This window comes from Stenotrophomonas sp. STEN022 (assembly GCF_056760155.1).
The window spans coordinates 1-54,951 of record NZ_JBRREG010000004.1; the positions used below are offsets into that span (position 1 = coordinate 1).

Below are 54,951 nucleotides of genomic sequence, written 5' to 3' on the forward strand. Positions count from 1 at the left end.
GCTTCAGCCCCCGCCGCCCCCACCCGGCCCGCAACCGCGCCAAGATGCCCCGGGCGGGGGCCGCGGGCCCGCGGCCGGCGGTATCGGCTCCTGCGGTCATCGCGCTGGCCTCACTGGCGGCCAATGTCGCGCAGCTCGCGCTGCAAGGACATGGCATCGAGACTTTTCAGGGGCAGCGACAGGAACAGCTCGATGCGCCGGCGCAGCGTGATCGCGGCGTCCGTGAACGCTTTGCGCTGCTGTTCCTCCGTGCCTTCGACGGCCGCTGGGTCGGGCACGCCCCAATGGGCCGATACCGGCTTGCCCGGCCACAGCGGGCACGCCTCACCGGCGGCGTTGTCGCAGACGGTGAAGATGAAATCGAACACCGGCGCATCCGGCGCCACGAACTCGTCCCAGCTCTTGCTGCGGTAGCCGGTCGCCGGCAGATGCAGGCGCTCCAGCGTGGCGAGCGCCAGCGGATGGACTTCGCCCTTGGGATGGCTGCCCGCCGACCAGGCGTGAAACCGGCCCTTGCCCAGCTCGTTGAGGATGCCTTCGGCGAGGATCGAACGCGCCGAATTGCCCGTGCAGATGAACAGCGCGTTGTAGGTGACTTCAGTCGTCATGCGTGCCTCGCGTCAGCAGCAAGATGCAGCGGGCTTCGCGGCGCGGCCATCGCTTGGCGCACAGCACGCCGCAGCGGCGCCGCTTGCGGGCTGGGATGCTTCGTTGAAGACGGGGATGTTGCCCAGCGTGTGGAAATGCTCCCAGGCCACACCTTGCGGGTCGGTGATCCAGTGCTTCTCGCTGCGCGCGTAGCAGCAGGTCGTGGTGCCTTCGTCGAGCAGTGCCATGTCGGCGGCCTGCGCGCGGGCCTTCAGGCCAGCCAGTTCCTCGGCATCGTCGGTCTGGATGCCCAGGTGGTCGATACCCGGCTTGCTGCCGCGCGTCGAGATGGCGAAGTTGACCGGCGGGTCTTCGAGCATCCACTTCGCGTAGTCGCTCTCGGTGCGCGCGGGCTGCGCGGCGAACAGTTGGGAATAGAAGCCGATGCTGCGGTTCAGATCATCGACGTGCAGGTGGACGTGGAAGCGTTTCATGAGAAGTCCTTTCAGCAGGTGGTGCAGATGGCGGAAGACGGGCTGACCTCGCACACGCCGCCCTGGCAGCAGTGCTCGGTCAGGTAGCCGATCAGGCCGTTCATGTGGCTGTACTCGGCGCGGTAGATCAGGTTGCGGCCCTGCTGCTCGATGGTGACGAGGCCGGCGTGCGCCAGCTCCTTCAGATGGAAGGACAGGGTGTTGCGGGCCACGTCGAGCTGGTCGGCCAGGATGCTGGGCGTCAAACCCTCGGGGCCAGCGACGACCAGGGCGCGGAACACGCGCAGGCGCTGGGCATGGGCCAAGGCACTCAGCGCGGAAACAGCTTGGGTCTCGTTCATGATTCGATAATACAACATTTATTGAATCATTGTGCAAGTCATCAGCAGGCAGAACTGCATGGCGTCCCGGCGTACCGCCGTCGGGCTCGCGGGCTGCGCCCCGCGCTTCGTGCCGAATCGCGGCCATCCGGCTTTGATCCCTGACGCCTCCGGCCCTTGAGGGCCTGCGCGCTCCGCTTGCCAAAAGCCGACTGTGTGCAGTGGGCGGGGTGTGGGCGGTCTTGCTGTTCCCTTCACCGTACCACGGCGTTCTCGCCGTCAAGGGCGGCGCGCGCCATGCGCGCTTGCGTCCTGGCGGCCGTCTGCGCCCTGCGCACCTACACGCGGCACCTCATGGGCCGCATGGAAGCCGACCTGGGCACAGGCCTCGATTGGGTGGCCGTCAACCACTGGAACACCGACAACCCGCACACGCACATCGTCGTGCGCGGGCGCGACGACACCGGCAAAGACCTCATCATCGCGGGCGACTACATCGCCGATGGCTTCCGCCATCGGGCCGCCGAACTGGCGACCGAATGGCTGGGGCTGCGCACCGAACTGGAGATCCAGCAGACCTTGCAGCGCGAGGTGGAACAAGAACGGTGGATGAGCCTCGACCGCACCCTGCAACGCGAGGCCGACGAGGATGGCCGGGTACAGATCGAACGCTTCAACGAACCCCGGCTGCAACGCCAGCGCCTGCTGCTGATGGGTCGCCTGCAAGCCTTGCAGCGCCTGGGCCTGACCGACGAGGTGCAGCCCGGCACCTGGGCCGCCCATGCCGACGCGGAAAAGACGCTGCGTGCCCTGGGCGAGCGTGGCGACATCATCCGAACGATGCAGCGGGCCATGCGCGGCCAGCCGCGCGAGCTGGCGGTGTTCGAGCCGGCCGACGACGGCCGCACCATCGTCGGCCGCGTGTCTGCCAAGGGGCTGGCCGACGAACTGCATGACCGCGGCTATCTGGTCAACGACGGCGTGGACGGCAAGGCCCACTACGTCGCGTTGAACGCCCGCGACAAGCTGGCGAACTATCCCACTGGCGCGGTGGTGGAGGTGCGCGGTTCCGCCGAGGTGCGGGCGGCCGACAAGAACATCGCCGCGCTGGCGAGCGATGGCCTGTACCGCACCGATCATCACCTGGTGATCGAGCAGGGCCGGGCCAAGCCCGGCCGCGACCCGCAGGAAGTCGTCGCGGCCCACGTCCGCCGGCTGGAAGCCCTGCGCCGTGCCGGCATCGTGGAGCGCGTGGCCGAAGGGCTATGGAAGGTGCCGGACGGCCTGCCCGAGCAGGGCCGCCGCTACGACGCGCAGCGCCTGAGCGGTGTGGCCGTGGAGCTGAAATCGCACCTGCCCATCGAGCGGCAGGCCCGCGTCATCGGTGCCACCTGGCTGGACCAGCAGTTGATCGGCGGCGGCTCGGGCCTGGGCGACCTATGCTTTGGTGCTGAGGTCAAACAGGCGATGCAGCAGCGCGCCGACTTTCTGGCCGAACAGGGGCTGGCCGAGCGGCGCGGCCAGCGCGTGATCCTGGCGCGCAATCTATTGGGCACGCTACGCAACCGGGAGCTGGCGCAGGCTACGAAGGACATTGCGGCGAAAACCGGACTGGAGCATCGCCCGGTGGCCGATGGGCAGCGCGTGGCCGGCATCTACCGGCGCTCCGTCATGCTGGCCAGCGGGCGCTACGCGATGCTCGATGACGGCATGGGGTTCAGCCTGGTGCCGTGGAAACCGGTGATCGAGCAGCGAATGGGGCAGCAGCTTGCCGCGACGGTGCGCGGCGGCGCGGTGTCATGGGAGATTGGGCGGCGTCGGGGGTCAACCATTTCTTGAGTCAAGGTAATGCCACAAGCCGGTGGGAAAAATTAGATCCTATTATTGATGGTTGATCAATCCAAAGCATTACCAAAGGTTGGGATGCCAGAATTAAAATTTTCTGTAATTTCGGATACATGGTCACATTCAAAGGCACGCTATCGCGTTTCTGGATTGATGGTTTCAGACCAGCACCGCATGCGCCTTCCGCAGAATGTGGGGAAAATCCACGATGAAGAGAATAATTTGGACGTTCTGGTTTTTTGCGCTGGCATTGAGCGCTCTATGGCTTTTTACCGATACGCTCTGGCCTGCGCAGTCCAACTACTTCGCCCTGCGAACGGTATGGATTCAATACAGCGGCGTACTGGCCATCGGCGCGATGTCCGTGGCGATGGTGCTGGCCACGCGCCCTGCGTGGTTGGAGCCCAGCTTGAACGGACTGGACAAGATGTACCGCCTGCATAAGTGGCTCGGCATCGCCGCTCTGGCCGCTGCGACAGTACACTGGCTGTGGGCGCAGGGTACCAAGTGGGCCGTAGGCTGGGGCTGGCTGACGCGCCCGGCGCGCAAGCCCCGCGCAGCGGCTGATTCAATGGGCTCCATTGAATCGGCGCTGCGTGGCTGGCGCGGACTAGCCGAGGACTTGGGCGAATGGGCCTTCTACGCCGTCGCGGTGCTACTGGTGCTGGCTTTGGTTAAGCGCTTCCCCTACCGGCCGTTCGCCAAGACACACCACTGGATGGCAGCGATCTACCTGGTGCTGGCCTTCCACACCTTGGTGCTTGTGCAGTTCTCCTATTGGGCGCAGCCCGTGGGCTGGGCTTTGGCTATGCTGCTGGCGAGCGGCACGGTATCGGCGGCGTGGGTACTGCTGGGCCGGGTCGGTGCGCAGCGCACCGCGCACGGTGTCATCGAATCGCTGCAGACCTACCCTGCGCTGAACGTGCTGGAAACTACCCTGCGGATGGACCCGGGCTGGCCCGGCCACCGGCCCGGGCAGTTTGCCTTCGCCATGTCCAACCCGAAAGAAGGCCCGCATCCCTACACGCTGGCCTCAGCCTGGGTGCCGGAAAACCGGCGCATCACCTTCATCACCAAGGCGCTGGGCGACCACACCCGCCGGCTACCGGAACGCCTACAAGTTGGCGACCGGGTGACGGTCGAGGGGCCTTACGGCTGCTTCACTTTCGACGACGGACGTGCCCGCCAGATCTGGATCGGCGCCGGCATCGGCATCACCCCATTCATTGCGCGCATGAAGTATCTGGCGCAGCACAAAGGCCAAGACGCACGCCCCGTCGATTTGTTCCATCCGACGAGCGACGCTGATCCGCAGGCCATCGAGAAGCTTCGCGCCGACAGCCAGGCGGCCGGCGTGGCGCTACACCTGTTCATCGACAAGAAAGACGGTCGCCTGACGGGTGAGCGCCTGCGTGCTATGGTGCCAAGTTGGAAAGACGCCAGCGTCTGGTTCTGCGGCCCCACGGCCTTCGGCCGCGCGTTGCGCGCCGACCTGCTGGCCCAGGGGTTGGAGCCGGAAGCGTTCCACCAAGAGCTTTTCGAGATGCGCTGAATGGAAGAAAGCACATGCGCATATTGATCGTGGAAGACTCGCAAACGCTGGCCGAAGCCCTGAGCCAGAGCCTTCAGTCGGAAGGCTATGCCTGCGATACAGCAGCCGATGGCGTGTCCGCGCTGAAGTTTCTTGCCAGCTACCGGTACGACGCCATCATTCTGGACTTGATGCTGCCCCGGCTGGACGGCTTTGGCGTGTTGCGCACATTGAGCCGGGAGGCCCATGCCGCACCGGTGTTGGTGCTCTCCGCGCGCGAACTGCTCGACGACCGGGTGCGGGCCTTGGATGCGGGTGCCGATGACTACCTGACAAAACCCTTCGAGCTGGCCGAGCTGCTGGCTCGCCTGCGGGCGCTGGTGCGGCGTCCGCCGCAACGGGACGTTCCAGTTCTGCGCCACGGCGATCTGGAGGTCGATCCGCGCTCGCGCACCGCGAGATTCAAGTGCATGGATCTTGGGCTCACGCCGAAGGAATATGGACTGCTCGACTTGCTGCTGCGTCGGCGCGGCGCCACGTTATCTCGCCCGCAGATTTTTGAACATTTGTACGACAGCCGCAGCGATGCATCGGACAAGGTGGTGGAGGTGATCGTCAGCACCCTGCGAACCAAGCTCGCCCAGTGCGGCCTGGATGAACTGATCGTGACACGACGTGGCTTCGGCTACATCCTGCCCTGAACGATGGTACGCCCCGATTCCGAAGCCCTTTCTGATGCGAGTCAAGGCGGATCCTGGTCCTTGCAGCGGCGGCTGGCTGCCAGCCTGGTGATCTGCATTGGAGGAACCTTCGCGATCCTGTTTCCCGTTCTCGACTACTGGATCGACCACGAAATCTACCGACGGATGGACACCACCCTGATGCAACGATCGGCGGCGGTGGGGCGCGTGCTGAAGGAGTTGGATGCGAGACAGCTCGAAAGCCTCATGCCGGAATACGAGCCTAGCGGGCATACCGAGTTCTTCACGGTCTTTGATTCGCAGACCCACCGGACCTTGCTGCGTTCGCCCAGCAGTGCTGGGGCCGAGCTTGCACTTGGGCCACTGGAGCAAGGCACCCCGCGCTATTACGACGTGACACTCCCGGATGGCCACGCGGGTCGCGCGCTGGCGACGCGCATATCCGTAGCTGGCGAAAAGTCCCGGCTGCTGGTCGTGGCGACTGAACGCAGGGATTGGGATCAAACCGAGCGGCGCATCCACTTCGCGCTCCTGGGCGGTATCGTCCTGGCGACGCTCCTGGCCACGGGCCTAGCGCTGCTCATGGTTCGGCGCATCGTGGTCATGCTGGAGCGCGTCGGCGTGCAACTGGCCGACCTGCGTACGGATCGGCCGATTGCGCGGATCGGAGCGGACTTTCCCCGCGAACTGCGGCCGTTTGCCGAAGCCTTCAATCAGGGCTTGCATCACCTGTATGCGGCCATTGTCCGCGAGCGCCGCTTCTCCCGCGACGTGGCCCACGAGTTGCGCACGCCCCTGGCGGAAATCCGCATCAGCGCAGAAAGCGCTTTGATCGATGCCGACCCGGCCCGAATCCAGCGCGCCCTGAATGCAACGATCCAGGCCAGTTCACGCATGCAGCGCAGTGTGGACACTCTGCTGTTGTTGGCGCGGCTTGAGTCCGGTCAACACACACTGGTGCTGGATCCTCTGGATCTAACAGCTTTGCTGCAAGAGTTACTGGCGGGACTCAACGTCCAGCAAATGGCACCTAAGTCACCCATCCGCGTGACTTTGCCTGAATCGGCATGGGTGCAAAGCGATCAGGGCGTGATCGAACGCATCGTCTCCAACCTCTTGCGCAATGCCATCGAATACGCGCCCGAAGGCGACGACATTCAATGTCGGCTGGAGCGCGCGGCTTCCGGCTGGATGTTGACCATCGTCAACACAGCTCCCAATTTGCAGGCATCCGATCTGGATCAATTCGGCCTTCGCTTCTGGCGCAAGGATTCCGAAGGTGGCACGGCGCACCACGCCGGGCTGGGACTTGCACTGGCTCTGGCGCTCGCGCATGCCATAGACCTGCCGCTGGCGTTCTCACTGGACAACGGTCGGCTGTCCGCGCGGCTTGGCCCTTGGCCACCGCTGCTCTGACATTGACACAGATCTACACCGCAGTGCCGAACATGGCTCCCACGCCCGCTGTCACCGCCATGGCAAATGTGCCCCAGAACGCGACGCGCAGCGCACTTTTGAAGAGCGGCGTACCACCCACGGCAGCAGCCGCAGCGCCGAGCAGGGCCAGGAAGACAATCGCCGTCGCGACGGTCCAATAGAGCAGGCTCTGCTCCGGCGCCAACAGAACCACGGCCAGCGGCATGGCTGCACCCACGGCGAAGCTTCCAGCGGACGCCATGGCGGCTTGCAGCGGGCGAGCGCTCAAGGTTTCAGAAATGCCCAATTCATCGCGCGCGTGCGCGCCCAGCGCATCATGCGCCATCAATTGCGTGGCGACCTGATCCGCGAGTCGATGATCCAGGCCACGCCGGACATAGATGGCCGTTAGTTCCCGATGCTCTGCTTCCGGACTGTTTTCCAGTTCATCACGTTCCCGCGCTAAATCCGCCTTCTCCGTATCAGCTTGTGAATAGACCGACACGAACTCGCCTGCAGCCATGGACATGGCACCGGCTACCAACCCCGCGATGGCCGTGGTCATGATGCTGGCATGGCTTGCATGGGCAGCAGCCACGCCTGCAACTAGGCTGGCCGTGGAAATGATGCCGTCATTGGCACCCAGAACAGCGGCGCGCAGCCATCCGATATGTTCAGTGCGGTGACTTTCAGGGTGGGCGCGGTGGTGAAATTTTGTCATTGGAAAATCAAATCCATGTGAAGCAGCCCAAGGCCAGCAGTTCAGGGACGATGACCGGGGAGCATGCGAACCAGGGTGGTGTCACGCATGACGTAGTGGTGCAACAGCGCCGCCATCGCATGCAATCCGATCAAGACATAGCCCAATGTCGCCAGCGCCTCATGGACATCCTTGAGTTGGCGCGACAAAGCAACGTCGGTGCCGATCAGAGACGGAATGGGCAAGCCAAACAGAACAATCGGCTTGCCCGCCGCACTCAAGGTGAGCCATCCGAGCAGCGGCATGGCGAGCATGAAGCTGTAGAGCGCATAGTGCATGACATCGGCGAGCGTGGCCTGCCAGCGTGGCATGGGTGGTTGGATCGCGGGCATCGCGCCCGCCTGGCTGCGCACCCAGACACGAATAAGGACGATCACCAGAACGCTGAGGCCCAGCAGGTAGTGCAAGGACTTCATGGCGTCTCTCAAGGCGCCCTTGGGTGCCAGTCCGCGCAGCTCCATGCTCGCATAGACCGCGATGATGAGAAGCACGGTCAGCCAATGCAGTCCTATGACCAAAGGACTGAAACGGTATTCGGAATTCCTGAAATTCATGGTGTATGGATGCGATGTTTGAGGTAGCAAAGGCGCACCGCTGGCATATCAGAGCAAGTTACTGATAAATCAGTTTATCGATTGCTTGCTGCTCAAAGCAGGCGTTTCGCCGAAATACATCGTACTGAGCAAATTTCGCTTTCTCCAAAGCCTTCTCAAAGCTTCATCGAAGAACATGAGCCGATCTTTTATAAGAGATCGACCGCATGTTTCGCCTCATTAACCTCGCGCACCGCTCCATATGCGACGGATTTTCAATCCCCGCTGTGTGCTTTCTACTCTGCTCTACGTCGTTTGGGGCGGCACAAGCATGAGCTTCCCGACCTTGAAAACGGCGGGCACAGCCAGCCGAACTAAGACCTTGGCCTTGTCTGTCGTCAGTGTGGCAGTTCTGGCTGCCGTAGGGTACGGCTGGTGGGCTCGGACAACGCAGCAGACAACCGTAGCCGATAAAGACGCGAGCGAGGCTGTCGCCCAACCGAACGCTGGCGGCGTTCACCTCAACGCCGCTCAGCTTCGCGCGCAGGGTGTAGAAACCGCACTCGTCAAGGATGCCGCAGTGATACCGCTGGATGGCTTACCCGCGCAGACGGTGGCACCACTCTCGGCCAGCGCGCAGGTCGTGGCGCCATATGGCGGTGTGGTGACGCGCGTTCTGGTCGATGAGGGCGCCGCAGTGCGCCAAGGACAGGCGCTGGCGCGCATCCAGAGCAAGGACGTTCTGGCGTCGCAGGCTGATCTGGCGCGTGCCCGAACCGAAGCGGCGTTGGCCGCGGCGCAGGCCCGGCGCGATGCCACGCTCCTGGCCGAGGGCATCATCCCAGCCACGCGCAACGAGCAAACCCAAGCGCGCGCGGCGGCTGCGCAAAGTACGTTGCAAGAGGCCAATGGCGCCCTCGCACGGCTTCGACCCGTTAGCGGCGGGCAGGCCGGCGAGTATGAATTGCTGGCGCCTTTGTCCGGGCGGGTGATGCGCCGTCACCTGAGCCTCGGGCAGGCGGTCGCGCCGCTCGACATCGCCTTTACAGTGGCTCAGCCTGGCCCTCTGGATGTCAGCGTCGCGGTTCCGCTGCGCTGGCGCTCAGATCTCCACCCAGGCTTGGAAGTGCGTCTTCCCGATGGCACGATCGCTCGCGTGACGGCTGTTGGTGGCGACACTGACCTCAGTAGTCAGAGCCTGCGGGTACGTGCCCGCGTCGATGCAGATCAGGCAGGGGCAGACCGCTATGCGGCCGGGCAGCAGATCAGTGTCGCGCTGTTGCTGCCAGCACCGCAGGGCACCTTGAGCGTGCCATCGGCCGCACTGCTGCCAGCGGGCAGCGCCCACGTGCTCTACGTTGCTGAGCCGTCATCGCAAGACAAGCAAGGCGACCTACGCGTCCGCGCTGTTCCGGTGCAACTGCTGGGGCAAGACGAATCAGAGGCGTCAAGCGCCGTGCGTGCCGTTTCGCCAGACACTGCGCCGCTTGCGGCAAGCATGCAGGTCGTTGTGCGCGGTACGGCACTGCTCAAATCCATGATTCCATTGCAATGAGGGGCGACCACGCATGTTGTCCCGTCTGATTGAATTCTCCCTGCGCCAACGTGCGCTGGTACTGCTTGGCGTGCTGGCTTTGGCGGGTGCGGGCCTGGCGGCCTTCCTGCAACTGCCGATCGACGCCTATCCAGATATTTCCCCCACGCAGGTCAAGCTGATTATCAAGGCCCCTGGCATGACGCCCGAGGAGGTGGAGTCGCGCGTGATCACGCCGCTGGAGATGGAGTTGCTCGGCGTGCCGCGGGGCGTGATGCTGCGCTCCACGGCCAAGTACGCCATCGCCGACATCACGCTGGACTTTGCCGAAGGCAGCGACATCTACTGGGCGCGTCAGCAGGTGGCTGAACGCTATGCCGGCGTTTCGGGCAGCCTCCCCGAAGGCGTCAGCGGCGGGCTGGCGCCGATTTCGACACCGCTGTCGGACGTGTTCATGTTCACCATCGAAGGCGGTGGCCTCACGTTGAGCGAGCGCCGCGCCCTGCTGGACTGGACGCTGCGCCCGGCTCTGCGCACGCTGCCCGGTGTTGCTGATGTCAACGTGCTGGGTGGAGAAGCCAAGAGCTTTGCTGTGGTGCCGGATCGCGCACGGCTTTCCGCTGCGGGCCTCAGCTTCTCTGATGTCATCACGGCGATCGGCCGCAACAACCGCAATGACGGTGCGGGCCGCCTGGATGCAGGCGAAGACACGCTGATCGTGCGCGCCGAAGGCGCGATCCACACTTTGGACGATTTATCCCGTCTGATCCTGCGCGCGGGGGCCAATGGTACGGCCCCAGTTCGCCTGGGCGACGTGGCCCAGGTGCGCATCGAAGGCGTGACGCGATATGGCGCCGTCACCCGGGACGGCGCGGGCGAAGCGGTGGAAGGCATCGTGGTGGCGCTGCGCGGGGCCGATGCCTCGGCGCTGGTCAAAGCCATTCGAGCCCGGCTGGACGAGGTGACTCCCAGCCTGCCGCCCGGCGTCAAAGTGGTGCCGTTCTATGACCGCAGCACGCTGATCGAGCGCGCCGTGGGCACGGTGGAAAGCGCCTTGCTGGAAGCGACGGTACTGGTCGTTATCCTGCTGCTTCTGTTCCTCGGCGAGCTTCGCGCCGCGCTGGTTGTGGCGGTGATGGTGCCTTTGGCGGCACTGGGCACCTTCTTGCTGATGCGTCTGGTCGGCATGAGCGCTAACCTGATGAGCTTGGGGGGCCTCGCGATCGCCATCGGCATGCTGGTGGACGCTGCCGTAGTGGTGGTGGAAAACGCCGTCAGTCGGCTCGACCCGCACGCGCCCAGTGCGCACCAGCCGCGCCTGCACCGCATATTCGCGGCGGCGCGCGAGGTCGCCGTGCCCGTGGCCTCCGGCATCCTCATCATCTGCCTTACCTTCATGCCCCTGCTCACGCTGCAAGGGTTGGAAGGCAAGCTGTTCGTGCCGGTGGCGCTGACCATCGTGTTCGCCCTGGGCGTCTCGCTGCTGCTGTCGTTCACGCTGGTGCCTGTGCTGGCCTCGCTGCTGCTCAAGGAACACGCGCACACCGAGCCGTGGGTGATGCGCTGGGCTACGCGCCTGTACCAACCGCTGCTGGAGGCTGCGCTTCACCACCCGCTACGCGCATCGGCAGTCGCCATCGCGGCCCTGGCATTGGGTGTGGTGGCCTACCTCGGCACGGGCAAGGCGTTCATGCCGACGATGGACGAAGGCGATATCTTGCTGCAACTGCAAAAACCGCCGTCCATTGGGCTGCAGCGCTCGCTGGAGATTGACTTGGCCGTGCAGAAGGCCATCAGTGCGGCAGTGCCCGAGGTGCGGCACAGCATCGGGCGGGTGGGCTCGGACGAGCTGGGGCTCGACCCGATGGGCCTGAACGAAACCGACCTGTTCATGCAGCTCGCACCGCGCAAGGATTGGCATGCAGCCGACAAGGAGGCCTTGAGTGCCGAGATACGCAAGGTGATGGATGCCTTCCCCGGCCTGGAATTCGGCTTTACCCAGCCCATCGAGATGCGCATCTCAGAAATGCTCACCGGCAGCCGGGGCGACGTGGCCGTCAAGCTGTTCGGCCCTGATCTGCAAACACTGGGCGATCTGGCGCAGCGCATGGCCGCTCGCATCGAGAAAGTGCCCGGTGCGCGCGACGTGCTCACCCAGGCCAGCGACAGCGTGGAATACCTGCAGGTGAAGGTGGATGCGCAGGCGGCGGGGCGCGCCGGGCTGGCCGTAACACAGGTTCAGGACGAGTTGCGCGCGCAACTCGAAGGCGTTCCGGCCGGGCTGGTGATCGAGCCGGACAGGCGCACGCCCATCGTGGTGCGCGGGGATGCCCGGCTGCGCGGATCGGCCGAGCGGTTCAAGGACTTGCAGCTCGCCCGTGGCGATCAGGGCGAAATCCCCCTGGCCTCGCTGGCGCGCATCGCCACCACCGATGGCCCCGTGCTAGTGCGGCGCGAGAACGGCTCGCGCTTCGCACTGATCCAGTCCAGCGTGAGCGGGCGCGATCTGGTCGGCTTCGTGGATGAAGCGCGCGCAGCCGTGGCGCGCGACGTGCCGCTGCCGCCCGGCTATCGCGTCGAATGGGGCGGGCAGTTTGAGAACCAGCAACGTGCAGCGGCCCGCCTTGGCATGGTGGTGCCGGTGGCCCTGGGGCTGATTTTCTTCGTGCTATTCATGACCTTCGGCTCGGTGCGGCAGGCCGCGCTCATCCTCGGCAACGTGCCGTTTGCCATGGTCGGCGGCGTGGCGGCGCTGTGGCTATCGGGGCAGTACCTGTCGGTGCCTGCTTCGGTCGGCTTCATCGCGCTGCTGGGCATCGCCGTGCTCAACGGATTGGTGCTGGTGACGCACTTCAACCACCTGCACGCGCTGGGCCTGCCCATGGAACAGGTGGTGCGTGAAGGTTCTCTGCGACGGCTGCGCCCCGTGCTGATGACGGCTTCCATCACCGCTTTTGGTCTGGTGCCCCTGCTGCTGGCCAGTAGCCCTGGCTCTGAGATCCAGCGCCCACTCGCCATCGTGGTGATTGGCGGGCTGGTCAGCTCCACGGCGCTGACCCTGGTCCTGCTGCCGGTGCTGTACCGGCGATTCGGCCAGGCCATCTCCTCACAACAAGGAGTCCATGCATGAACGGATTGAAAGAAGCGCAACTGGTGCGCCTGAATCTGGTATTTCCACCCACGCTCGAAGACGCCGTCACCGATGCCCTGATGGCCGACCCGGTGCTGCCAGGGTTCACCCTGTTGCACGCCGAAGGGCATACCGGCGACTTCGCGCGCGCGTCCATTCGCGAGAAAGTTCGCGGCCGTGTGGATCGGCGCGTCATCTGGGTGTTGATCGAACCCGAACGGCTGGAACAGGTTCTGGCGCATCTGCGCCAGCGCATCGCATCGAGCGATGTGCGCTGGTGGGTGGAGCCGGTGTTGGCAAGTGGAAGACTGGTATGACGAATAAAAACAAAGGATGCAGCCTGGTGCTGCCGACTGGTTCCGTCATGGTGGCTATCGCGGCTTTGACATTTCATCCCGCGCAAGCGCACGCCGATGATCTCTCTTGGCTGCCTCCGCAGGTGCAAGTCGAAGCGGCGATGAAAACCCAGCCGGTCGTGAATGCAGCAGCCGCTCGCTTGGACGCGGCTGCTGCCACGCAAAGCGCCCTTGAAGCCGGTAGCCACGAGTTTGAACTCAGTAGCGGCCTACAACGTCGAAACGTGACCAACGAAGCGCGTCGCTACAACGAATGGGAAATCCAGCTCAGCCGTGCTGTTCGCTTGCCAAACAAGGCACGTATAGATCGGGACATCGGTAGCCGCACCCGCAGAGTGGCCGATATGCGCCTTGAGGATGCCGAGCACCAAATGGCAAGGCGACTGTTGGAAGTCTGGGCCGGATGGCTGCGCAGTTTCGTCGTAGCCGACGAGATGCAAGCGCAGGAAAAGTTGCTTATACGTGAGCAGGAAGCAATGGCCCGCCGCGTGACCCTGGGCGATGCCGCGCAGCGGGACAGCGACGTTCTGCAAGCCGAACGCGCAATGCTTGCTGCCCAGGTTAGCGCTGCGCGCGACGCAGAACGGGCAGCACGACAAACGGTAGTGATCGAGTTCCCCGGCATTGAGATTCCCGCACGGCCATCCACGCTGCCAGATCCCGATCCCTTGCAGGGCGGGGTACAGGAGTGGCTGGCGCGAATTGTGCGACAAAGCGTCGAAATCGGCATTGCCGATGGAGAGGCAGCTCGCCTTGCCAAGGTGGCCGAGCGAGGTCGCGCCAACCGCACGCCCGACCCCACAGTCGGGGTACGCATGATGTCTGAACGCGGCGGGGCGGAACGTGTCATTGGCGTTGTCCTGACGGTGCCATTTGGCACAGACTATCGCAGTGCAATGGCTGCCACGGAAAGCGCCAATGCGGCGGCCGCAGAGGCGGAGGCGCTCGGCGTGCGGCGCGCGGTGGAGCAAAGTGCGTGGGTCGCCGTGCAGGCTGCCGACAGCAAGCGCACACAGTGGCAGTCATTCGCGCAGGCGCTGGCCGCGCAGACCACGGCCAGCAACCGCACGCGGCGGGCTTGGGAATTGGGAGAGGCCTCCTTGGCCGAATACCTCTTGACGTTGCGCAACCTGCGCCAGACACGACTCGCCGAGGCACAGGTTCGCGTCGATGCGTTGCAAGCATCAGCACTGGTGCGTATCGACGCGCATGCGCTGTGGCATTCGAAGGAGGCACATGCCGATGCCCCCCAATGAATTCCGACTACTGGGCAACGCCCCACTATCCAACGCACCATTCGCACCTCGATTCTTAATCACTCATTTAGCGCTACCAGCGGGTGCGGCGCTGATCATCAGCAGTCTATTGATGGATGGCGGTGGGGACTTCTGGGTCGCCGATCATCTCTATCGCTTGCAGGGCAGCCGATGGGCTTTGCGGGATGCCTGGCTAACCAACAACCTGCTGCATCGGGGTTCCTCGTACTTCACCTTGGCCAGCGGCGGATACATCATCAGAATCAAGCCGATCGCGATCGGAATGTTGGTCGACCCTATCGAAAGGCTGTTCAACGCGTTGGGCACGCCCTCGAACAACGCGCCCAGGCCGACGCCGAGCGCCATGGCGGCGAAGATCCAGAGCGTGAGATACCGGTCCAGGAAGGACAGGCGGGAGGTTTCAGTAGTCATGGGAGTTTCCGGGAGGACGGTCAGTTGATCTGCGCAATCTGATCGAGCTGTGCCTTGAGAGCTTTACGGTCATCCCATGCCCCGTCAGGAATCTCCAGGAAGGCCTTCAGGCGGGCCTTGATGATCTGATGTGCCCGATCGAATGCTTCAGCCTTCTGTGCATCCGAGCCTTCTACGCCGGCCGGATCGGACAAGCCCCAGTGCACGCGCACGAAATCGCCAAACACGACCGGGCACGCTTCGGCAGCCGCGCTGTCGCACACGGTGACTATCAGGTCCATGGCAGCAGCATCCGCTTCGGCAAATTCATCCCAGGACTTGCTACGCAGGCCCTCCACCGGGAAGCCCTCGCGCTGCAACTGAGCAATGGCGAACGGATTGACCCGACCGGCCGGCTGGCTGCCTGCACTGAAGGACCGATAGCGGCCTTCGCCCCACTTTGTCAGGGTCGATTCGGCCAACACGCTGCGCGCGTAATTGCCGGTACAAAGAAAGAGAACACGACGGGTCATTTTGGCGAACTCTGGGATATGGGGTCAGCATCCTGCGGGGCGTTCACAGGCCTGTTCCTCTGCACAGCAGTTTTCAGTCAGGTAGGCCACCAGCTCGTTCATCGCCACGAACTCGGCTCGGTAGCAGATGGTCCGGCCACGTTGCTCGGCGCTGATCAGTCCCGCAGCAAGCAGTTCCTTTAGGTGGAAAGAGAGTGTGGCGCCAGGCAAAGAGAGCGCATGCGCAATATCGCCAGCCAGCTTGCCGACGCTCCCCGCCTGAACCAGGAGGCGGAAGATCGACAGGCGGGTGGCATGACCCAGGGCAGCCAAGGCGTGGGTTGCTTTTTTGTGTTCCATGATTCTAGAATAATCAAATTAAAATGACAGGACAACCCCCGTGCAGCAGATCCCTAACGTGGTCTCGGGTGCCTTGGACATCCCCACGGCCGCCAAGCTCAGCGATCCGGTCGCCCAGCCACACCGACCACGCATCCTGATCCTGTATGGGTCGCTGCGCCCGCAGTCGTTCAGCCGCAAGCTGGCGCTTGAGTCGCAGCGGCTGCTGGAGCAGCTTGGGGCGGAAACCCGCCTCTTTGATCCACATGAGCTACCGATGCTTGACTCGGTGCCGGCCACTCACTCGAAGGTGCAGGAGCTGCGTAGGGCCTCGCTGTGGTCAGAAGGACACGTGTGGATCAGCCCGGAACGCCACGGCACCCTTACTGCAGTATTCAAGAATCAGATCGACTGGCTGCCACTAGAAGAGGGCAGCGTGCGACCCACTCAGGGCCGGACGCTGGCTGTGATGCAGGTCTGCGGCGGTTCTCAGTCGTTCAACGTGGTCAACGCGCTGCGCGTGCTCGGCCGTTGGATGCGCATGGTCACGATCCCGAACCAATCCTCGGTGGCCAAGGCCTGGCAGGAGTTCGATGACGACGGTCGAATGAAGCCTTCGGCGTACTACGATCGCGTCGTGGACGTGATGGAGGAACTGATCAAGTTCACCCTTCTGGTGCGCGGGCGTAGCGACTACCTGGTGGACCGATACAGCGAGCGCAAGGGGGCCGTTGAGGCGACGGCGCTGGCCGCTGCCGCAGGCGTGGTGGAGACCGTTTTGAACAAAGAGGAAAGTGCGTGAACGCTGTCATCTATCACAACCCCAACTGCGGCACTTCGCGCAATACTTTGGCACTGATTCGCTTCGTCGGCATCGAGCCGGAAGTGATCGACTACCTGGCCAACCCACCCAGCCGTGCGCGCCTAGTCGAGCTCATTACGGCGGCGGGGTTGAGCATGCGCGATGCCATCCGGCAGAAGGGGACGCCGTATGAAGCGCTCGGGCTAGGCGACGCAGGACTGAGCGACGACGCGCTGCTTGATGCGATGCTGGCGCACCCGATACTCATCAATCGTCCTCTCGTACAAACCGATAGGGGTACTCGTCTGTGCCGGCCTTCGGAAGTGGTGCTGGAGATCCTGTCGCCGCTGCCCGGGCCGTTCCGAAAGGAAGATGGAGAGCTGGTGACCGGGCACGCCGGAAGCTCCACGCCGTGATCCCAGTGCCTGGCTGGGCTTGCCGCCGCTGAGAACCACAGGAGGTCATGGTCCATGTCGGCGCTCGATCCCACAACAAGCGACAGCGCGTGGCGCGTCTTCCTGGTATTCCTGCGGCTGGGGCTGACGTCGTTCGGCGGTCCGATCGCCCATCTGGGCTACTTCCGCCTCGAGTTCGTCGAACGCCGCCGTTGGCTGACGGACCGTAGCTACTCTGATTTGGTGGCCCTGTGCCAGTTACTGCCAGGCCCGGCCAGCAGCCAGGTTGGGATGGCGTTGGGCTTGCGCCGCGCTGGCTGGTCTGGCCTGTTGGCTGCTTGGGCTGGCTTTACGCTGCCTTCGGCCGTGCTGATGATCCTGTTCGCTTTGGGGGTTGCCAAATACCAGGGCATCGTTGAATCCGGCTGGCTGCATGGCCTGAAGATCGTGGCAGTTGCTGTGGTGGCTCAAGCAGTATGGGGAATGGCCCGATCCCTGTGCCCGGACCGTCTGAGGGCAGGGATGGCGCTTTTTGCCGCTGTGTTGACTTTGTCCATACCCTCGGTCGTCGGCCAGATCGTGGTGATCATCTTCAGCGGACTGCTCGGTCGCTGGATGCTGAAGATCGAACCTGCTTCCGGCCAATCAGACGGCGGCTATCCCGTCTCGCGAAGAACCGGCACAGTGGCACTGGTGCTACTGGTGCTGCCGCTTGTTCTGCTGCCCGTGTGGGCGGTGGTTAGCGGCTCCCCCTTGGCCGTGCTGTTGGAGGGTGTGTACCGCGCTGGCGCCCTGGTCTTCGGCGGCGGCCATGTCGTGCTGCCGTTGCTGCAGACCGCGGTCGTCCAGAGCGGCACCGTGAGCACGGCGGATCTCCTCGCCGGGTACGGTGCGGCGCAGGCGGTGCCGGGCCCTCTCTTCTCCTTTGCAGCGTATCTGGGGGCTATGGCCGAGGGGCCGCTGGGTGGCTGGGCAGGCGGCCTTGCACTGCTGGTGGTCATTTTCCTGCCAGCCCTTCTTGTGCTCGTGGGGGTGCTGCCGTTCTGGGAGTCCCTGCGCCACCGCAAGGATCTCCAAGCTTCGATTGCAGGCGTCAATGCCGGGATAGTCGGCATCCTGCTGGCGGCGTTGTATGACCCGGTGTGGACGAGCGCGATCCATGACCGATGGGATATCGCGATGGCACTGGTCGCATTCGGGCTGCTGGTCGTTGCGCGTGCTCCGCCGGTCCTGGTCGTGTTACTGGCTGCCATGGCGGGTTGGGCGATGACGTGGTAACGCCGCCAGTTCGGTGAGGCGCGTTTTGGCAGCGCAACCTAACGTCTGCTTCTGGCCGAGGCTGTGTGAAAACCCCTGCGCCACTGGCAATATCTCAGCACCATTCGGTTGGTGCTGAGCATGAAGCGATTCGTCGATGGCGTTGATCGATCACAGGGGCTTTTGTTGCCTGATCGGCTCGAAGATTACGTCCACGAAGACAATCCGGTGCGGGTGGTCGATGCTTTCGTTGACGCGCTCGATCTGAGTGTCCTGGGCTTTGGGACCGTCGATCGCGCCGCTGGTGGCCGGCCCGCTTATCACCCAGCCGCGCTGCTCAAGATCTACATCTACGGCTATCTCAACCGCATCCAGTCCAGCCGGCGTCTGGAGCGCGAAGCGCAGCGTAACCTCGAACTGATTTGGCTGACCGGGCGATTGGCGCCGGACTTCAAGACGATCGCCGACTTTCGCAAGGACAACGGCACCGCCATCATGTCAGTGTGCAGTCGCTTCATTGCACTGTGTCGGAACATGAAGGTCTTCTCGCATGCTGTGGTTGCGATCGACGGAAGCAAGCTCAAGGCCGTGAACAGCCGAGAGCGGAACTTCACCACCGGCAAGATCAAGGCGCGTCGCGAACTGTTGGACCAGAGCGTCGTGCGCTATCTGGCCGAGCTGGATCGGGCTGATCGTGATCCAGCGCTGCTGCCGGAGGGGCGCGTCCCCCATCTGAAGGACAAGCTGGCGAAGGTACGTGATCAGATGAAAACGCTCGATGCCATCGAACAACGAGCGTGTGCAGATTTTTGTGTAAACGGGATTCGGGTTACAGCTGAGGGAGCCGCCCCTCAAACTGGATGGTAAATCGGTTCAGGGCTGCCTTCCAATCACGGATGGGTAAGGTCCATCGTTTGCTGATGTTGCGCAACGCGAGGTAGAGCAGCTTGATGAGAGCTTCGTCGCTCGGAAACGCGCCGCGGTGCTTGGTTAATTTTCGTAGCCCCATGTTCACCGACTCGATTGCGTTGGTTGTATAGATAACCTTACGGATCTCGGGTGGATAGTCGAAAAATGGGGTTAACCGTGTCCAGTTACGCCGCCAAGACTGGCCAATCGGCAGGTACTCCTTGTCCCAGCGTGCCTCGAACTCGGTGAGCCGTTGCTCAGCTTCCTCGGCGGTGGCGCAGGTGTAGATGCGCTTGAGGTCGGCCGCCACTTCTAGTCGCCACTTCCACGACACATAGTTAAAGCTGTGCATGACCATATGCACGATGCATAGTTGCACCGTGGTATACAGAAACACCGCATCGATAGCCTCAGGAAAGCCCTTCAGACCGTCGAAACAGGCGAGAAGACCGCGATTACGCAGCTCCGTCACGACTTGCAACCCGGACTTTGCGCCCTCGGTTTTCGGCTAACCACGTTGTCTGCACGGCAGTCACGCAACGGGACCTCAGGAATTTCCTCCCCGTCGAGAGCGCTAGTGCGACTTTTTAGCAATCTTCGTCCGTAGCGTCAGGCCGTGCTTGACCTCAGCGTAGAAGTTGTAGGTCTGGTAAGTCGGACCTCTTAGGAATCTAAGCCGAGACAAGAATTCCGTCGGCTCGCTCACGCCATCAAGCAGGACGAGCAGCTGAGGCACACTTAAGAACCAGGAGCCGAAAAATGGATCCCGTTTCTTGAGGCCAAGTTCGCTCCACGAGCTCAAATGATCGATCAACGCCGGCAGCATCTTTTCGTTCAATTCCTTTAGCGTTTTCTTGTGCAGCTTCTGCGCCTCGCTGTCGATCGCGTTGTACCTCGCTGGAAGGATCAGCGGAAGCAGCTTGCTTAGTGTCGTACGGTCCTGAAAAACGCCAAAGTCGAACAAGGCCACGGCGATACGGTCGACGTCCTGCTCCTGCTCCTGCCACGTCAAGTCGTGGTTGGATTCGGTTAAGTGGAGTGTCACGTCCCGCCGCAATTGCACTTCGTGTCCCATGGCTTGTTCTTGCGCAGCGATAGCACCTGGCCACGACGTTGTTCGACACCATCAAGCAGGTGCAGGACAAGGCCACACGCTGGCTATGGACGTACAACCACGAGCGCCCCAACATGGCGCTCGGTGGCATCACGCCATCAATGAAACTGGCGATGGCCGCATAGTTCCACTTTTGGCAGTCGTTAAAAGCGGGAGGATTACCGGGTTATACGCAGGCTTGTTACTGCCTTGGAAACGAGGGGGGAGGGGGGGCGTCAGTGTATTTATAATTTGTTCAGCGGTATTGCGCTGGCTGAATGTAGTCAGCCCACGCCTGCATCATTGGTCGGCGCTGATCCAGCAAGTCGGTTCGATGATATGCCGCCTCAACCTGATTTTTAACGGTGTGAGCTAGAGCGCGCTCGGCCAAGTCTCTTGCATATCCTTTTTCGCTGCACCAGTCGCGAAAGCTAGAGCGAAATCCATGTGCTGTGGCTACTCGGCCCTCTGAATCGCTGGGAGCCGCGAGTCTACGTAATAAAGCAGTCAGCGTCATATCTGACAGTACCTTTCGGGCTTGAATGGATGGGAATACGAGTTCTTCGTCTTGGCCGACTTGCTGTTGGAGCAAGGCCACTGCCTGCTTGGAGAGTGGAACCCTGTGAACTTGTCTAGCTTTCATTCGGTCTGCTGGAACTATCCATAGCCCGTTACATAGATTCACCTCACTCCAGGTCATGGCTCGGACCTCGCCGGAGCGGGCGCCCGTCAGGATCAGAAAAAGCAACGCGCGCCGGGTCACGTCGAATTCACCTGCGGTTGCCAACTCCGCTTCGATAAATGTGGGGACGTGCTGCCAAGGCATTGCGGGCTGGTGTTCTTGGCGGATCGTCTTGCTGGGTTGTTGAGGGAGCAAGTGGTTGACCACATCCACGGGATTAGCTTGGTTGAATCCATGTGCCCAGCCCCAAGCCATCACCGCATGCATGCGCTGTTTAATGCGTGAAGCCGTTTCAGCCTTCTCAAGCCAGATGGGGCGTAGGACTTCGGCGATATGGCGTGGTTGCAATTGATCGATTGGCAAGCTCCCGATTTTGGGAAAGACGTACTCGACAAGTGTGTTAATCCACTGTTGGGCGTGCTTTTCATTTCTCCAACCAGGTTTCATCTCGGTATGAACCTGTGTGGCAGCCTCCTGGAAGGTTGGGATCTTCAGCTTTGCAGCTTCGGCGGCTTTGAGCGTCAAGGGATCCTGCCCGTTAGCGATCTGCTCTCGCATCTCTCGAGCCAGTTTTCCGGCAGCGGCAATGCTGATCTGTGGATAGCTGCCTAAACCGGCGTTGCGACGGCTCCCCGTCGTGGGGCTGACGTATCGAAATACCCATTTGCCTTGCCCCTTGAGAGTCGCTGAGGGGAGAAGGCTCAGGCCGGTGACGGCGCCATGGGGCACAGCGCGGCTGCCGGGAATGACGCTTCGGGCTTTGACATCGGTTAGTAATGGCATGGATTTGTAGCCGTTCCTGGTATGCCATCCAGTATGCCATTTGGCGCGGGCTGTCGTCGGACGATTGCGGACGTCGCTGGACGAAAAATCTATGTAACTAACTGATAACTAATGATTAAAGTTTAATCTTCAGGACGACGTTGGATCGTGATGGACCTATAATAGGCAGACCCCCTCTCCGCCAGATACTTGAAAAAGCCACCTTCGGGTGGCTTTTTCCTTTTGCCCCTCCTGCGCCCTGGCGCTGCGGCTGAACACCCGCAGGCAGCGGCTACACTGTGCGCCTGATCCAACCGGTAAGCCCCATGTCAGAAATCCTCGTCCCCGTGTCCTTCGGTGAGTTGTTGGACAAGATCTCCATCCTGCAGATCAAGTCCGAGCGCATGAGCGATGCGGCCAAGCTGGCCAATGTGCGCAATGAGTTGAACGCGCTGGACAACACCTGGGCCGCGCACCCGGCCGCCGCGCAGGACATCGCGGCGCTGCGTACCGAGCTGAAGGCGGTCAATGAGCGCCTCTGGGATATCGAAGACGACATCCGCCTGAAAGAGAAGGCGCAGGCTTTCGACGATTCGTTCGTGCAGCTGGCCCGCAGCGTCTACATCCAGAACGATGAGCGTGCACGCATCAAGAAGGCCATCAACCTGGCGCTGGGTTCCAGCTACGTGGAAGAGAAGTCCTACCAGGATTACCGGGTGGGCTGAATCCGCCTTGTAGGAGCAGCGTAAGCCGCGAAGCTGGTGGATCAGCAGATGGCTGGAATGCCTTGTGCTACAGCATGGCCAGCTTCGCGGCTTACGCCGCTACTACAACAAAGCTGCGCTCTAGCGCTGGTGATCCGCGCGATAACGCTCAAACGCAGCAATCGCATCCTCCACCGTGATCAACGACATCACGTCGTCGAATTCGATCTTGGTGCCCCATTTCAGCTCGCTGGCCGGCTTGTTGAGATAGCGGCGGGCGGCATCGTCATAACGGTCCACGCAATAGCGGTGGTCGGAATACGGGCCGCTGCGTGCGGGGTTGCTGGCCGCATGCAGGCCCAGCACCTTGGTGCCGACCGCATTGGCGATGTGCATCGGGCCGGAGTCGGGAGTGACCAGCAGGGAGGCGCGAGCCAATAGCGCGGGCAGCTGCTTGAGCGTGTCCTTGCCGACCAGATCCAGCGCTGGGTGCTTCATCGCGGCGAGGATGGCGTCGCTGGTGCTGCGCTCCAACTCGCTGCGCCCGCCACACAGCACAACCCGCCAGCCCTGGCTGGCGGCGTGGTCGGCCAGTGCGGCATGGCGCTCGGCGTACCAGTTGCGGCGCTGGTGGCTGGAGCAGGGCGAGATCATCAGCACCGGCCGGCCATCTTCCTCCCACTGCGCGCGCGCCCACTCGTGCGCCTCTGGCGGTGTGGCCAGGTCCCAGCTGACCTCGGTCTGCTTCAGGCCCAATGGCTCGCAGAAGCTGCCGATGGCGTCGAGCACGTGGATGCCAGGGCGATCGGGGATGCGCTCGTTGATGAAGAGCCCGTGCAGGTCCTTGGAGCGTGACTTGTCGTAGCCGATGCGGCGCTTGGCCGGGATGAAGGCCGACAGCAGGTTGGCGCGGGCAGCCACCTGCATCTGCAGCAGTGCATCGAAACGGCCAGGCGGAAATTCGCGACGCAGCGCACGCATTCCAGCCAATCCGCTGTTCTTGTCGTAGACGTGGAAACTGACCCCCGGCAGGCCGTCGAGCAGTTTGTGGCCGGCCTTGTCGATCACCCAATGCAGGGGCTTGCCCGGGAAGCTCCGCTGCAGTGTGCGTACCAGCGGCACCACATGGGTGACATCACCCAGTGCCGACAGGCGTAAAAGACACAACGGGGACGACGATGCAGGCATGTGTTGTTAGACTCGTATTGATGGTCGCATTTGACGCCACTGAAGCGCTGACGCCCTGCCGCGATGGTCGTGGCTATGGCGCCATTCTGTTCGACCGCGAACGCCTGCGGCAAGCCGATCCCGGTTTGTTCGCGCCTGCGCAATGGGGCAGCAAGGCCCATCCGGTGGGCGATGGCGGGCGTGGCGGGGCATGGTTCATCGACGCGCCGTTCGGTCGCAGCGTGCTGCGCCAGTACCTGCGTGGCGGCGTCGCCGCCAAGCTCAGCCATAGCAGCTATCTGTGGCGTGGCGCCAACCGGACGCGCAGCTTTGCCGAATTCCGTCTGATGCGTGAACTGATCGCGCAGAAGTTGCCGGTGCCGCGACCCTATGCCGCGTTCTACATGCGCGAAGGCCTGCGTTACAAAGCGGCACTGCTGATGGAGCGGTTGGAAGACGTGCGTTCGCTGGCCGACCACGCGCAGGTGGCCGGGCGCGGCGCGCCATGGGAGGAGGCCGGGCGGATGATCGCGCGCTTCCACCGTGCGGGTCTGGATCACGCTGATCTGAACGCCCACAACATCCTGTTTGATGACGCCCGCCGTGGTTGGCTGATCGACTTCGATCGCGGCGTGCTACGCATTCCCGCCACCCGCTGGCGCGAGCGCAACCTCAAGCGCCTGCTGCGCTCCCTGTTGAAACTGCGCGGCACGCGCAGCCGCGAGGACGTCGAGCAGGATTATGCGCGGCTGCGCCGCGCCTATGATCTGGCCTGGAACCGGGGCGTGTGACATGAGTTGGGCGTTGCGTTTCCTGGGCGTCGGCAATGCGTCGGCGGTGGAGCTGGGTTCGCCGATGTCGGTGATCGAGCACGGTGGCCAGCCTTGGCTGACCATTGATTGCGGCGGCGAAGGACTGACGGCCTATCGCAGCCATTACCGCGCCATGCCGGATGCGGTGTTCGTCACCCATATCCATCTGGACCATGTGGCCGGTTTCGAGCGTCTGTTCGTCGATGCCTTCTTCAACCCGCAACGGCGCGGCAAGGTGCGGCTATACGTGCCAGCGCCGCTGGTGCCGCTGCTGCACAAGCGGGTAGGGGACTACCCGAACGTGCTGGCCGAAGGTGGCGCCAACTTCTGGGACGCCTTCCAGCTGATCGTGGTCGGTGAGGCGTTCTGGCATGAGGGCGTGCGCCTGGAAGTGTTCCCGGTGCGCCATCACTGGCCGGAAACCGCCTACGGCCTGCGCCTGCAGGGCGCAGTGGTATGGAGCGGCGATACCCGCCCGATCCCGGAGATGCTGGCGCGATTTGCCGGCGACAACGAATTGATCGCCCACGACTGCGGACTGCACGGCAATCCTTCGCACACCGGCGTGGATGATCTGGAGCGCGAATACGACGCCGCCACCCAGGCACGGATGATGCTCTACCACTACGCAAGCGCCGCCGACGGCGACGCCCTGCGCGCGCGCGGCCACCGCGTGGCGATGCCGGGTGAGTGTGTGCTGTTGAGCGAGCCGACGGCACCGCGTGCGGAGCCGTTTGAGGGTTGAAGGTGAGGCCGCGGCGTACCAGTCGATGAATTGCAGGACGCGTCAGTAACCCCGCAAAAATGATATCCGAGCCCCTCTCCCGTTTACGGGAGAGGGGTTGGGGTGAGGGCAAGGCCGGAGCCGGTCCAGATCAGCCTCACCCGAACCCTCCGAAGCAACGTAGCCCGGCTAGGCGCAGCGCGCCCGGAACGCATGCCGGGTAGCTCTTAACGAATAAAAGCCCGATTCGTGGCCGGCAACCCAGTCGATCGTCCGGCAGAAGTCCCGTCCGACCCAAAGCCCCGGGTGCGCTGCGCTTACCTTGGCTACAACGCACACATGCAAAAGCCACCGCTTCATCAGCGGCGGAACTTTCCAAGGCCCAAAAAGGTGGCGACCCCGCCGGCTGACCTCGGCGCCCGCGTCGATCGATACCGTTGCTGCCTTCCGGCCCTGGCGGGATTTTCGACCTAGCGTCGCGAGGGGCCGACGGGGCCACCATAGAGACGGTTTGGCCGCGCTAGGCGCGGCCATTCACGATACGAGAGGCTGGGGCGATGCGATCATCAGCCGCCGATGCTTCATGGATCGGACACAAACTGGAGCAGGTCCTGATCGTGTGCGGCGATTGTAACGTATGCATGCACCAGCCGACCAGCGTTCCGGCTTGAACCCAGTGTAACCCGCAGCCGCCGGTTTGCGGCCCCAAACGTCCGGCTTGGATAGAATGCTCACCCAACGGAGGACGACCTCCGCCCATCACGGGACTTCACCCAGGACGGCCTGGCTTCTCTAGGAGGCTGTATGGCTTGGATCTATCTCGTGATCGCCGGTGTGCTGGAAATCGTCTGGGCGCTGGCAATGAAGCAATCCCACGGTTTCACCAAGCTGGTTCCCAGTATCGTCACCATCATTGGCATGATCGCCAGCTTCTGGTTGCTGGCCTTGGCCATGCGCACCTTGCCGCTGGGCACCGCCTATACGATCTGGACCGGTATCGGCGCGGTGGGCGCGTTCATCATCGGCATCATCTTCCTCGGCGAGCAGATCAGCGCCATGCGTATTGGCGCCGCGGTGCTGATCGTCAGCGGCCTGGTGCTGATGAAGCTGTCCAGCAGCTGATAGCTGCTTCAGTCCTCGCGCAGCACCAACACCATCTCAACCGCATCCAGGCCCGGGCCGTGGCCATCCGCCACGACCCGGGTCACGCTGAAACCGAGCTGCGCGTAGAAGTCCTGCGTGTGCTGGCTGGTACTTAGCTCCACGCGCTTCGCGTTCGGGTCCTGTCTGGCCTGATGCAAACGCGCAAGACTCAATTGCCTGCCGAACCCCTGCCGATGCAGGCTGCGCTCGACCATGCCCCAGCAGAAAACGGCGACGCCATCGTCCCGTATCGCCAAACCGCCGCAGGCGACAACTTGCTCGTCGTGCTCGATCAGCTGATAGTCGCAACCTTGCGCATCGCGCTGTAGGAACTGCTCGAAGTCTGCTCGTTCGGCTGGCGTGAAGTACGCGGGCACATTGCTGTCGAATAGCGACAGGCAGGCGTCGGCATCACACGGTTGATAGAGACGGATCGGCATGCGCTGCAATCTAGCAGCTTCAGTCCGCTGCTTCTGTGGAAGATGGACCGGGGCGGGGGCTGCTTTGGTTTTGGTTTTGGCTCTGGCTCTGGCTCTGGCTCTGGCTTTGGCTTTGGCCTTAGCTCTGGCCTTAGCCCCTCTCCCCTTGCGGGGTGGAAGGGGGCAGCTGACGAACCACAGGTTCGTGGCCCCTGGAACGACCTTGCGCCAGCGCAAGGGCCGGGGCGCGGAGCGGGGGTTGGGGAGAGGGGGGCGCGAAGCGTGCTTTCAACCGACGAACACAGCACGCCAAGAGCCCCCATCCCAATCAACGCGACATCGAATAAGGCAACGTCGCCGCATCAGCAGCCCAAGACTTGTTCGGCTCAGCCTGCATCGTAAAACGCAGCTCCCCGCCAGCAACAATCTCCTGGTGCGTCACATAAGCCCGATCCAGCGGCTTGCCATTGAGGCTCACCGAACCAACATACGTATGCGCAGCATCCAGCCCGGTGGCAACGATGTTGAAGCGCTTCCCATCAGGCAGATTCAAGGTCGCCTGTGGCAGGAACGGCCGGCCAATGATGTACTGATTGCTACCCGGCGTGACCGGATAGAAACCCAACGCAGTAAACACATACCAAGCCGACATCTGCCCAAGATCGTCATTGCCCGCCAAGCCATCCGGGCGCGCGGCGTATTGCGTGTCCATGATCTGCTTCAAGCGCGCCTGCGTGCGCCACGGCTGCCCGGCATGTGCGTACAGATAGGCAACATGGTGACTAGGCTCATTGCCATGCGCGTACCAGCCAATCAGTCCGGTGATGTCTTCCATGTGCGCGAAGATCGACGGATCAACCTTGGCTTCAAACACATCGTCCAAGCGCTGCAGCAACTTGTCGCTGCCACCATGCGCCGCAGCCAAGCCGGCGACATCCTGCGGCACATACCAGGAGTACTGCCAGGCATTGCCTTCGGTGAAGTCCGTGCCGTAACCGCTGGCGCTGGGATCAAACGGCTCGCGGAAGCTGCCATCGCGCTTGCGCGCGCGCATGAAGCCGGTGCCGGGGTCGAAGGCATGCTTCCAGTTCGCCGCACGCTTGTTGAACTCGCTCGCGACCTCGGTCTTGCCCATGTCTTTCGCCACCTGCGCGATGGTCCAGTCGTCATAGGCATATTCCAGCGTCTTGCTGGCTGCTTCGCCTTCCTCATCGATCGGCACATAGCCGAGCTCGCGGTACTGCGCGATGCCGTCATACGGGCCGTAGTTGGCGCTTGCGACCATCGCTTGCAGCGCTTCCTCGGTGTCGTAGCCACGGATGCCCTTCATATAGGCATCGGCGATCACCGGCACCGCGTGGTAACCGATCATGCACCAGGTCTCCAGGCCGTGGAACGACCACACCGGCAGCACGCCGTAAGGACTTTCGCGGCGTGAGGCCAGCAGCGAGTTGACGAAGTCGTTGGTGCGTTGCGCTGGCTGCACCAGCGTGGCCAACGGGTGCAGGGCGCGATAGGTGTCCCACAGCGAGAAGGTCGAATAGTTCGTCCAACCCTTTGCCTGATGCACCGCGTTGTCCGGCCCGCGATAACGACCATCGCTGTCCATGAACAAGGTTGGCCCAAGCAGCGTGTGATACAGCGCGGTGTAGAAGCGGGTGCGTTCGTCCGCGCTGCCCTGCGCTTCGACTGCGCCCAACGCCTCGCTCCACTGCTGCTTGGCGGCAGCGCGCATGCCATCGAAATCCCAACCCGGCGCTTCCGCATCCAGGTTGGCAATCGCACCTTCCTCGCTGACCGGCGAGATCGCCACCTTCACCAGCAAGGGCTTGCCAGCCTCCGGCACCACATCGAAAGCAGCAACCAGCTGCCGGCCTTCGATCTGCGCGCGCTGCGTCGGGTCTTTCTCGCCCGGCGGCGGGAAGCCCTTGTAGGCGACATTCTGCTCGGTGTCGTGCAGCTGATGGCCGCTGAGCGGCTGCGAGAAACGCATAGCGAAATACAGCTGCCGGCCCGGCGCCCAGCCACGCGTCTCGCGGAAGCCGGTGACCGTGCCATCGGCCCGCACTCGCAAGCGCGACCACAGGATCTTGCCCGGGTAGTCGTACATGCTGGTACGCAGATCCAGCACGACATGCGCCGGCTTGCCGGCCGGGAAACTGTAGCGGTGCATGCCCACGCGCGCGCTGGCAGTCAGCTCGGCACGCACCTTGTAGTCTTCCAGCGTCACCGCGTAATAGCCCGGCTGGGCGGTCTCGCTGGCATGACTGAAGCGCGAGGTATAGCCGCTCAAGGGCTGATCCGGATCGCCGCGCTCCAGCTTCAACTCACCGGTAGTCGGCATCAGCAGGAGATCACCCAGATCCGAATGGCCGGTGCCGGAGAAGTGCGTATGCGAGAAACCGACGATGGTGCTGTCGTCATAGCGGTAACCCGCCGCCCAGCCATAACCGTTCTTGCGCGACTGGATGCGGGTATCGGGCGACAGCTGGACCATGCCGTAAGGGACAGTCGCCCCGGGATAGGTGTGGCCCTCGCCACCGGTACCAATGAAGGGGTTCACGGCGGCATAGGCGGCTTCGTTGGCGGCGGGCGAGGCCGCCAGCGCTGAAGGCGCTACCAACGAGGAGGTTGCCACGGTTGCTGCAAGCACTAACAGGGTCGCACCAAGCTGCTTCATCCCGCACCTTTTGGATCGGTCTAATGCCGAAACGCTATCATGCCGGTCGGAGCACTGGTATGGGGTCGGCCCGGCCAGTTCGCGGCACACCTTTGCAGCCTCAGCCGTGGCGGGAAGTTTCTTGTTGCTGATCCTTGGTGCGACCGCTGCGGCTGTGCATGCAGGAGTCTCGTAATCTCGACATCAAACGTTTCGTCACGGTGCTTCTTCCGTCGGTTTCCTTCAATCAAAATCCACTGTCGCATGCGCTCCTCTCAAGCGAGGGGCTGTATGCAAACTCCACGCAGGAGAGTCATCGCAATGACGAGAATCAGACAGTCGCGACCTGAAGATGGCGGGCGTGTGGTTGAAATATGGCGGAAAGCGGTGGATGCCACGCATGATTTTCTGTCGCCGGAAGATCGTCTTGCCATTGACGAGATGGTTTGCGGCTTTCTGCCTCAAGCGGTGCTCCTGCTTGCGGTGGACGCAAGCGATTACCCGCTCGCCTTCATGCTCATTGATAACGGACATATGCAGGCGCTGTTTGTAGACCCGGCTTGCCGCGGCACTGGAGTTGGTGCTGCTCTGGTGCGCCACGGTCTGGGTCTTCATCCCCGGATGACTACCGACGTCAATGAACAGAATGCTCAAGCGATTGGTTTCTACGAAAAACTGGGATTCAAGCGTACGGGCCGTTCCCCATTTGATGACCAAGGCCGGCCCTATCCGCTGATTCATCTTGAGTACCAGGCTGTTTTGTATGCGTCTGTTGCCAAGACAGAGCCTCCATCCAATAAATAGGACGATGCATTGACGGATTGCTGTTGCTTGGATTGTGAAGGGTGCGGGTGCTGTATACCCAGGCAAGCCAAGCTCTGAGTTGGTGCTTGCCTGCGGTGACCGATATCGAGCAGCACTACCGGTGTTTGCCTTGTTTGAACTGACCGGGTTGATATCCGGTGCCGATCAATGGCCGGCTCAGAGTGCAAAACAACCGATTGCTCAGGAGGTTTGCGTAATCTGGCGGAGAGAGGGGGATTGATTCGGTGCTTCGCACCTCCACCCTTCGAGCGGCTGCGCCGTCCCGCCGGCTACACCGGAGGTCGAACCCGTTGGGGCTCTCATCGCCCATGCTTTCCGTCCAATAAATGAAAAAGCCGCCCACAAGGGACGGCTTTTTCATTTATCTGGCGGAGAGAGGGGGATTCGAACCCCCGAAGCGCGGTTTAGACGCTTACACACTTTCCAGGCGTGCTCCTTCAACCACTCGGACACCTCTCCGGATCCTGCCGCGCTAATGCCTCGGCAGGGGCGTGGATTCTATAGGGACTGGCGGCCGTTCACAAGCACCCCCGGAACGGGGTGCTGGCGGATGGGTCGGGCGTGGCACAATGGGGCTTCAGATGAAGACGGTTGCCTGATGTCCTATCTCGTCCTTGCCCGCAAGTGGCGTCCGAAGCGTTTTGCCGAGTTGGTGGGCCAGGAACACGTGGTCCGCGCGCTCAGCAATGCGCTCGACAGTGGCCGCGTCCACCACGCCTTTCTGTTCACCGGCACCCGGGGGGTCGGCAAGACCACCATTGCCCGCATCTTCGCCAAATCGCTGAACTGCGAGAACGGCACCAGCGCCGACCCCTGCGGTCAGTGCCGGGCCTGCCTGGACATCGATGCCGGCCGCTACATCGACCTGCTGGAAATCGATGCCGCCTCCAATACCGGCGTCGACGACGTCCGTGAGGTGATCGAGAACGCCCAGTACATGCCCTCGCGTGGGCAGTACAAGGTCTACCTGATCGACGAAGTGCACATGCTCTCCAAGGCGGCGTTCAATGCGCTGCTGAAGACGCTGGAAGAGCCGCCGGAGCACGTGAAGTTCCTGCTGGCCACCACCGATCCGCAGAAGCTGCCGGTCACCGTGCTCAGCCGCTGCCTGCAGTTCAACCTCAAGCGTCTGGATGAGGAGCAGATCCGTGGGCAGATGACCCGGATCATGACCGCCGAGCAGATCGAGTTCGACGACAGCGCGATCGTGCAGTTGGCACGCGCGGCCGATGGCTCGCTGCGTGATGGCTTGTCGCTGCTGGACCAGTCCATCGCCTATGCAGGCGGCGCGCTGCGCGACGACGTGGTGCGCACCATGCTGGGCACGGTCGATCACACCCAGGTCAGCGCCATGCTCGATGCCCTGGCCGATGGCGAAGGTGTACGCCTGCTGCAGGTGGTTGCCGGGCTGGCCGAGTTCTCGCCGGACTGGAGTGGCGTGCTGGACGCTTTGGCCGAAGGCCTGCATCGCATCCAGGTGCAGCAGCTGGTGCCGGGCACTGTTGTGCCGGGCGAGGGCGTCGACGCGGTTGCGTTTGCCCAGCGCCTGCGCCCGGAAGTGGTGCAGCTCTGGTACCAGATGGCCCTTGGTGGTCGTCGCGACCTGCATCTGGCGCCCAGCCCGCGTGCGGGCTTTGAAATGACCGTGCTGCGCATGCTGGCGTTCCGCCCGGCAGGCGCGGTACCGGCGACGCCGGAAGGCACTGCATCCGGAACTGGCGCAGGCGTGGGTGGCAACACGCAAGCCGCACCAGCCGTTGCCGCAGCGTCGGCGCGGACCGCCAAGCCGGTTGCAGCGCAGGCTGCACCAGCTGTAGTCGCGCCAGCGCCGGAACCCAAGCCCGAGCCTGTGCCCGAACCCGCAGCCGTCGTGCCGCAACAAGCCGCGCCAGCGCCGGAACCCGTAGCGCCTGCGTCTGAGCCGGTGCAAGCTCCGGTTGCAGCTCAGGCCCCGGTTCAATCCGCCAAGCCAGTAGCTGCTGACGAAGATCTGCCGCCATGGGCGGTTGAGGCGGCTGAAGCGGATGCGCGTGACGAGGCGATGGCGGCCGAAATGGCCATGCCGGAAGCTCCCGAAGCCATTGAAATGGCGGTTGCAACACCGGTTGAGGCGCCGAAGCCGGCGCCCGTCGCTGCGCCGCAGTCGGTTCAGCAGGCCGAGCCGGTGCGTCCGACCGGCATCGCCATCGAACCAGCGGCAGCCGCTGAACCAGTTGCACCGGCACCGTCGCAGGGCGGCCGCAGCTTGAACGACGCAGAACAATGGCTGGACCTGATCGACGACAGCGGCCTGAGTGGTCCGTCGCGCGAACTGGCCGCCAATGCCGCCTTCGTCAGCTTCCAGCACGGTGTGCTGAGGCTGGCCTTGTTGCCGGGCTTTGAATACCTGCAGTCTGAGCGCGCCTTGAATGCTCTGGCGCAGGCGCTGTCGCAGGCCTTGGGTAGCACGCCCAAGATCCTTATTGAGACCGGCAACGCCCAGGCTGAAACCTTGCACCAGCGCGCAGATCGTCAGCGCGGTGAACAGCAATCCGCGGCCGAAGCCGTGTTCATGGCCGACCCCCAGGTGCAGCAGCTGCTACAGCAGGGTGCACGGGTCGTGGCCGATTCCATCCGTCCTTTCAAAGAGTAACGAACCATGCGCGGCAATATCGCCCAAATGATGCAGCAGGCCCAGAAAATGCAGGAAAACCTGCAGAAGGCCCAGGAAGAAATCGCCAAGTTGGAAGTCACCGGCAGCGCCGGCGGCGGCATGGTCAGCGTGACCCTGAGTGGCACCAAGGAGTGCCGCAAGGTGCGCATCGATCCGTCGGTGCTGAGCGATCCGGAAATGGCTGAAGACCTGATTGCAGCCGCGTTCAACGACGCTGCCAACAAGATCGATGCCGAATCGCAGAGCCGCATGGGCTCGGCCACCGCCGGCATGAAGCTGCCGCCAGGCATGAAGCTGCCGTTCTGATGTGGCCCGCGCCGGCTGGTCCGGCGCATGCACGTCCCCGCGCCGCGAAGCCTCCGGGCTTCGCGCGCTTGTTTTAGCGATACGCCTGCTGTGATGAGACCGTTGCGATGAGCCTGCCGCTGCTGGAACAACTGATCGAAGCCTTCCGCGTGCTGCCCGGCGTTGGCCAGAAGACGGCCCAGCGCATGGCCTACCACGTGCTTGAGCGTGCCCGTGACGGTGGCCAGCGTTTGTCGGAAGTGCTGGCTGAGGCCATCGAGAAGATCGGCCACTGCAAGCAATGCCGCGATTTCAGCGAAACCGAACTGTGCCCGGTCTGCGCCAGCAGCAGCCGCGAGCGGCAGATGCTGTGCGTGATCGAATCACCGGCCGATAGGCTGGCGATCGAGCACGCCACCAGCTACCGCGGCGTGTATTACGTGCTGCAGGGGCGCTTGTCGCCGCTGGACGGCATCGGCCCGCGCGAGTTGGGCCTGGATCAGCTGGAAACACGTTTGGCGCAGGGTGAAGTCACTGAGTTGATCATCGCCACCAACTCCACCGTTGAAGGCGAGGCCACCGCGCATTACCTGGCGCAGCTGGCACGTCGCAACAAGGTACGTCCAAGCCGGCTTGCACAGGGCCTGCCTTTGGGGGGCGAGTTGGAATACGTGGATCGCGGCACCTTGTCGCACGCCTTCGGCAGCCGCAGCGAAGTCGGCGAATAAGCCGCGCCGGGGTTGTAAGCTGTAGGTCGTTTACTGCAGCGAGCTCCCACATGACCGACACCATTTTCGGCAAGATCATCCGCCGCGAAATTCCCGCCGCAATCGTCTACGAAGACGATGAAGTACTGGGCTTCAAGGACATCGCCCCGCAGGCGCCGGTGCATGTGCTTTTCATCCCGAAGAACGAGGTCATCCCGACCCTGGATGACCTGCAGCCGACGCAGGCGCATCTGATCGGCAAGCTGGCCTTGGCAGCGGCGGCGTACGCGCGCCAGGAAGGCTTCGCCGAGAACGGCTACCGCATCGTGATGAACTGCCGCGAAGATGCCGGGCAGACCGTGTTCCACATCCACCTGCATCTGCTGGCAGGTGCGCCCTTGGGGCATTTCGGCGCGTGATTTGAAGTTGTTGTGTTGATTGTGGGAGCGGCGTAAGCCGCGAAGCTGACAACAACAAAACAACGGCCGATCCCTTCAGCTCGGTAGAGCCGCTGTTGATTGCGGGATGTAGTTCGCGGCGGATGGATATCCAGCTTCGCGGCTTGCGCGGCTCCCACAAAGAGAAAAAGCGGGGCGGCTGTGCTCCCTCCCTTTGCTGTAGGCAAGGGGGGGGGAGGGGTTGGTTTTGCCTTTGCCTTTGCCTTGCTGTGTTTGATGGATCTGTGGCTTGGCGGCCGAAGCCCCCCCCCCCAAAAAACCCCACCACCAAAAAAAAAACCCCCCCCCTGGGCGGCGTTTTCAGTTCGTTACCACCAACCGCGGTAACCCCAGCCCCAGCCGGGGCCCCAACCCGGACCCCATGGGCCGTACGGGTAGGCGGGTACTACTTCCACTTCACGCTGTACCGGCCACAGGTAGACCACGTCGGCGGAAAGCTTGGGCAGCGGGTAGTCGTATTCGCCGATCTTGGTGCTCTGGTAGCCATCGATGCGGCCGATGAAGGTAACATCGCGGCCCGGCTCGAACACCGCCGGATCATAGAAGCCGCTGCGGCAGGCCAGGAAGCGACCATCGCTGGCATCGCTGGACGTGGTGCTCGGGCGGCCGCTGGCATTGAGCGGACGGGCCAGCATCTGGAAGCAGGTTTCGCCCTGGCCCGGGATGGTTTCGATGATGCGGCCACCCCAGCGTACCGGTGCGCCGGTCTGCTTCTGCGCCACCGCGTCACGCGGCGAAACGGGGGTGAACTGTCCCTGTAGCGGCTTGGGCGCCGTGGCACAGGCAGCCAGCACCAGACTGGCGGCGGCAACGAGGAGGATGCGGGTCTTCATGTTCGTACTCCGGGTTTCGGGCGGTGCCTGTGCAGGTCCGCCAATAATGAAACGACATCCGATCGAGCGCCAGCGTAGCGCGCCTGAGTGAAACGCTGGCTGAGCGTCAGCAGATCGCTGCCGGGTCGGGCACGGTCGACCCGGCTGGCCCAGTCGCTGGCGGTCTCGAAGGGCTCGCGGCCAAGGCCCAGACGTTGGTAGCGGCGGTCCATGCGGTGCCAGGCGCGCAGCAGTGGGTCGCGCTGGCGCTCGCCACGGGCCAGCAACCAGGCCATCAAGCCCAGGGCAAGAACAGCAAAGCCGGCAAACAAGGCAACCAGTTGCGAGGGACTCAATTGCTTGATGCCGAAACCGCTGAGCAGGCGCTGCTGACGTTCGGCATCGAAGGACAGCACGGCAGTATTCCAGCCACGGCGGAGGAAATCGCTGTACTGCAGCAGGCTGCTCCAACGGCCGCTCAGGTCCAAGCCACGGGTTTCGCCGTCCCCGATGCGGTCTTCGATCGTGTCGTAGATGCGTTCCGGGGCCACTGCGGCCGTGGGGTCAACCCGAACCCAGCCGCGCTGCGGCAACCAGACTTCGGCCCAGGCATGTGCGTCAAGACGTCGCACCACCCAATAATTGCCGAAGCGGTTGCGCACGCCGCCGGCATAGCCGGTGACAACCCGCGCTGGAATGCCTGCGCCACGCATCAAGACCACGAATGCCGCACTGAAGTGCTCGCAGTAACCGGCCTTCTGGTCGAACAGGAATTCGTCGACGGAGTGGCGGCCGGGTAGTGGCGTGTTCAAGGTGTAGGCGAACTCGCGATGGATCCAGTCGAGGCTGCGCTGCACCAAGGCTGCGTCATCGCTGCCGGCTTGGCTGCGCCATTGTCGGGCCAGTGCCAGGGTGCGCGGATTGAAGTCCTCCGGCAGTTGCAGGGCCTGCCGGCGCAGGCGTGCCGGCAGTTCGGCCTGGAACGCTTGAGCGGGGCTGGACTGCATGCGCCAGCGGGTCAGTGCGGCAAGTGGTTGCGCTGTGGTCAGGCTGTAGTCGGCATCCAGCTGGCTGCCTGCGGGGGCCTGCAGGGGCAGATCGAGCGCGACCAGTTCGCGCTGGTCGGTGGGCTCGTATTCGATCTGGTAGTCCCAGCGCAGCGCGGCGTTGCTGACACGCGGTGGCGGTGCAGCACGCTGACTTTGTACCCGCGACCAGCGCCGCCCATCAAAGCGGGTCAGTACGGGGCCGCGCCAATAGCGTTGGTCCTGCGCCGGTACCGGGCCGAAGAACTCGACCCGCAACGCTGGACTGTCATCTGCCAACAAGTCGCCCATTGCGCCGGGTTGCATGTTGTCGGATAGGCCAGGGCGTGACACTGTCCGATCCGGTGTGCCCCATAGCGGCGTCGACAGGCGCGGAACCAGCCAGAAGGCTGACAAGGCCAAGGGCAGCGCCAGCAACATCAGCCCGCCAACTGTGCGCAGCTGCGCGCGCGGTGGCAGGTGGGCGATACCCACTTCTTCATCGGCCAGACGTTGCAGCGCGAGTAGGGCGGCTACCACGGCGGTGGCTGACAGCAGCAGGGTGCTTGGCCCCTGGTCGAGCAGGAAGGCGGCGAATGGCGCAAACAGACTGAAGCCAATCAGGCTGCGCGCATCACGCAGCGTGCGCAGCTCGCTGGATTTGATCGCCAGCATCGCCGCGAGCAGGGCGCAGCCGCTGTCGCGGCCGGGGTTGGCGCCCATCTGCCAGTAGATGCAGGCAAGCATCACACCGATCAGTAGCAGGCGCAGCAGCAAGGGCATGGCCCGCCGCCACGACCACAGCGCTACCAGCAAGGTGGTGATTCCGAACACCGCCGCCAGCACGCCCGGCAACTGCAGCAGCAAGGGCAGCAGTGATAGGGCCGTGACCAGATTGATCCAGAGGCGGCTGCTGGTGCTTATGGCGGGTGAGGGCGTCTTCATGCGTTGGGTAGCAGCGCCAATGCGCGCAGGCACAGGTGGCGATGGGCGTCGCCGCTGGCTGGCCCCAATGCAGGTTGACCGGGCAGGCGCAGTTGATAGCTGCGGCCTTCGCGCTCGGCCTCATCCACCCACCGTGCGAGCCGGGAAATGCGGCGCTCATGGGGCAGGGCCAGCAGGTGCTGCCAGTCCAGCACCAGCTCGGCGCCGTAGGGGCGCTCGTACTCGCGTACCAGCAGTTCGTCGCGCCGTGCCGAGTGCTTCCAGGCGATGCTGCGGCGTGCGTCGCCGCTGCGGTAGGGACGCATCTGCTGCAGTTCTTCACCGTGCGGGTGTACGCGGGTGCGGGGGGATGCGCTGCCCGCATCGGGCAGCGGCGGCGCATTGGTTTCCGGGGCGGGATAAACCAGTAGCGCGGAGTCCGGCCAGAACCACGCCCAGGCGCGGACCAGACCCAGTGGCTGGGAGGTAGTAACCCGGATGCGGGACAGATCCAGCCATCCGCGTTGCTGGGTGGGTAGCCAGAGGTCGGCTTCGGCTTGGCTGTCCTGCTCCAGGTTGAGGTGGGTCTTGGCTTCCGGGTAGTCCAGTTGCAGGGCGCGGCGCCGGCGCCGGTCGCCGCGCGCGAGTGCCAGGCGCAGGCGTATTGGATTGCCAGCGGCTACCGGGTCGGCGGAAACGGCTTGCAGGCGCAGGCCCGACAGCTGCAGGTGCGCCTGCACGGTGCTGGCCAGCGCGGTTGCGCCCAACACCAGTGCCAACAGCAGTGCCGGATTGTTGTTGTAGTTCAAGGCGCCGAGCAGCATCACCGCGAGCAAGGCGCTCAGGAACAGGCCGAAGCCGGTCGGCAGCACGTAGATGCGGCGTCTGTCCAACTGCATCGGCAGTTGTTCCGGTTGCCGTGGGCGAGCCAGGAACTGCAGGGATTGCAGGCGTTGTCGCAGTGCTGCCAGCACTTCAGTCCACCTGCACGCTGTGCAGGATGGCGCGCGCCAGCGTTGGACCGGAGGAGGCCTCCGCTTCCGCGACCAGGCGGTGCCCGGCGACGGCGATGAACAAGGCTTGCACGTCTTCCGGAATCACATGCTGGCGGCCAAGCAGCAGCGCGTGTGCCTTCGCTGCGCGCAACAAGGCAATGCCTGCGCGCGGCGACAGGCCGACGCGTACGCCCGGGTGCTGGCGGCTGCGGGTGATCAAGGCCTGCACGTAGTCAATCAATGCCTCACTGGCATGCACCTGGCCGACGGCGTCGCGCAACATGCGGATGTCCTGCTCTGACAGGCAGGGCGTAACCCGCGCGATAAGCTCGCGGCGGTCTTCGCCGGCCAGTAGCGCGCGTTCGGCATCGGCATTGGGATAGCCCAGGGTCAGGCGCAGCAGGAAGCGATCCAGCTGCGAGTCTGGCAGCGGGAAGGTGCCGGACATGTCCACCGGATTCTGCGTGGCAATCACGAAGAAAGGATCCGGTAGCCGGTGGGTCACGCCGTCCAGTGTCACCTGCTGCTCGGCCATCGCTTCGAGCAGGGCGCTCTGCGTGCGTGGCGGCGCGCGGTTGATTTCATCAGCCAGCAACAGGTTGCAGAACACCGGGCCGGGATGGAACTGGAAGCTGCGGCTATGCGCTTCGTAAACCGAGATGCCGAGCACATCGGCGGGCAGCAGATCGGAGGTGAACTGCACGCGCTGGAACTGCAGGCCGAGGCTGGAGGCCATCGCATGGGCCAGGGTGGTCTTGCCGAGCCCGGGCAGGTCCTCGATCAGCAGATGTCCTCCGGACAGCAGCGCGACAAAGGCCATCCGCACTTCCTGCGCCTTGCCGAGCAAGAGGGAGTTGACCTGCTGTTGTGCTGCCGATAGGGACTGTAGTGTTACTTCGGTTAGCATTCCGGGCGGCGCCATCGTCATGGTCGTCTCGATACTTGGGCTGAAGGAAGTGTACGTGCCAAACAGGGGTGAGCAACGCGCATACGTAACGTTCCTTGTGTTGTGGGTGCTGGTCACCACAGCCAAGGTGCTGTTGGCCTCGCAATTGACGCTGTTCGTGGACGAGGCGTTCTATTGGCAGGAAGGCCAGCATCTGGCTGCGGCCTATTCGGACCTGCCCGGGCTGACCGCTTGGCTGACGCGGCTCGGTGTCGAGGTTTTCGGCGATCACCGACTGGGTGTGCGTCTGCCATTCCTGATCATGGGCGCAATGCTGCCGTGGATGGTTGCCGGTATCTGCACCCGCTGGTTCGGCGTGCGCATGGGCTGGCGTGCAGGCTCACTGGCCTTGTTGATGCCATTGTCGGCGACGCTGGGCATCCTGGCGGTGCCGGATGTGCCGATGGCGATTGCCGCCCTGCTATGTCTGGATGCCGGAGCGCGCCTGCTGCGTGGCGTGGGTGCTGGCAGTGCCTTGTTGCTGGCCTGTGGCCTGTTGATTGGCGCGCTCAGTCACTATCGCTTCATCGGTGTGATCATTGTTGGCTTCATTGCGCTGGTGCTGTTGCCGGAGGGGCGCAAGGCCTTGCGAGATCCGCGGGTGTGGATCGCGCTGTCGGTGGGTTTGGCGGCATGGGCGCCGCTGATGGCATGGAATCTGGACAACCAGGATGCTGGGCTCAAGTTCCAGGTGATCGAGCGCCATCCGTGGGCGTTCCAGCCTGAAGGGCTGTTGTTCCTGGTGATCCAGCCGCTGTTGGTGACGCCACTGTTGTTCGCGGCGATGGCGGTGGTGGCTGGCAGGGGGCTGCGCAATGTGCAAGGTGGATTCCACCACCTGCAATGGCGCTACTTCGCCTTGGTCGGTGCTACCTCGACCTTGCTGATCTTCGCGTTGGGGTTCTTCACCGATGTGGAACGGGTCAGCTTCCATTGGCCGCTGCCAGGCTATCTGGCCTTGCTGGTCTGTGTGCCTGCGCTGCTCACGCACTGGTCGCGTCCTTGGCGGCGCGCATTGTGGGGGCTCACCTCGCTGGGTCTGCTGCTGGCGATGAGTTATTACCTGGTTGCCGCATCACCTGGCTTGCGTGAGCATTTGGCGGGCAGCAAGTACTACCCGCGCAATTTTGCGGGGTGGCAGCAGCTGTCCGAGGGGGTGCGTGAGGAGCTCTCGCAGATGCCGGAAGACACCCAGGTGCTGGCAGACAGTTTCAAGGTTGGTGCGGAGTTGGGTTTCCGTCTCAATGATGCTTCGATCAAGGTGCTGCCGCATGAACTCAATGATAGGCATGGGCGCACCGCGCAGTTGGCGCTCTGGAATTTGATCAGTGACGGCAATCGCTCGACGCCGGTGCTGCTGGTACTTGCGCCGGGCGACCAGCGTTACCGTGATCTGCTGGAGCGTTACCACAGGGTCTGCGAGCTGGTGGGGCCGTTGCCACCGCCGAAGGTGGTCTCGCTTGATCATGGGTTCCAACGTTTTCTGTTGTTCCGCTTGTCAGCCCAGAAGCAACAGGGACCGTGCGTGACGCCGGCGATGGCATGGGTGGAAACCCCGCTGGCTGGTCAGGCCGTGGATGGTGCGCTGAAAGTCAGTGGCTGGGCCTTCAAGGATGGCGTGGGATTGTCGCGGGTTGAGATGCTGCTGGATGGGCGTAGCGTTGGTGATGCTGTCTATGGGCGTGCCTATGACGTGCGCCCGTTCTGGAAGATTTCCACCGATCCGCAGCATCCAAACACCGGTTTTGATGCAACGCTGGATACCTCCGGCCTGAAGCCCGGCACGCATTGGCTGGGCCTGCGCCTGCATGGCAATGATGGCAGTGTAGAAAGCTGGGCCGAACAGCCGTTCGAGGTTCAGTAGCGTCTATCCGCGGCACGCGCAGGGTGTGGGCGGCCAGTAGCGCACACGGGGCATTTGGTGGAAACGCTGAAAGGCCGTTGGATACTGGTTCCCGGGTGCGCTGCGCATACCCGGGCTACGGCAGTGCGGCAGGCTAGGGCAATTGGTAACCCGCCTGGCGCAGCAGTTGTGCGGTCTTTATCAGCGGCAAGCCAATCAACGCCGTAGGGTCGCAGTTCTCGATGGCGTCGAACAAAGTGATACCCAGGCCTTCGCATTTGAAGCTGCCGGCGCAGTCCAGGGGCTGTTCGGCGTCGATGTAGCGCTCGATCTCGGCCGCCTGCAGGGTCCTGAAGCGCACGCGGGTGAGATCGCTAGCCTGATATTGCGTGTTGCCATCACTTAGGCAGACCGCCGTGTGGAACAGCACCTCATGGCCGGACATCGCCACCAGCTGTGCACACGCCGCCTCGCGGGTGCCTGGTTTGCCCAAAGGCTGCCCGTTCAGCTCGGCGACCTGGTCCGAGCCGATCGCCCAGCTGCCGGGCTGCTGGCGGGCAACCGCGGCGGCCTTGGCGGCGGCAAGGCGCTGCGCTTGGGCTGCCGGCGACTCGCCGGGGAGCGCGGCTTCGTCCACATCCGGGGCCGCTGAACTGAACGAAATCCTGAGCCGGTTAAGCAATTCAGCGCGATATCTGGACGTGGAGGCGAGAATCAGGGGCTTCATGTGTAAAAATACGCAGCTCGGGACGGCCAGTCTGCTGCGCCGCCGCCGGTCTGACAATGTTTCCGCCGCTATGGATTTGACAGCGGCGCGGCTACTCCTTAACATTCTGCAGCTTATGTCCGCGAACGTACCCGAATTGCTGGATGCTTGGCGGATGGTCATTGCGCGCAGGCGCTTTGATGGCCAGGTGCCTTTGTCCGAATTGACCCGCTTGCAGGGTCTGGTTGCCGATACCGAAGGTCAGTGCACGTATTCACTGGAGTTCGATCGAGACAACATCTTGCAGGTGTCGTACGTCGATCTGACCATCGATACCGAGCTGCCCTTGATCTGCCAGCGCACCATGCAGCGTTTCCTGCTGCCGGTGTCGATCAAGCAGCGCTTGGGCTTGATCAAGGACGAGGAAGAAGAATCTGCGCTTCCAGAAGAATACGAAGCGATGCTGGTGCCCGAAGACGGCAGCCTGCGTCCGCTGGACCTGGTGGAAGACGAATTGGTGTTGGCGGTGCCGGTGGTAGCGCTGGCACCTGGAAGCGAGGCAGTCGAACGTGACTTCACCGCGACCGAAGAAGAGTTGAGCAAGGCCAATCCCTTTGCGGCATTGGCGGCGCTGAAGAAATAATTGCGGCCGGTAATCGTCGGCGGCTGCGGCGAAAGCGAGTAGTGCTGGACGCTGGCGTCCTGTGCAATTAAACGACGAAGCAAACGAAACCGAGTTTGGAGCAATCCCATGGCTGTGCAGAAATCCCGTGTTACCCCGTCCCGCCGCGGCATGCGTCGTGCCCACGACGCCCTGAGCGCAAAGCAGCTGTCCACCGATCCGACCACCGGTGAAGTGCACCTGCGTCACCACATCACTGCTGACGGTTTCTACCGCGGCAAGAAGGTGATCACGACCAAGTCGACCCTGGTCGTCGAAGAAGATTGATTTGTGACGGCTGCCGCCACCTGAGTGTGGCGGTTGTTGCACCGATTCTTCCGGGGCCGCCTACGGGCGGCTTCGCGCAATAGGAAACAGCATGAGCAAGCGGATCTACTCGAGGATCGCGGGCACTGGTAGTTATTTGCCCGAGAAAGTGTTGACCAACGATGATCTGACCAAGATCGTCGAGACGACCAACGAGTGGATCGAGTCGCGCACGGGTATCCGTGAGCGGCACATCGCTGCCGACGACGAGACCACCAGTGACCTGGGCTACCACGCCGCCACGCGCGCGCTGGAAGCTGCCGGCATTGAGGCCTCGCAGCTGGACATGATCATCGTGGGTACCACCACGCCGGATCTGATCTTCCCGTCTACCGCTTGCTTGATCCAGGCCCGCCTCGGCGCGACCGGCTCGGCGGCGTTTGACGTCAATGCGGCATGTTCGGGCTTCCTTTTCGCCCTGAGCGTGGCTGACAAATTCATTCGCAGCGGTGATGCCAAGCATGTCCTGGTGATCGGTGCGGAGACCCTGACCCGTATCGTCGACTGGACCGACCGCACCACCTGCGTGTTGTTCGGCGATGGCGCGGGTGCTGTCGTGCTCAAGGCCGACGAAGACACCGGCATTCTCAGCACCCATCTGCATGCCGACGGCAGCAAGAAGGAACTGCTGTGGGATCCGGTTGGCGTCTCGGTCGGCTTCGACAAGCCGGGCAAGATCAACATGAAGGGCAACGACGTGTTCAAGTACGCCGTCAAGGCGCTGGACTCGGTTGTTGATGAAACCCTGCAGGCCAACGGCCTGGACAAGTCCGACCTGGATTGGCTGATCCCGCACCAGGCCAACCTGCGCATCATCGAAGCCACGGCCAAACGCCTGGAAATGCCGATGGATCGCGTGGTGGTCACCGTCGATAAACACGGCAATACCTCGTCCGGCTCGGTGCCGCTGGCGCTGGATACAGCGATCCGTTCCGGTCGCGTCGAGCGTGGCCAGTTGCTGCTGCTGGAGGCCTTCGGTGGCGGTTTCACCTGGGGCTCGGCGCTGCTGCGCTACTAAGCACCTCCGCAAGCAGGTCTACCGAACGGGCAGCCAATGGCTGCCCGTTGTCGTTGGGGCTTCACCTGTAGTGCCGAACCATGCTCGGCATGAGGCTTCGCCGGTAATGCCCCTGCCGAGCATGGTTCGGCACTACAGGGCCTCGCTGCATACGCGCCAGTACAGACGGGCGGGCGCTTTCGCGCTTATTATTCCGGCCTTCGATTGAAGCAGCAGAAGACCGCGTGACTGACTCCCGACTCGCTTTCGTATTCCCCGGCCAGGGCTCGCAATCCATTGGGATGTTGGCCGAACTGGCTGAATTGCATCCGCAGATCCGTGAAACCTTTGCCGAGGCCTCCGAAGGTGCGGGCGTCGATCTGTGGGCGTTGTCGCAGGGCGGCCCGGAAGAGCAGCTCAATCGCACTGAATTCACCCAGCCGGCGCTGCTGGCCGCCAGCATCGCGGTATGGCGCCTGTGGAATGCACAGGACGGCGCAAAACCGGCGGTTCTGGCTGGTCACAGCCTTGGCGAATACACCGCGCTGGTCGCCGCTGGCGCGCTTACGCTGCACGACGGCGCACATCTGGTGCGCCTGCGTGGCCAGCTGATGCAGGACGCTGCCCCGACCGGTGTTGGCGCGATGGCTGCCGTACTCGGCGCCGAAGACGCACTGGTGTTGGAAGTCTGCGCCGAGGCTGCTGGCAGCCAGGTCGTCGTCCCCGCCAATTTCAATTCGCCCGGTCAGATCGTGATCGGCGGCGACGCTGCTGCAGTAGACCGCGCCTTGGCGCTGCTGGCCGAGAAGGGCGTGCGCAAGGCGGTGAAGCTGGCCGTCAGCGTGCCGTCGCACACGCCGCTGATGCGCGAAGCCGCCAATCGTCTGGAAGCTGTGATGAACGGTCTGGCGTGGCAGCTGCCGGCCTTGCCGGTCGTGCAGAACGTCGACGCGCAGGTGCATGACGGCGTGGACGCCATCCGTCAGGCGCTGGTGCAGCAGCTGTACCAGCCGGTGCAGTGGACCGGCTGCGTGCAGGCGCTGGCCGCACGCGGCGTCAGCCGCGTGGCCGAATGCGGCCCTGGCAAGGTGCTGACCGGTCTGGTCAAGCGCATCGACAAGAACATCGAAGGGCGTTCGCTCGCCACCCCGGCAGACTTTGCCGGTGCGCTGGAAGAGTGGGCCAACTGAGCAAGCGATCGCCGCGCGGGCGCAGCCTGCGCACGGTCATGATGGGTGCTGCGCGTGCGCGGTGCCATGCATACAAGGAACAGATATGAGCAAGCCATTGCAGGGTGAAATCGCGCTGGTCACCGGCGCAAGCCGCGGTATCGGTGCTGCCATTGCCGACGAACTGGCCGCGCTGGGCGCGACCGTCATCGGCACCGCCACCACCGACAACGGCGCCGCCGCCATCGGTACGCGTCTGGCCGCAGTTGGTGGCCACGGCCGCGCACTGAACGTGACCGAGCCGGGCGCGGTGGATGCGCTGATCGACGCGGTGAGCAAGGAATTCGGCGCCATCAGCATCCTGGTCAACAACGCCGGCATCACCCGCGACAACCTGCTGATGCGCATGAAGGACGAGGACTGGCAGGCCATCCTCGACACCAACCTGACCAGCGTTTACCGCACCTCCAAGGCGGTGATGCGCGGCATGATGAAGGCGCGCAAGGGCCGCATCATCAACATCGCTTCGGTCATCGGCGTCACCGGCAATGCCGGCCAGGCCAACTATGCCGCCGCCAAGGCTGGCATCATTGCCTTCTCCAAGTCGTTGGCCAAGGAAATCGGCAGCCGCGGCGTGACCGTCAACGTGGTCGCACCGGGCTTCATCGACACGGACATGACCAAGGATCTGCCTGAGGACGCCAAGTCGGCGATGCTCGGCCAGGTCGCGCTGGGCCGCCTCGGCGAGCCCGCAGACATCGCCAAGGCGGTGGCGTTCCTGGCCGGTCCGTCGGCCAGTTACATCACCGGCGAAACCCTTCACGTGAACGGCGGTTTGTACATGCCGTAAGCGTGGTGTGCAGGGAATGCACCCAAGTGGTTGATTGTCGCGGCTTTTTTGTTCAGAAACACCGCCGCTACGGTTTCCACTACACTATCCCACGGCCAGCCCTGGGGGCTGGCGTCTTTTGAACCACTACTCCATCTGGAGCGATATCCTAATGAGCACCATCGAAGAACGCGTCAAGAAGATTGTTGTTGAGCAGCTTGGCGTCAAGGAAGAAGAAGTCACCACCAGCGCATCGTTCGTCGATGACCTGGGCGCAGACTCGCTGGACACCGTCGAGCTGGTGATGGCGCTGGAAGAAGAGTTCGAGTGCGAAATCCCGGACGAAGAAGCTGAGAAGATCGGCACCGTCCAGGCTGCCATCGACTACGTCAAGGCACACGTCAAGGCCTGATCCAGGTCTGACAAGGCGCGGTCGGCAAGCCTGTCTGCCGCGTTGCAAACCCATGGGGCCGCTGATGCGGCCCCGTGCTTTTAAGCTTGAATCTCCCCGCGTGCGGGGCCAGGAGAATCCGCAATGAGTCGTCGCGTAGTTGTTACCGGCATGGGCATGGTGTCGCCGCTGGGCAATGATCTGGCCAGCAGCTGGGAAGGCATCATCAACGGCCGTTCGGGCATCGGCCCGCTGACGAATGTTGCAGATAACTATCTGGAACGTTTCACCACCAAAATTGCAGGTGAGGTCAGGGATTTCGACATCACCGCCGACAACCCGCAGTTCGGCAAGTATCGGGTCACCGGCAAGGATGCCAAGAAGATGGACCCGTTCATCCATTACGGCCTGGGTGCCGCCTTCATGGCGCTGCACGACTCCGGCCTGGAAATCACCGACGCCAACGCTGAGCGCATTGGCGCCATCGTCGGTGCCGGCATCGGCGGCCTGCTCGGCATCGAAGAGCAGACCATCGAGTTCCACGAAGGCAAGAAGATCTCGCCGTTCTACGTGCCCAAGACCATCATCAACATGTTGCCGGGCCAGCTGAGCATCATCGCCGGGCTGAAGGGCCCGTCGTTCTCGGCCGTTTCCGCCTGCGCCACGTCCAACCATTCCATCGGTACGGCGATGCGCATGATCCAGTACGGCGATGCCGACGTGATGGTCGCCGGTGGCGCCGAGCGTGGCTCCTCGCCGACTGCACTGGGCGGCTTCTGCGCGATGAAGGCCATGTCCACCCGCAACGACGCGCCTGAGAAGGCCTCGCGTCCCTGGGACCAGGGCCGTGACGGCTTCGTGCTGGGCGACGGTGCCGGCATCCTGATTTTGGAAGAGTACGAGCACGCCAAGGCGCGTGGCGCCAAGATCTACTGCGAGCTGGCCGGCTTCGGCGCAAGCTCCGACGCGTACCACATGACCGCACCGAGCGAGAATGGCGAAGGCGCCGCCCGCTGCATGGTCGCGGCCATGAAGGACGCAGGCGTCACCCCGGAGCAGGTGGGCTACCTCAATGCACACGGCACCTCCACGCCGCTGGGCGACCTGGGCGAGACCATGGCGATGAAGACTGCCTTCGGCGAGCACGCCTACAAGATGCTGGTCAGCTCGACCAAGTCGATGACCGGCCACCTGCTGGGTGCAGCGGGCGGCGTGGAAGCGATCTTCTCGGTGATGGCGCTGAACACCGGCATCATCCCGCCGACGATCAACCTGGAAAACCCGAGCGAAGGCTGCGACCTGGACTACGTGCCGAACGTGGCCCGCAAGGCCGACGTCGACGTGGTGATGTCGAACGGCTTCGGCTTCGGCGGCACCAACGGCACGCTGGTGTTCAAGCGGATCTAACGCGGTTTTGGGGCTTTGCTTGAGGCTTGCGCTTGTCGCTTTGCTTGAAGCTTTTGGCTGTTGCTTTGCTCAAAGCTTTGCTCAAAGCCCCTCTCCCGCAAGCGGGAGAGGGGTTGGGGTGAGGGCAGCTTTAAAGCTCCAAAAGCTTTAAGAGCTTTAAAAGCTCCCCTCATCCGCCCTTCGGGCACCTTCTCCCGCAGGCGGGAGAAGGGAACAGCCTGCATTTCTGACATTTTGGGCCCACGATGCACATCCTCCCCCTGCACGCCGACACCGACCTGCTGGCGCTGCATCGGCTCGCACCGCATCGCTATCCGGTCCTGCTTGAATCCACCGCTGCTGGCAAGCTCGGCCAGTGGGACATGTTGCTGATCGCCAACGGCAGCCAACTCCTGCTCAACCCCGACGGCAGCCTGCAGCGCGAAGGCGGCGCCCCAGTCGAAGGCGACTTCCTTTCCGCCCTCGACCGCGACTGGCAATCCCTGCGCCAAGCCCGCAACGCTATGGAAGCGGACATTCCGTTCCGCGGCGGCTGGGCACTGCTGCTCGACTACGAACTCGCACAACAGATCGAACCCATCCTGCAGCTGCCACAGCGCAGCGACGGCCTGCCAACCGCGATCGCACTACGCTGCCCAGCAGCGGTCCTGCGCGAGCGCGACAGCGGCCGCTGCATCGCCATCGCCGAAGACGACGCAGCAGAGCTGCTCAGCCAGCTCCAGCACGATCAAGCCGAAGCCGCGCAGCTGCCAGCCCTGCCGCACTGGAATGGCCCCAGCGCGATCAACGAAGACGCAGGTGAGCGCTTCACCGACGGCGTGCACAAGGTCATCGACTACCTGCATGCCGGCGACGTCTTCCAGGTCAACCTGTCGCGCCGCTGGCAGGCGCAGTTCGACGCGCCACTTGCGCCCGAAGCACTGTACGCGCGCCTGCGCACCGCAAACCCCGCACCGTTCGCTGGCCTGTTCACGGCTGCCGGCCGCGCCGTGGTCAGCTCCTCGCCGGAGCGCCTGGTCTCGGTCAGCGGCGATGTGGTGCAGACGCGTCCGATCGCCGGCACCCGCCCGCGCTTTGCAGGCGACGACGATGCCGCCCGCATCCAGGAGCTGGTTGGCCATCCCAAGGAACGTGCCGAGCACGTGATGCTGATCGACCTGGAGCGCAACGACCTCGGCCGCATCGCCGCACCCGGCAGCGTCGAGGTCGATGAACTGATGATCGTGGAGAGCTACGCCCACGTGCACCACATCGTCAGCAACGTGCGCGCGCGTCTGCGCCCGGACGTGACCCCGGGCGAAGTGATCGCCGCCACGTTCCCCGGCGGCACCATCACCGGCTGCCCCAAGGTGCGCTGCATGGAGATCATCGCCGAGCTGGAGCAGACCGCCCGTGGTGCCTATACCGGCGCCTTCGGCTGGCTGAACCGCGATGGCGACATGGACCTGAACATCCTGATCCGCACCGCGGAAGTGCAGGGCAGCACCGCCAGCTTCCGCACCGGCGCCGGCATCGTGGTGGATTCGCTGGCCGACAAGGAACTGGACGAAACGCGGGCCAAGGCGCGCGGGCTGTTGCGTGCGCTCGATCCACAATGATGAACGCCGTTTTGGCTGGCGTTGCCGCCAGCGCGGTATCCTGCGCATCCACTATTTGAAGACGGGGTGACCATGGCGGGTGCCAAGCGCGGATGTCTGTTGGTGCTGGCGGTGTTGTTGCTGCTGGTCGCCTTGGCAGGCGCAGGTGCGGCCTGGTTGTGGCAGCGGCAGGGCAGCTTTGCCGGTGCGCCGCTGACCCCGTCCGAGCAGAGCGTCAGCATCGCCTCCGGTGATTCGCTCAACAGCGTGCTGCGCAAGCTGCGCGCGGCCGGTGTCGACGAAGGCGACGACCTGCAATGGCAGCTGCTGGCCCGCCAGCTCGATGCCGCCGGCAAGCTGAAGATCGGCGAATACGCCCTCGACCCGACACTCACGCCGCGCCAGCTGCTGCTGAACATGCGCCAGGGCAAGGTGCTGCAATACCGCGTGACCATCGTCGAAGGCTGGAACATCCGCCAGCTGCGTGCCGCCCTGGCGCGTGCACAGCCGCTGCAGCACGAAACCACCGAGCTGTCCGACACCGAGCTGATGGCCAAGATCGGCTTCGCCGACCAGCACCCGGAAGGCCGGTTCCTGCCGGAAACCTACATCTACCAGCGTGGCGACAGTGACGTGGACGTGCTCAAGCGCGCCCATGCCGCGATGGAAAAGGAACTGGATGCCGCCTGGGCCGAGCGCAGCGACGACCTGCCGCTGAAATCGCCTTACGAACTGCTGATCCTGGCCTCCATCATCGAGAAGGAAACCGGCCTGGCCAGTGAGCGCCCGCAGATTGCCGGTGTGTTCGCACGCCGCCTGAAGATCGGCATGCGCCTGCAGACCGACCCGACCGTGATCTACGGCATCGGCAGCGCCTACGACGGCAATATCCGCAAGGTGCACCTGACCACCGACACGCCGTACAACACCTATACCCGCGCGGGCCTCACGCCGACGCCGATCGCCATGCCGGGTCGCGACGCGCTGCATGCCGCCGCCAAGCCGGCACCGGGCGATGCGCTGTACTTCGTCGCGGTCGGCGATGGCAGCGGCGCGCATGTGTTCTCCGCGTCCTACACCGATCACAACAGCGCCGTCGCTGAGTACCTGAAGCGCCTGCGCGCCAAGCGCAGCGAGGCGGCGGCGCAATGAGCGGCATGACCCGAATGATGTACAGGATGTCCCGATGAGCGGAGCACTCGCCCCTTGGCAGCAGCGTGTCTATGACCAGACCGTGGCTGCGCTGGACGTGGGTCGGCTAGGCCATGGCTTGTTGCTGTGCGGCCCGGCTGGCATGGGTAAACGCGTGGTGGCGATGCGGCTGGCCGCGCATGTGCTCAACCACGGTGAGGACGCGGCGGCACGCCAGCGCAACGCCCAGTTGATCGCCGCCGGCACCCACCCGGACCTGCAGTTCACCAGCTTCATCCCCAACAAGACCGGCGACAAGCTGCGCACCGAGATCGTCATCGAGCAGGTGCGTGATATCTCGCAGAAGCTGGCACTCACCCCGCATTATGGCGTGGCCCAGGTGGTCATCGTCGATCCGGCTGACGCCATCAACCGCGCTGCCTGCAATGCCTTGCTGAAGACGCTGGAAGAGCCGTCGCCGGGCCGCTACCTGTGGCTGCTGAGCGCCGACCCGGCGCGCCTGCCGCAGACCATCCGCAGCCGTTGCCAGCGCCTGGAGTTCCGCATGCCGCCGCGTGAGGAAGCCATGGCCTGGCTGCAGTCGCGCGGCTATACCGAAGGCGTGGCGCGTGAAGCGCTGGACGCCACCCGCGGCCACCCGGCATTGGCCGACCAGTGGCTGCAGGGCGAGGGCATGGCCCTGCGCCGGCAGGTTGCCAGCGAGCTGGAGCAGCTGCTGGCCGGCAAGCTGGGCAGCGTCGAGCTGGCCCAGCGCTGGACCGGCGACGACAACGCCGACCTGCGCCTGCGCCATGCGGCCGACCTGGCACTGAAGAAAGCGGCCGACGGCTTGACCGATCCGGCCCGATTGAACAAGCTGGCCGCCTGGTTTGATGCCGCCAATCGCACCCGCGACCTGCTGCGCACCACCATCCGTGCCGACCTGGCCGTGGTGGAGCTGCTGCTGGCATGGGGCGCGGCCAACCAAGTGCAATCCAAGGGGACTATTCGATGAGTGCGACGAACGCCCGCCAGGGCATCCTTTCGCTGGCGGTAAAGGACAAGGCAGCGCTGTACGGCGCCTACATGCCGTTCGTGAAGAACGGTGGCGTCTTCGTGCCGACACCCAAACGTTACTTCCTCGGCGACGAGGTGTTCCTGCTGCTGACCCTGCCGGACTCCAGCGAGCGCCTGCCGGTAGCCGGCAAGGTGGTCTGGGTTACCCCGCTGGGTGCGCAGGGCAACCGCCAGGCCGGCATCGGCGTGCAGCTCGCCGATGGCGCCGACGGCGAGGCCATCCGCAACAAGATCGAGACCCTGCTGGCCGGTACATCCAGCTCGGACAAGCCGACGCAGACGATGTGAAATCGTGTGAAGAAAGATGTTGACGTGCTCGCTCAGCCCCCTATAATGAGCGGCTCGCAACACGGGCGGTTAGCTCAGCGGTAGAGCATTGCCTTCACACGGCAAGGGTCACAGGTTCGATCCCTGTACCGCCCACCAAGCGACATCAAGATGAAGCCACCTCCGGGTGGCCTTTTTCGTTGTGGCGCTTTGCAAGGCTGGGCCGGGAATAGCATGTGGCGCTGTTGCGTTCAGGCGACCCGGATATGCGGAGCGATCCAGTCGATTATTGAAGCCTTCTCGGGACTTCACTGACCGTGCAAACCAGACAGCGTGCCAATCAGCGCTTCTTGCTGATATTCGCAGTTGCCAAAGAATCCCTGCTGGCCAACGACAACATTCTGCGCAACCGTATGTGCAGCAACCGCTCTGAGTGGGATGGCTGCGATTGCAAGAAGATCTTCGCGTGTTGCCGGGGTGGTGCCATGTAGCACTGCATGGTTTTCCCTGCGAACAAAATTGCCGATATTCAGTGCTGTTATCGGCTGGTTGAGCTCATCATCGGTCAGCGAGTTGTAGAACGTGGACACCCGCGGTGACTGGCCGGTAGTCGCTCGGAAAAAGCTTTGCGCTGTGTCCCTGAAATTTCGCATCGTGTATGGCGATGACGACGAACCTGAAGAGAAGGGGTTCCAAGACATGGGCTTGCTCCGGGTAGTGGTTGCCTGATGCGTGAGCTACGCCGTTCCTGCGTGCTCCGTACAGCTGCGACGACTCCATATCAGGTAGGGCGATACTGTTGCGTGCGGCTGGATGATGCCTTCATGTGCGGTGAGGATTCTTCGATGCTCAATGCATGCGCCGATCATGCGCAGCCGCAGCGCATCAGGACAGTTTGATGCGCACGATCAACAGCGCCCTGTACTGCTTGCACGCGTTGGGGCTTGGATCTCTGATACGGCGGCGACCGACGGTCATCCAGTCGAAAAAATCTGAGCATCGAGTGCCCTTCGTTCGGGAACCAATTTTCTTTGTAGGCTGCCTGGGTGGTGTGAACTTTTTTCAGCAGAGTTGGCAGGACTTGCGCCAGTTGGCGGGCGACATGCCGTAACGGGCTTGGAACGAGCGTTGGAACTGCCGCTCCGACGAAAACCCAACTTCATACAGCAGCCAGGTGAGGCTACAGGTTGGGTTTCCTCTCAGATGCATATGTGCGAGTTGCAGGCGTTTGTCGCGGATGAAACTGGCGATGCCGCCGAGCGGCTGGAAGCGGCGGTAGAGCGTGGCGCGCGATAGATTGAATGCATTGCGGATCATGCGCTCGCCAAGGTCGTAGTCGCCAAGTCGACCATCGATAAAGCCGATGATGTCATGCAGCAATACATCGTCGACGTCCAGTGGCGTGCTATCGAAGCTCATCGAATAGTTGATGTGCGTGATCGAACGAATGTTGTCGTTTGGCGTAAGAACATCCGTAAGAGCGTGTGCGCTGTGTCCTGCAATGGTCATGGTTAGTCGCCGCGACCCACAATTGGGGTCCGTTACTTAAACAAAACGCGAAAAGCGAAAAAAAACCATCATCAAGCCTGCGATTTCTTTTCCAGCAAAGGTTGAGACGGATTGTCGTGTGCGCGATGCGTGGCCGTTCCTAGACTTCGCCGGCATTGAGTGGTGTTCGCTCGACTCGGTGCTGGATTGCGGTGGTGATGACGCAATGTGACTCACCGGCAGTGCGTGGTGCATGTGACGGAGACAAGTCGAAGGCATGAAGAGGGAGGGTTGGACCCGCCTGCTTCCTGCGCGTTGTCTTCGTGCCGGAACTGATCGGTCTAATCGGAGGCAAAGTCGTGGCAAACAGCCAGAAGTTCATCGCGCGCAATCGCGCACCGCGTGTTCAGATCGAGTACGACGTAGAGTTGTATGGCGCACAGAAAAAAGTGCAGCTCCCCTTCGTGATGGGCGTCATGTCGGATCTGTCCGGTGCGAACGCAGGTGAGCTGCCTTCGCTGGAAGATCGCAAGTCGTTGGAGATAGACGTCGACAACTTCGACAGTCGTCTGCAATCAATGAAGCCGCGCGTAGCTTTCTCAGTGCCGAATACGCTGACCGGCGAGGGAAGTCTGAACGTCGATATCACGTTCGAAAGCATGGACGATTTTTCGCCGGCTGCGGTCGCGCGCAAAGTAGCCCCGCTGGCCAAGTTGCTTGAGGCCCGCACGCAGCTGGCCAATCTGGATACGTACATGGATGGCAAGGCTGGCGCGGAGGAGTTGATTGCGCAGGCCATGCGTGATCCCGCGTTGATGCAGGCGCTTGCATCTGCCCCCAAGCCCGGCGAGCCGGAACAGGAATAAGCCATGAATACTGAACAGCTGGCAGAGTCTGGCAGCATTGAAGCCGCGTTTGAGAGTGGCGACTTTGCCGCCCTGCTCAACAAGGAGTTCAAGCCGAAGAGTGAGCGCGCCAAGGAAGAGGTTGAATCCGCGGTGCGTACCTTGGCTGAGCAGGTGCTCAGTCGTGCCGATATCGTTGGTGATGACGTATCGCAGACGCTCAAGGCGTACATCGCCGAGATCGATCGCAAGCTCACCGAGCAGCTGAACCACATCATCCATCATGCCGATATGCAGCAGCTGGAAGGTGCCTGGCGCGGCCTGCACTATCTGGTGAACAACACCGAGACCGACACGCAGCTCAAGATCCGCGTGCTGAACATCTCCAAGAAGGAGCTCGGCAAGACCCTCAAGCGTTACAAAGGCACGGCGTGGGACCAGAGCCCGATCTTCAAGAAGATCTACGAGCAGGAATACGGCCAGCTTGGTGGTGAGCCGTATGGCTGCCTGGTTGGTGACTACTATTTCGATAACTCGCCGCCGGATGTGGAGCTGCTGGCTGGTATCGCACAGGTGGCTTCTGCCGCCCACGCACCGTTCATATCGGCAGCAGCGCCGAAGTTGATGGGTATGGATGGTTGGAACGAGCTCGCCAATCCGCGTGACCTTGCCAAGATTTTCACCACGCCGGACTACGCGGCCTGGCGCTCGCTGCGCGACTCGGAGGACTCGAAGTACATCGGCCTGGCGATGCCGCGCACACTGTCGCGCTTGCCGTACGGGGCCAATACCAATCCGGTCGATGAGTTCGACTACGAGGAGGACACTGCTGGAGCTGATTCGGCCAAGTACACCTGGCAGAACGCGGCCTATGCGATGGCGGTGAACATCAACCGTTCCTTCAAGCAGTACGGCTGGTGCTCGCGCATCCGCGGCATCGAGTCCGGCGGCGCGGTTGAAGGGCTTCCGGCACATACCTTCCCCACCGACGACGGCGGTGTGGACATGAAGTGCCCGACCGAAGTGGCAATCACGGATCGTCGCTCGGCCGAGCTGGACAAGATGGGCTTGATGCCGCTGGTGCATCGCAAGAATTCGGATATGGCCGCGTTCATCAGCGCGCAGTCACTGAACCAGCCAGCCGAGTACGACAACCCGGACGCAACCGCCAATGCTGCCTTGGCCGCGCGCCTGCCATACATGTTCGCTTGCAACCGTTTTGCACACTATTTGAAGTGCATCGTGCGCGACAAGATCGGTTCGTTCTCCAACCGCGAGCAGATGCAGAAGTGGCTGGGCAACTGGATCCTGCAATACGTGGATGGTGACCCGGCGAACTCCAGTGAGGAGTA

The 54,951-nt window shown here is 63.1% G+C and carries 53 protein-coding genes, 2 tRNA genes, 1 other RNA gene and 4 pseudogenes (1 of these 60 only partly in view); 37 read left to right on the forward strand and 23 right to left on the reverse strand.

Features of this window, described 5'->3' with window-relative positions; genetic code table 11:
• Positions 1-110: 110 nt before the first annotated feature.
• Genes ACVOMF_RS01780 through ACVOMF_RS01790 form a run of 3 tightly spaced genes read right to left on the reverse strand, consistent with a single transcriptional unit; the run spans position 111 to position 1,423 of the window.
• Positions 111-608, reverse strand: a complete 498-nt coding sequence (locus ACVOMF_RS01780) for an arsenate reductase ArsC (protein WP_164170539.1) — start codon at positions 606-608, stop codon at positions 111-113.
• Between the two features lie 12 nt (positions 609-620).
• Entirely contained in the window at positions 621-1,082 is a 462-nt protein-coding gene (locus ACVOMF_RS01785; protein ID WP_062168894.1) for an ArsI/CadI family heavy metal resistance metalloenzyme, read from the reverse strand.
• An 11-nt stretch (positions 1,083-1,093) separates the two neighbouring features.
• Positions 1,094-1,423, reverse strand: a complete 330-nt coding sequence (locus ACVOMF_RS01790) for an ArsR/SmtB family transcription factor (RefSeq protein WP_197430008.1) — start codon at positions 1,421-1,423, stop codon at positions 1,094-1,096.
• 276 nt (positions 1,424-1,699) lie between these two features.
• On the opposite strand from ACVOMF_RS01790, the gene ACVOMF_RS01795 reads away from it, so the two are divergent.
• From ACVOMF_RS01795 to ACVOMF_RS01810, 4 genes are all read left to right on the forward strand, one after another.
• Positions 1,700-3,241, forward strand: a complete 1,542-nt coding sequence (locus ACVOMF_RS01795) for a DUF3363 domain-containing protein (RefSeq protein ID WP_481507755.1) — start codon at positions 1,700-1,702, stop codon at positions 3,239-3,241.
• 214 nt (positions 3,242-3,455) lie between these two features.
• The gene (locus tag ACVOMF_RS01800; protein WP_062168890.1) at positions 3,456-4,799 is read left to right on the forward strand and encodes a ferredoxin reductase family protein; all 1,344 of its coding nucleotides are present in this window, start codon (positions 3,456-3,458) and stop codon (positions 4,797-4,799) included.
• A gap of 14 nt (positions 4,800-4,813) precedes the next feature.
• A complete protein-coding gene (locus ACVOMF_RS01805) occupies positions 4,814-5,479 on the forward strand; it encodes a response regulator transcription factor (RefSeq protein ID WP_062168888.1) in 666 nt (221 codons plus the stop codon).
• Positions 5,480-5,539: 60 nt separating this feature from the next.
• A complete protein-coding gene (locus ACVOMF_RS01810) occupies positions 5,540-6,895 on the forward strand; it encodes a sensor histidine kinase (RefSeq protein ID WP_481507756.1) in 1,356 nt (451 codons plus the stop codon).
• 13 nt (positions 6,896-6,908) lie between these two features.
• On the opposite strand, the gene ACVOMF_RS01815 is transcribed toward ACVOMF_RS01810, so the two are convergent.
• The gene (locus ACVOMF_RS01815) at positions 6,909-7,616 is read right to left on the reverse strand and encodes a VIT1/CCC1 transporter family protein (RefSeq protein WP_164170537.1); all 708 of its coding nucleotides are present in this window, start codon (positions 7,614-7,616) and stop codon (positions 6,909-6,911) included.
• Between the two features lie 41 nt (positions 7,617-7,657).
• Entirely contained in the window at positions 7,658-8,209 is a 552-nt protein-coding gene (locus tag ACVOMF_RS01820; protein WP_164170536.1) for a cytochrome b, read from the reverse strand.
• A gap of 310 nt (positions 8,210-8,519) precedes the next feature.
• On the opposite strand from ACVOMF_RS01820, the gene ACVOMF_RS01825 reads away from it, so the two are divergent.
• Genes ACVOMF_RS01825 through ACVOMF_RS01840 form a run of 4 tightly spaced genes read left to right on the forward strand, consistent with a single transcriptional unit; the run spans position 8,520 to position 14,464 of the window.
• A complete protein-coding gene (locus ACVOMF_RS01825) occupies positions 8,520-9,743 on the forward strand; it encodes an efflux RND transporter periplasmic adaptor subunit (protein WP_481507757.1) in 1,224 nt (407 codons plus the stop codon).
• A 13-nt stretch (positions 9,744-9,756) separates the two neighbouring features.
• A complete protein-coding gene (locus tag ACVOMF_RS01830) occupies positions 9,757-12,852 on the forward strand; it encodes an efflux RND transporter permease subunit (protein ID WP_481507758.1) in 3,096 nt (1,031 codons plus the stop codon).
• The gene (locus ACVOMF_RS01835) at positions 12,849-13,169 is read left to right on the forward strand and encodes a DUF3240 family protein (RefSeq protein WP_062168876.1); all 321 of its coding nucleotides are present in this window, start codon (positions 12,849-12,851) and stop codon (positions 13,167-13,169) included. The genes ACVOMF_RS01830 and ACVOMF_RS01835 overlap by 4 nt, the downstream gene beginning before the upstream one ends.
• Positions 13,166-14,464, forward strand: coding sequence for a TolC family protein (locus ACVOMF_RS01840; protein ID WP_481507759.1), 1,299 nt, complete (start codon positions 13,166-13,168; stop codon positions 14,462-14,464). The genes ACVOMF_RS01835 and ACVOMF_RS01840 overlap by 4 nt, the downstream gene beginning before the upstream one ends.
• 219 nt (positions 14,465-14,683) lie before the next feature.
• On the opposite strand, the pseudogene ACVOMF_RS01845 reads toward ACVOMF_RS01840, so the two are convergent.
• From ACVOMF_RS01845 to ACVOMF_RS01855, 3 genes and pseudogenes are all read right to left on the reverse strand, one after another.
• Positions 14,684-14,896 (reverse strand): annotated as a pseudogene (locus tag ACVOMF_RS01845) (arsenic resistance protein); the annotation flags it as partial.
• Positions 14,897-14,916: 20 nt separating this feature from the next.
• Positions 14,917-15,408, reverse strand: coding sequence for an arsenate reductase ArsC (locus ACVOMF_RS01850; protein WP_303747742.1), 492 nt, complete (start codon positions 15,406-15,408; stop codon positions 14,917-14,919).
• 24 nt (positions 15,409-15,432) lie between these two features.
• Positions 15,433-15,747 (reverse strand): ArsR/SmtB family transcription factor, encoded by a 315-nt coding sequence (locus ACVOMF_RS01855; protein WP_062168868.1) that lies wholly within the window; start codon positions 15,745-15,747, stop codon positions 15,433-15,435.
• Positions 15,748-15,787: 40 nt separating this feature from the next.
• Between ACVOMF_RS01855 and arsH the strand changes: the two genes are divergently transcribed.
• The 4 genes and pseudogenes from arsH to ACVOMF_RS01875 form a co-directional block, all read left to right on the forward strand.
• Entirely contained in the window at positions 15,788-16,528 is a 741-nt protein-coding gene (arsH, locus tag ACVOMF_RS01860) for an arsenical resistance protein ArsH (protein ID WP_062168866.1), read from the forward strand.
• A complete protein-coding gene (arsC, locus tag ACVOMF_RS01865) occupies positions 16,525-16,944 on the forward strand; it encodes an arsenate reductase (glutaredoxin) (RefSeq protein WP_062168864.1) in 420 nt (139 codons plus the stop codon). Before arsH ends, arsC begins: the two co-directional genes overlap by 4 nt.
• A 54-nt stretch (positions 16,945-16,998) precedes the next feature.
• Positions 16,999-18,201 carry a chromate efflux transporter gene (chrA, locus tag ACVOMF_RS01870; protein ID WP_481507760.1) on the forward strand — a complete coding sequence of 401 codons (1,203 nt, stop codon included), beginning with the start codon at positions 16,999-17,001 and terminating at the stop codon, positions 18,199-18,201.
• 120 nt (positions 18,202-18,321) lie between these two features.
• A pseudogene (locus ACVOMF_RS01875) lies at positions 18,322-18,969 on the forward strand (transposase); the annotation flags it as partial.
• Between the two features lie 40 nt (positions 18,970-19,009).
• On the opposite strand, the pseudogene ACVOMF_RS01880 reads toward ACVOMF_RS01875, so the two are convergent.
• Positions 19,010-19,604 (reverse strand): annotated as a pseudogene (locus ACVOMF_RS01880) (IS256 family transposase); the annotation flags it as partial.
• Between the two features lie 59 nt (positions 19,605-19,663).
• Positions 19,664-20,164, reverse strand: coding sequence for a hypothetical protein (locus ACVOMF_RS01885; RefSeq protein ID WP_481507761.1), 501 nt, complete (start codon positions 20,162-20,164; stop codon positions 19,664-19,666).
• A gap of 38 nt (positions 20,165-20,202) precedes the next feature.
• Between ACVOMF_RS01885 and ACVOMF_RS01890 the strand changes: the two are divergent.
• Positions 20,203-20,328 (forward strand): annotated as a pseudogene (locus tag ACVOMF_RS01890) (integrase core domain-containing protein); the annotation flags it as partial.
• A 110-nt stretch (positions 20,329-20,438) separates the two neighbouring features.
• Here ACVOMF_RS01890 and ACVOMF_RS01895 read toward each other — a convergent pair.
• Positions 20,439-21,647, reverse strand: a complete 1,209-nt coding sequence (locus ACVOMF_RS01895; protein WP_164170530.1) for a tyrosine-type recombinase/integrase — start codon at positions 21,645-21,647, stop codon at positions 20,439-20,441.
• A gap of 305 nt (positions 21,648-21,952) precedes the next feature.
• Between ACVOMF_RS01895 and ACVOMF_RS01900 the strand changes: the two genes are divergently transcribed.
• Positions 21,953-22,351, forward strand: coding sequence for a DUF6165 family protein (locus ACVOMF_RS01900; RefSeq protein ID WP_481507762.1), 399 nt, complete (start codon positions 21,953-21,955; stop codon positions 22,349-22,351).
• A gap of 120 nt (positions 22,352-22,471) precedes the next feature.
• On the opposite strand, the gene ACVOMF_RS01905 is transcribed toward ACVOMF_RS01900, so the two are convergent.
• Complete coding sequence (locus ACVOMF_RS01905; protein ID WP_481507763.1) at positions 22,472-23,518, reverse strand: glycosyltransferase family 9 protein; 1,047 nt, start codon at positions 23,516-23,518, stop codon at positions 22,472-22,474.
• Between the two features lie 20 nt (positions 23,519-23,538).
• On the opposite strand from ACVOMF_RS01905, the gene ACVOMF_RS01910 reads away from it, so the two are divergent.
• Both ACVOMF_RS01910 and ACVOMF_RS01915 read left to right on the forward strand, forming a co-directional pair.
• A complete protein-coding gene (locus ACVOMF_RS01910; RefSeq protein ID WP_481507764.1) occupies positions 23,539-24,288 on the forward strand; it encodes a 3-deoxy-D-manno-octulosonic acid kinase in 750 nt (249 codons plus the stop codon).
• Between the two features lies 1 nt (position 24,289).
• Positions 24,290-25,054 carry an MBL fold metallo-hydrolase gene (locus ACVOMF_RS01915; RefSeq protein ID WP_481507765.1) on the forward strand — a complete coding sequence of 255 codons (765 nt, stop codon included), beginning with the start codon at positions 24,290-24,292 and terminating at the stop codon, positions 25,052-25,054.
• A 375-nt stretch (positions 25,055-25,429) separates the two neighbouring features.
• Here ACVOMF_RS01915 and ffs read toward each other — a convergent pair.
• Positions 25,430-25,526, reverse strand: an RNA gene (gene ffs / locus ACVOMF_RS01920) — signal recognition particle sRNA small type.
• A gap of 311 nt (positions 25,527-25,837) precedes the next feature.
• Between ffs and ACVOMF_RS01925 the strand changes: the two genes are divergently transcribed.
• Positions 25,838-26,155 carry a DMT family transporter gene (locus tag ACVOMF_RS01925; RefSeq protein ID WP_303749102.1) on the forward strand — a complete coding sequence of 106 codons (318 nt, stop codon included), beginning with the start codon at positions 25,838-25,840 and terminating at the stop codon, positions 26,153-26,155.
• Between the two features lie 8 nt (positions 26,156-26,163).
• Here ACVOMF_RS01925 and ACVOMF_RS01930 read toward each other — a convergent pair whose 3' ends face one another.
• Positions 26,164-26,616, reverse strand: coding sequence for a GNAT family N-acetyltransferase (locus tag ACVOMF_RS01930; protein ID WP_481507766.1), 453 nt, complete (start codon positions 26,614-26,616; stop codon positions 26,164-26,166).
• A gap of 307 nt (positions 26,617-26,923) precedes the next feature.
• Entirely contained in the window at positions 26,924-29,275 is a 2,352-nt protein-coding gene (locus ACVOMF_RS01935) for a GH92 family glycosyl hydrolase (protein WP_481507767.1), read from the reverse strand.
• Between the two features lie 300 nt (positions 29,276-29,575).
• Here ACVOMF_RS01935 and ACVOMF_RS01940 point away from each other — a divergent pair, with 300 nt between their 5' ends.
• On the forward strand, positions 29,576-30,058 hold the full coding sequence (locus ACVOMF_RS01940; RefSeq protein WP_481507768.1) for an acetyltransferase: 483 nt from the start codon (positions 29,576-29,578) through the stop codon (positions 30,056-30,058).
• Between the two features lie 387 nt (positions 30,059-30,445).
• On the opposite strand, the gene ACVOMF_RS01945 is transcribed toward ACVOMF_RS01940, so the two are convergent.
• Positions 30,446-30,538, reverse strand: a tRNA-Ser gene (locus ACVOMF_RS01945).
• Between the two features lie 139 nt (positions 30,539-30,677).
• On the opposite strand from ACVOMF_RS01945, the gene dnaX reads away from it, so the two are divergent.
• The 4 genes from dnaX to ACVOMF_RS01965 all read left to right on the forward strand — a co-directional run bounded on the left by dnaX (position 30,678) and on the right by ACVOMF_RS01965 (position 34,143).
• Complete coding sequence (gene dnaX / locus ACVOMF_RS01950; protein WP_481507769.1) at positions 30,678-32,711, forward strand: DNA polymerase III subunit gamma/tau; 2,034 nt, start codon at positions 30,678-30,680, stop codon at positions 32,709-32,711.
• 6 nt (positions 32,712-32,717) lie between these two features.
• Positions 32,718-33,038 carry a YbaB/EbfC family nucleoid-associated protein gene (locus ACVOMF_RS01955; RefSeq protein ID WP_057629296.1) on the forward strand — a complete coding sequence of 107 codons (321 nt, stop codon included), beginning with the start codon at positions 32,718-32,720 and terminating at the stop codon, positions 33,036-33,038.
• 107 nt (positions 33,039-33,145) lie between these two features.
• The gene (recR, locus tag ACVOMF_RS01960) at positions 33,146-33,745 is read left to right on the forward strand and encodes a recombination mediator RecR (RefSeq protein WP_282270729.1); all 600 of its coding nucleotides are present in this window, start codon (positions 33,146-33,148) and stop codon (positions 33,743-33,745) included.
• A gap of 50 nt (positions 33,746-33,795) precedes the next feature.
• Entirely contained in the window at positions 33,796-34,143 is a 348-nt protein-coding gene (locus tag ACVOMF_RS01965) for a histidine triad nucleotide-binding protein (protein ID WP_296252765.1), read from the forward strand.
• A gap of 347 nt (positions 34,144-34,490) precedes the next feature.
• Here the strand turns inward: ACVOMF_RS01965 and ACVOMF_RS01970 are convergent, their stop codons facing one another.
• From ACVOMF_RS01970 to ACVOMF_RS01985, 4 genes are read right to left on the reverse strand one after another with little or no spacing between them, the layout of a single operon-like run.
• The gene (locus tag ACVOMF_RS01970; RefSeq protein WP_282270727.1) at positions 34,491-35,015 is read right to left on the reverse strand and encodes a Slp family lipoprotein; all 525 of its coding nucleotides are present in this window, start codon (positions 35,013-35,015) and stop codon (positions 34,491-34,493) included.
• Entirely contained in the window at positions 35,012-36,964 is a 1,953-nt protein-coding gene (locus ACVOMF_RS01975; protein WP_481507770.1) for a transglutaminase TgpA family protein, read from the reverse strand. Before ACVOMF_RS01975 ends, ACVOMF_RS01970 begins: the two co-directional genes overlap by 4 nt.
• Positions 36,961-37,917, reverse strand: coding sequence for a DUF58 domain-containing protein (locus ACVOMF_RS01980; RefSeq protein WP_481507771.1), 957 nt, complete (start codon positions 37,915-37,917; stop codon positions 36,961-36,963). The genes ACVOMF_RS01975 and ACVOMF_RS01980 overlap by 4 nt, the downstream gene beginning before the upstream one ends.
• Position 37,918: 1 nt before the next feature.
• Entirely contained in the window at positions 37,919-38,845 is a 927-nt protein-coding gene (locus tag ACVOMF_RS01985) for an AAA family ATPase (protein WP_481507772.1), read from the reverse strand.
• 19 nt (positions 38,846-38,864) lie between these two features.
• On the opposite strand from ACVOMF_RS01985, the gene ACVOMF_RS01990 reads away from it, so the two are divergent.
• Complete coding sequence (locus ACVOMF_RS01990) at positions 38,865-40,748, forward strand: glycosyltransferase family 39 protein (RefSeq protein ID WP_481507773.1); 1,884 nt, start codon at positions 38,865-38,867, stop codon at positions 40,746-40,748.
• A gap of 133 nt (positions 40,749-40,881) precedes the next feature.
• On the opposite strand, the gene ACVOMF_RS01995 is transcribed toward ACVOMF_RS01990, so the two are convergent.
• Positions 40,882-41,454, reverse strand: a complete 573-nt coding sequence (locus ACVOMF_RS01995) for a Maf family protein (RefSeq protein ID WP_481507774.1) — start codon at positions 41,452-41,454, stop codon at positions 40,882-40,884.
• A 115-nt stretch (positions 41,455-41,569) separates the two neighbouring features.
• On the opposite strand from ACVOMF_RS01995, the gene ACVOMF_RS02000 reads away from it, so the two are divergent.
• From ACVOMF_RS02000 to ACVOMF_RS02055, 12 genes are all read left to right on the forward strand, one after another.
• Complete coding sequence (locus ACVOMF_RS02000) at positions 41,570-42,076, forward strand: YceD family protein (protein ID WP_296252778.1); 507 nt, start codon at positions 41,570-41,572, stop codon at positions 42,074-42,076.
• Positions 42,077-42,184: 108 nt separating this feature from the next.
• Positions 42,185-42,382, forward strand: coding sequence for a 50S ribosomal protein L32 (gene rpmF / locus ACVOMF_RS02005; protein WP_282270713.1), 198 nt, complete (start codon positions 42,185-42,187; stop codon positions 42,380-42,382).
• Between the two features lie 91 nt (positions 42,383-42,473).
• On the forward strand, positions 42,474-43,439 hold the full coding sequence (locus tag ACVOMF_RS02010; RefSeq protein WP_296252782.1) for a beta-ketoacyl-ACP synthase III: 966 nt from the start codon (positions 42,474-42,476) through the stop codon (positions 43,437-43,439).
• 224 nt (positions 43,440-43,663) lie between these two features.
• Positions 43,664-44,608, forward strand: a complete 945-nt coding sequence (gene fabD, locus ACVOMF_RS02015; protein WP_481507775.1) for an ACP S-malonyltransferase — start codon at positions 43,664-43,666, stop codon at positions 44,606-44,608.
• An 85-nt stretch (positions 44,609-44,693) separates the two neighbouring features.
• Positions 44,694-45,437: a 3-oxoacyl-ACP reductase FabG gene (gene fabG, locus ACVOMF_RS02020; protein ID WP_303749118.1), complete on the forward strand. Its 744-nt coding sequence runs from the start codon at positions 44,694-44,696 to the stop codon at positions 45,435-45,437.
• Positions 45,438-45,588: 151 nt separating this feature from the next.
• A complete protein-coding gene (gene acpP / locus ACVOMF_RS02025; protein WP_054659808.1) occupies positions 45,589-45,828 on the forward strand; it encodes an acyl carrier protein in 240 nt (79 codons plus the stop codon).
• A 123-nt stretch (positions 45,829-45,951) separates the two neighbouring features.
• Positions 45,952-47,214, forward strand: coding sequence for a beta-ketoacyl-ACP synthase II (gene fabF, locus ACVOMF_RS02030; RefSeq protein WP_481507776.1), 1,263 nt, complete (start codon positions 45,952-45,954; stop codon positions 47,212-47,214).
• Positions 47,215-47,459: 245 nt separating this feature from the next.
• Positions 47,460-48,812: an aminodeoxychorismate synthase component I gene (locus ACVOMF_RS02035; protein WP_481507777.1), complete on the forward strand. Its 1,353-nt coding sequence runs from the start codon at positions 47,460-47,462 to the stop codon at positions 48,810-48,812.
• A gap of 72 nt (positions 48,813-48,884) precedes the next feature.
• The gene (gene mltG / locus ACVOMF_RS02040) at positions 48,885-49,943 is read left to right on the forward strand and encodes an endolytic transglycosylase MltG (protein WP_481507778.1); all 1,059 of its coding nucleotides are present in this window, start codon (positions 48,885-48,887) and stop codon (positions 49,941-49,943) included.
• Between the two features lie 34 nt (positions 49,944-49,977).
• The gene (locus ACVOMF_RS02045) at positions 49,978-50,937 is read left to right on the forward strand and encodes a DNA polymerase III subunit delta' (RefSeq protein WP_481507779.1); all 960 of its coding nucleotides are present in this window, start codon (positions 49,978-49,980) and stop codon (positions 50,935-50,937) included.
• Entirely contained in the window at positions 50,934-51,287 is a 354-nt protein-coding gene (locus ACVOMF_RS02050) for a PilZ domain-containing protein (protein WP_282268537.1), read from the forward strand. Before ACVOMF_RS02045 ends, ACVOMF_RS02050 begins: the two co-directional genes overlap by 4 nt.
• 63 nt (positions 51,288-51,350) lie before the next feature.
• Positions 51,351-51,425: transfer RNA gene (locus ACVOMF_RS02055), tRNA-Val, on the forward strand.
• A gap of 149 nt (positions 51,426-51,574) precedes the next feature.
• On the opposite strand, the gene ACVOMF_RS02060 is transcribed toward ACVOMF_RS02055, so the two are convergent.
• Together ACVOMF_RS02060 and ACVOMF_RS02065 are read right to left on the reverse strand one after the other, a co-directional pair.
• Positions 51,575-51,967, reverse strand: a complete 393-nt coding sequence (locus tag ACVOMF_RS02060; RefSeq protein ID WP_481507780.1) for a hypothetical protein — start codon at positions 51,965-51,967, stop codon at positions 51,575-51,577.
• Between the two features lie 361 nt (positions 51,968-52,328).
• Positions 52,329-52,775 (reverse strand): helix-turn-helix domain-containing protein, encoded by a 447-nt coding sequence (locus ACVOMF_RS02065; RefSeq protein WP_481507781.1) that lies wholly within the window; start codon positions 52,773-52,775, stop codon positions 52,329-52,331.
• Between the two features lie 338 nt (positions 52,776-53,113).
• On the opposite strand from ACVOMF_RS02065, the gene tssB reads away from it, so the two are divergent.
• Complete coding sequence (gene tssB / locus ACVOMF_RS02070; RefSeq protein WP_481507806.1) at positions 53,114-53,620, forward strand: type VI secretion system contractile sheath small subunit; 507 nt, start codon at positions 53,114-53,116, stop codon at positions 53,618-53,620.
• A gap of 3 nt (positions 53,621-53,623) precedes the next feature.
• On the forward strand, positions 53,624-54,951 hold the 5' portion of the coding sequence (tssC, locus tag ACVOMF_RS02075; RefSeq protein ID WP_481507782.1) for a type VI secretion system contractile sheath large subunit. 166 nt of this gene lie beyond the right edge of the window; the window shows 1,328 of its 1,494 coding nt (coding positions 1-1,328); its start codon is at positions 53,624-53,626; the stop codon falls past the right edge of the window.

Coding starts and splice junctions, on each gene's coding strand:
- ACVOMF_RS01780 (WP_164170539.1), bottom strand. CDS start 608: ATGACGACTGAAGTCACCTACAACGCGCTGTTCATCTGCACGGGCAAT.
- ACVOMF_RS01785 (WP_062168894.1), bottom strand. CDS start 1,082: ATGAAACGCTTCCACGTCCACCTGCACGTCGATGATCTGAACCGCAGC.
- ACVOMF_RS01790 (WP_197430008.1), bottom strand. CDS start 1,423: ATGAACGAGACCCAAGCTGTTTCCGCGCTGAGTGCCTTGGCCCATGCC.
- ACVOMF_RS01795 (WP_481507755.1), top strand. CDS start 1,700: ATGCGCGCTTGCGTCCTGGCGGCCGTCTGCGCCCTGCGCACCTACACG.
- ACVOMF_RS01800 (WP_062168890.1), top strand. CDS start 3,456: ATGAAGAGAATAATTTGGACGTTCTGGTTTTTTGCGCTGGCATTGAGC.
- ACVOMF_RS01805 (WP_062168888.1), top strand. CDS start 4,814: ATGCGCATATTGATCGTGGAAGACTCGCAAACGCTGGCCGAAGCCCTG.
- ACVOMF_RS01815 (WP_164170537.1), bottom strand. CDS start 7,616: ATGACAAAATTTCACCACCGCGCCCACCCTGAAAGTCACCGCACTGAA.
- ACVOMF_RS01820 (WP_164170536.1), bottom strand. CDS start 8,209: ATGAATTTCAGGAATTCCGAATACCGTTTCAGTCCTTTGGTCATAGGA.
- ACVOMF_RS01825 (WP_481507757.1), top strand. CDS start 8,520: ATGAGCTTCCCGACCTTGAAAACGGCGGGCACAGCCAGCCGAACTAAG.
- ACVOMF_RS01830 (WP_481507758.1), top strand. CDS start 9,757: ATGTTGTCCCGTCTGATTGAATTCTCCCTGCGCCAACGTGCGCTGGTA.
- ACVOMF_RS01835 (WP_062168876.1), top strand. CDS start 12,849: ATGAACGGATTGAAAGAAGCGCAACTGGTGCGCCTGAATCTGGTATTT.
- ACVOMF_RS01840 (WP_481507759.1), top strand. CDS start 13,166: ATGACGAATAAAAACAAAGGATGCAGCCTGGTGCTGCCGACTGGTTCC.
- ACVOMF_RS01850 (WP_303747742.1), bottom strand. CDS start 15,408: ATGACCCGTCGTGTTCTCTTTCTTTGTACCGGCAATTACGCGCGCAGC.
- ACVOMF_RS01855 (WP_062168868.1), bottom strand. CDS start 15,747: ATGGAACACAAAAAAGCAACCCACGCCTTGGCTGCCCTGGGTCATGCC.
- chrA (WP_481507760.1), top strand. CDS start 16,999: ATGTCGGCGCTCGATCCCACAACAAGCGACAGCGCGTGGCGCGTCTTC.
- ACVOMF_RS01885 (WP_481507761.1), bottom strand. CDS start 20,164: ATGGGACACGAAGTGCAATTGCGGCGGGACGTGACACTCCACTTAACC.
- ACVOMF_RS01895 (WP_164170530.1), bottom strand. CDS start 21,647: ATGCCATTACTAACCGATGTCAAAGCCCGAAGCGTCATTCCCGGCAGC.
- ACVOMF_RS01900 (WP_481507762.1), top strand. CDS start 21,953: ATGTCAGAAATCCTCGTCCCCGTGTCCTTCGGTGAGTTGTTGGACAAG.
- ACVOMF_RS01905 (WP_481507763.1), bottom strand. CDS start 23,518: ATGCCTGCATCGTCGTCCCCGTTGTGTCTTTTACGCCTGTCGGCACTG.
- ACVOMF_RS01910 (WP_481507764.1), top strand. CDS start 23,539: ATGGTCGCATTTGACGCCACTGAAGCGCTGACGCCCTGCCGCGATGGT.
- ACVOMF_RS01915 (WP_481507765.1), top strand. CDS start 24,290: ATGAGTTGGGCGTTGCGTTTCCTGGGCGTCGGCAATGCGTCGGCGGTG.
- ACVOMF_RS01925 (WP_303749102.1), top strand. CDS start 25,838: ATGGCTTGGATCTATCTCGTGATCGCCGGTGTGCTGGAAATCGTCTGG.
- ACVOMF_RS01930 (WP_481507766.1), bottom strand. CDS start 26,616: ATGCCGATCCGTCTCTATCAACCGTGTGATGCCGACGCCTGCCTGTCG.
- ACVOMF_RS01935 (WP_481507767.1), bottom strand. CDS start 29,275: ATGAAGCAGCTTGGTGCGACCCTGTTAGTGCTTGCAGCAACCGTGGCA.
- ACVOMF_RS01940 (WP_481507768.1), top strand. CDS start 29,576: ATGACGAGAATCAGACAGTCGCGACCTGAAGATGGCGGGCGTGTGGTT.
- dnaX (WP_481507769.1), top strand. CDS start 30,678: ATGTCCTATCTCGTCCTTGCCCGCAAGTGGCGTCCGAAGCGTTTTGCC.
- ACVOMF_RS01955 (WP_057629296.1), top strand. CDS start 32,718: ATGCGCGGCAATATCGCCCAAATGATGCAGCAGGCCCAGAAAATGCAG.
- recR (WP_282270729.1), top strand. CDS start 33,146: ATGAGCCTGCCGCTGCTGGAACAACTGATCGAAGCCTTCCGCGTGCTG.
- ACVOMF_RS01965 (WP_296252765.1), top strand. CDS start 33,796: ATGACCGACACCATTTTCGGCAAGATCATCCGCCGCGAAATTCCCGCC.
- ACVOMF_RS01970 (WP_282270727.1), bottom strand. CDS start 35,015: ATGAAGACCCGCATCCTCCTCGTTGCCGCCGCCAGTCTGGTGCTGGCT.
- ACVOMF_RS01975 (WP_481507770.1), bottom strand. CDS start 36,964: ATGAAGACGCCCTCACCCGCCATAAGCACCAGCAGCCGCCTCTGGATC.
- ACVOMF_RS01985 (WP_481507772.1), bottom strand. CDS start 38,845: ATGCTAACCGAAGTAACACTACAGTCCCTATCGGCAGCACAACAGCAG.
- ACVOMF_RS01990 (WP_481507773.1), top strand. CDS start 38,865: ATGGTCGTCTCGATACTTGGGCTGAAGGAAGTGTACGTGCCAAACAGG.
- ACVOMF_RS01995 (WP_481507774.1), bottom strand. CDS start 41,454: ATGAAGCCCCTGATTCTCGCCTCCACGTCCAGATATCGCGCTGAATTG.
- ACVOMF_RS02000 (WP_296252778.1), top strand. CDS start 41,570: ATGTCCGCGAACGTACCCGAATTGCTGGATGCTTGGCGGATGGTCATT.
- rpmF (WP_282270713.1), top strand. CDS start 42,185: ATGGCTGTGCAGAAATCCCGTGTTACCCCGTCCCGCCGCGGCATGCGT.
- ACVOMF_RS02010 (WP_296252782.1), top strand. CDS start 42,474: ATGAGCAAGCGGATCTACTCGAGGATCGCGGGCACTGGTAGTTATTTG.
- fabG (WP_303749118.1), top strand. CDS start 44,694: ATGAGCAAGCCATTGCAGGGTGAAATCGCGCTGGTCACCGGCGCAAGC.
- acpP (WP_054659808.1), top strand. CDS start 45,589: ATGAGCACCATCGAAGAACGCGTCAAGAAGATTGTTGTTGAGCAGCTT.
- fabF (WP_481507776.1), top strand. CDS start 45,952: ATGAGTCGTCGCGTAGTTGTTACCGGCATGGGCATGGTGTCGCCGCTG.
- ACVOMF_RS02035 (WP_481507777.1), top strand. CDS start 47,460: ATGCACATCCTCCCCCTGCACGCCGACACCGACCTGCTGGCGCTGCAT.
- mltG (WP_481507778.1), top strand. CDS start 48,885: ATGGCGGGTGCCAAGCGCGGATGTCTGTTGGTGCTGGCGGTGTTGTTG.
- ACVOMF_RS02045 (WP_481507779.1), top strand. CDS start 49,978: ATGAGCGGAGCACTCGCCCCTTGGCAGCAGCGTGTCTATGACCAGACC.
- ACVOMF_RS02050 (WP_282268537.1), top strand. CDS start 50,934: ATGAGTGCGACGAACGCCCGCCAGGGCATCCTTTCGCTGGCGGTAAAG.
- ACVOMF_RS02060 (WP_481507780.1), bottom strand. CDS start 51,967: ATGTCTTGGAACCCCTTCTCTTCAGGTTCGTCGTCATCGCCATACACG.
- ACVOMF_RS02065 (WP_481507781.1), bottom strand. CDS start 52,775: ATGACCATTGCAGGACACAGCGCACACGCTCTTACGGATGTTCTTACG.